This is a genomic window from Caproiciproducens sp. LBM24188 (assembly GCF_054130445.1).
In genome coordinates, this window is sequence record NZ_CP196862.1 from 519,042 (window position 1) to 576,712 (window position 57,671).

Consider the following 57,671-nt stretch of genomic DNA (forward strand, 5'->3'; position numbering starts at 1 on the left):
GACCCGGAAGAGGTCCGGCGCAAAGCTTCCGTATCCACGGCAGTGGCTCCATTGGAGTGGAAGAACCATAAGATTAATCTAATCGACGCCCCCGGCCTGTTCGACTTTGCGGGAGGCATGGAAGAGGCGGTTCGCGCCGCAGATACCGTGCTGATTGCGGTTTCCGGCAAAAACGGCGTGGCGGTCGGTACGGAAAAGGCGGTGGAGGCGGCCAATAAACGCGGCCTGGCAAAGATTTTCTTTGTCAACGGCCTGTGCGACGAAAGCGCCCGTTTTTACCGTGTGTTCGAGGATTTGAAAGCGAAGTTTGGCCCATCCGTCTGCCCGGTTGTAGTACCGTATATTGTGGACGGGAAAGCGAACATCTACATTAATATTTTGGAGTATAAGGCATACGATTATCAGAACGGGGCGCCGGTTGAGGTGAAAATGCCGGACATGGGCACCCGTTTAGACGGCCTGCGCACCGCAATTTATGAAGCTGTAGCTGAAACCAGCGATGAAATGTTTGAAAAGTATTTCTCCGGCGAACAGTTTACCCCGGAGGAAGTGATTGTGGGCGTAAGCAAAGGCGTGAAATCCGGCACCATCTGCCCGGTGTTCTGCGGTGACGCGCTGCTCATGCGCGGTATGGAGCAGTTCCTGGACGGCCTGGTATGGCTGGCCCCGTCCGCGGAGGAAAAGAGCAGCGAAATTGCGGCGGATGTGGACGGCAACCCGGTAGAGCTTTCGGTGAGCGACGATGCCGCAACGGCTGCCATTGTGTTTAAAACCATTGCCGACCCGTTTATCGGCAAGCTTTCCTATTTGAAGGTGGTGTCTGGCAAGGTCTCCCCCGATTCTCAGCTGATTAACATGCGTACAGGCAATATCGAGCGTATTGGCAAGACCGTTTTCATGCACGGAAAGAAGCAGGAGGATGTTGCTTATATTGGTGCGGGGGATATTGGCGCCGTGCTGAAACTGCAGGGTACAGCTACCGGCGATACACTGTGCGCCCCCGCACGCAAGGTGACGCTGGACGGGATCGTTTACCCGAATCCGACGCTGTCGCTTGCGGTGCAGCCGAAAAAGAAAGGGGAAGAGGACAAAGTGGCGCAGGGAATTCTCCGCCTGGCGGAGGAGGACCCAAGCATCCGCTTTACCACCAATACGGAAACCCATCAGATGATTCTTTCCGGTCAGGGCGAACAGCATTTGGATGTGATTGTTTCCAAGCTGAAGACCAAATTCGGCGTGGAGGTGGTCCTTACAAAACCGCGTGTCCCGTACCGCGAAACCATCCGCAAAAAGGTGCAGGTGCAGGGCCGCTACAAAAAGCAGACCGGCGGCCATGGCCAGTATGGCGACGTGTGGATTGAGTTTGAACCCTGCGAAAGCGAAGGGCTGGAATTCGGCGAGCGCGTGGTCGGCGGTTCAGTGCCGAAAAACTTTTTCCCTGCCGTGGAAAAGGGCCTGCGCGAAAGCATCTTGAAAGGCCCCTTAGCGGGATACCCCATGGTCGGGCTGCGCGCCACGCTGTACGACGGCTCCTACCACCCGGTGGATTCCTCAGAAATGTCGTTTAAAATGGCGGCCAGCTTGGCGTACAAAAACGGGATGCCGCAAGCGAATCCGGTGCTGTTGGAACCGGTTGGCACCCTAAAATGCGTGGTTCCCGATGCAAACATGGGCGACATTATGGGCGAGGTGAACAAGCGCCGGGGCCGCGTACTTGGAATGAATCCGGCGGGCGACGGAAAGCAGACTGTGGAAGCGGAAGTCCCCATGGCGGAAATGCACGATTTCAGCACGTTCGTGCGCCAGAATACGCAGGGGCGCGGAAGCTTTACGTTTGACTTCTGCCGCTATGAAGAAGCACCGCCGCAGGTGGCGCAGAAGGTGATTGAGGAAGCAAAGGCTGCGGGCGAAACGGAAGATTAATCAAGCGGGAGGCGGAGGCCTCCCGCTTTTTTTGTACCCAGGGCGCGAAATTCGCCGTGCCGGCAGGCTTTCCGTGGCATTTTTTGCCGATTCCCCGCATATTAATCTTCTGCAAGGGGGCGGTGAAATGTTTGTATGGTCTTTTAAAGCGGACCGAAGAAAAATCTGTATTATACTGGCAATTGTGCTGCTGGTGGTAACGGGGGTCATTATTCTGTTCCGAATCCGCAATGCCGAGCCGAGCGCAGCACCTGTGGGAAAAAAATACTCGCTTTCCGCCGCCACCAATGAGGAGCGCGTCGCGTTCCTCAGCCAGTTCGGCTGGAAGGTGAATGCGGACCCGCTGGAAACAAAAGACGTGATAATTCCTCAGACCTTTAACGCAGTGTATGAAAACTACAATAAAATTCAAAAGGAACAGGGGCTGGACCTTAAGCCGTACGCCGGAAAAACCTGCAAGCAATGGGTTTATGCGGTGACAAATTACCCGAACAACCCGGATGTCCGTGCAACGCTGATTGTTTATAACAACCAGGTGGTGGGCGGCGATTTAAGCACCACCGCGCTTGACGGTTTTATGACCGGATTTTTCGGAGAACAGCCATCCCACGATACGCTGACCCGTTCTTCCTCGGCGGCTTCGAGCAAAGCCTCGTCCGCTCCGGCATCATCGAAAGGTACTTCCTCCGGTGCGGCCGTGTCCTCAGCACCCGCAGCTTCCAAGCCTGCTGCTTCTTCCAAGGCTTCGAAGTCTGACCAAAGCGCCGTGGAAGAGGCAAAACCGAAGGCTTCTTCCACCATTCCAGCCAATGCGTGGCCGATTGACTGATTGACCCTGCGCGTGAAATTGGGTACAATAGAGGACGAAAAAACACAAGGACATTCCCGTGCCCAAGCAGGTTCGGGACCAAAAGATTGGAATGGTGAAACCATGGGCAAAGAACGGCTGGATAAAATCCTCGCTTCCCAGAATATCGCCAGCCGGCGGGAAGCCGGGCTGCTGATTCGGCGTGGCGCGGTTCTGGTAAACGGGGCGCCGGTTGCCAAAGCGGATTTCAAGGTCGACCCGGAGTTGGATGAAATTACCGTGAACGGCCGTATCCTGAACGCAAAAAAATACGTTTATTATATGATGAACAAGCCGGCGGGCGTTCTTTCCGCCGCGCGGGATTCCCGAGCAAAGACCGTGGTTGACCTGATTCCGCCTGGAATGCAGCGCCGCGGCCTGTTCCCTGCCGGCCGGTTGGACAAGGATACCGAGGGGCTGCTGCTGATTACCGACGACGGCGCGTTTGCACACCGGATGCTCGCGCCGAAAAGCCATGTGTTCAAGCGGTATGAAGCCGTACTGGAGTCCCCGGTTTCCGAAGGGGACGCAGAGCGCTTTGAAAAAGGGCTGGAACTGGGGGACATGACCTGTCTTCCGGCCCAGCTGCGCGTTCTGCAGGAAGGCCCGAACCCGCTGGTGCTTGTGCGGATCCGGGAAGGAAAGTTCCATCAGGTTAAGCGCATGTTCCTTGCCGTGGGGAACCGTGTGCAGCGGCTGAAGCGCGTGCAGATTGGGGCGCTCTGCCTGGACAAAGCGCTGGCCCCGGGGGAAGTGCGCGAACTTTCGCCGAAGGAAGCGGAATTGGTTTTTGAGCCGGATGGCAATCTATACGAAATTCACTAAATTTACAAAATAGTTTTGGAACCTCCTGATGGCAAAAATATACGAAATTATAAAGACCTTTTTGTGTTTTATAAATTATGGCTAAACACCGACTTTTATCTTTAGGCAAAAAAAGGCTGTTCAATTTCTCCCCGTTTTGATATGATTGTGTCATGAAAGAGAAGGGTGACCGCAAGGCATCCAGGTACGAGCAAATCTGTGTATTATCAGGAGGAATATTATGGCAAGTGTAGTCTTAAAGAATGTCTACAAGATTTATGACGGAGGCGTTACCGCCGTTTCTGATTTTAATCTTGAAATTCAGGACAAAGAATTTATTATTTTGGTCGGTCCTTCCGGCTGCGGCAAATCCACAACACTCCGTATGATTGCTGGTTTGGAGGAAATCTCCAAGGGTGAACTTTACATTGGCGAAACCCTTGCAAACGATGTTGCGCCGAAGGACCGCGATATCGCAATGGTGTTCCAGAACTACGCCCTGTATCCGCATATGACCGTGTTTGACAACATGGCGTTCGGCTTGAAGCTCCGCAAGGTTCCGAAGGATGAAATCAAACGCCGCGTGGAAGAAGCCGCCAGAATCCTGGACATTTCCCACTTACTCGACCGTAAACCGAAGGCTCTGTCCGGCGGCCAGCGCCAGCGTGTTGCTCTGGGCCGTGCCATCGTACGTGACCCGAAGGTCTTCCTGCTTGACGAACCGCTCTCCAACTTGGACGCAAAGCTGCGTGCACAGATGAGAACCGAGATTGCAAAGCTTCATAAGAGATTGGGCACCACCTTCATTTACGTTACCCATGACCAGACCGAAGCTATGACCATGGGCGACCGCATCGTGGTTATGAAAGATGGATTTATTCAGCAGGTTGACACACCGCAAAACCTGTATGATTACCCGGTGAACCAGTTCGTTGCCGGATTTATGGGTTCTCCGCAAATGAACTTTATCAACACCACCGTTGACAAGAAGGGCGACCAGTATGTGCTGAAATTCGGTAAGTACGATATTGCTGTTCCGGCTGCAAAGAATAAGGACGACGCACTGAAGAACTATGTGGGCAAAGAAGTTGTGTTCGGTATTCGTCCGGAAAATGTTCACGATGAACCGGAGTTCATTGCAAAGGCAACCGAAGGCATTGTGGAAGCGGATGTTGAAGTAACCGAATTGATGGGTGCAGAAACTTACCTGTACCTCAACTGCGAAGGTGCTTCCATTACCGCTAGAGTTGAGCCAACTTCCACTGCGAAGACCGGCGACAAGATCAAGATTGCATTTGATCTGAACAAACTCCACCTCTTTGACAAAGAAACCGAAAAGGTCATCCTTAACTAATTAATAAAACGATGAGAAGCGGCCGCGCCGGAAGGCGCGGCTACTTTTATAGTAATGCAATGTATGACTCACTCTTAGTTCGTTATAGGAAATATGTATGCTTTTTTTCATTGATTTTTCTTAAAAATTGAAATAAAATTTTTCGATATGGTTGAAAAATTAACTGAGTTTATGTAAAATGTATGTAGCATGTAATTGTCGGTCGAAAAGATTAGACATATTTGATAAAGTGAGGGAAAGCCATGTCAAACAGATTGTTTCAAGGGGTTATTCACCAGATGCGTGACGCGATTGACCGTACAATCGGCGTTATCGATGAAACCTCGGTGATTATAGCTTGCAGTGAACTCGGCAGAATCGGAGAAGTAAACGACAGCATCACTGCGGAGACGCTGGCAGCCCCGACTGCTTTTGTTGTGAACGGATATACGTACAAGTCTTTTGGCAGCCGTCCGCGGCCCGAATACGCAGTATTCGTTTCCGGAAACGATGCGGAAGCCAACCGTTATGCCACTTTGCTGGCTGTTTCGCTGAGCAGCATTAAGCAGTATTATGATGAAAAATACGACCGCAGCAACTTTATTAAGAACGTAATTCTTGATAATATTCTTCCAGGTGACATTTACCTGAAGGCGCGCGAGCTTCATTTCAATTCCGACGTGAGCCGCGTGTGCATGCTGATTAAGATTACCAATAAGTCCGATGTTTCCGCTTACGACGTGGTTCAAAATCTTTTCCCGGACAAGAACAAGGACTTTATCATTAATATTAACGAAACCGATATTGCGCTGGTGAAGGAAATCCGCACCGGCATTGAGCCTAAGGATTTGGAAAAACTGGCCGGTTCAATTGTGGACACGCTCTCCAGTGAATTTTATACCCACTGCGTCGTGGGCATCGGCACCGTGGTTACCGGCATTAAGGATTTGGCGCGTTCCTTTAAGGAAGCGCAGGTTGCCTTGGAAGTCGGCAAGGTGTTCGATACAGAGAAATCCATTGTCAGCTATGATCATCTCGGCATTGCCCGCCTGATTTACCAGCTGCCTACTACGCTGTGTGAAATGTTCCTGAAAGAAGTGTTCAAACGCGGTTCCATTGAATCCCTGGATCACGAAACCCTGTTTACCATTCAGCGCTTCTTTGAAAACAACCTGAATGTTTCGGAAACATCCCGTAAACTGTTCGTGCACCGCAACACGCTGGTTTACCGTCTGGAAAAAATTAAGAAGATTACCGGTTTGGACCTGCGTGAATTTGAAGACGCAATTGTATTTAAAGTTGCGCTCATGGTTAAAAAGTATCTTTCTTCCAATCCAACCAAGTTTTAACCAAATTTCATCAATGTCATAAAAAGATTACACAATTATTACAAATAAATTCTAATTGGGAATAATAAATCATAAGCCCATTGGTATTATGTAAACATGCCAATGGGCTTTGGTTTAGTTCAATGTCTCTGTATAAAAATGTCATCATTTATTGTGAAAATTACATAACACTTAAACTGGGAAATAACGTGACCGCACATCTAATACGACAGAACAAAACGGAAGCTTGCGTTTTCGAAATTGGTGGAAACGGGCTGCAGTCGGGCGGCTGGAGCATGTACGGAACGAGAATGAATAGAATGGGAAATATGGAGCGATTTCATGATTGAATTTCAGAATGTAAGCAAGATATATTCCAACGGGACACAGGCCCTGCGGAATGTTAGTCTAAAAGTGGACGACGGTGAGTTCGTTTTTATTGTCGGTTCTTCCGGCGCAGGAAAAAGTACGTTTTTAAAGCTGATTATGTGTGAGGAGCGGCCAAGCGAGGGCCAGATTATCGTGAATAATTTGGCGCTGGGCGACCTGAAACGACACGATGTGCCGTATTACCGTCGTAATATGGGAATTGTGTTTCAGGATTTCCGCCTGATTGACAATATGACCGTTTTTGAGAATGTTGCGTTTGCCATGCATGTAGTCGGCGCTTCTTCCAAAGAAATTAAAAAGCGTGTGCCGTATATTCTTGGGCTGGTGAACCTGCAGGATAAGCAAAAGTGCCACCCGAAGGAGCTTTCCGGCGGCGAACAGCAGCGTGTGGGTTTGGCACGTGCGCTCGTCAATAATCCGAAATTGATCATTGCGGACGAGCCTACCGGCAACGTGGACCCGGCGCTTTCTTTTGAAATCGTGGATCTGCTCAGCGAAATTAACCGGCGCGGCACCACGATTCTGATGGTAACACATGAACATACTCTGGTAAAACATTTTCATAAGCGTGTTGTTGAAATCCATGATGGTCAGATTGTGGCGGACACCGCTTCTCAGGAGGTGCCCCATGAAGATTAGAAATCTGAAATATCTTGGAATTGAAGGCATTAAAAATATCTGGATTAACCGCACCATGTCATTTGCCTCTATCGGGGTGCTGGTTTCCTGCCTGCTGCTGACGGGCGCGGCGGTGCTCTTTTCCCTGAACATCGACACCGCCATGAAAACGATTGAAGGCACAAATTCTATCCGCGTTTATATGAAGCAGGGCCTGCCAACTTTGACTGCGGTAAAGGCGGGCGAAGAAATTAAAAAACTGGATAATATCTCGAGCTGCGAGTTTATTCCCAAGGACGAGGCGATTCAGAAGTACATGGATATTTTGGGCGACGAGGATGGGACCATGCTCAGCGGAATGACCGGGAAGGACAACCCCCTGCCCGATGCGTTCAAGGTTTCGTTCAAGGATTTGTCCCAGTATAAACAGACGGCGGAGCAGATTAAGAAGATCTCAGGCGTGGATACCATTAACGATTATTCCGATGTGGCGCAGAAGCTGACGAATCTGGACCGCATGGTTACCACGGCCGGTTCTTGGGTTATTGTGCTGCTCAGTCTGGTCTCCCTGTTTATTATTTCGAATACCATCCGTGTAACCATGTTTTCGCGCCGGCTGGAAATCAGCATTATGAAATCCGTGGGCGCTACCAACTGGTTTGTGCGGGTGCCGTTTATTGTGGAAGGCATGATTATTGGTTTGATTTCGGGCGGCGTTGCAAGTCTTTTGCTGCACTTGATTTATCAAAAGCTGATGTCCTCCATTACTTCCATTCTACTTTTCTCACCGATTGATATCAGTTTGCTGTCGTGGAGACTTACGCTGATCTTTTTGCTGGCCGGAACCTTGTTTGGTGCGTTCGGCGGTATGATTTCGATTGGGAAATACCTGAAAAAAGAAGGGGGAGAAATCGTTGGCTGGTAAAGGACACGGGAAACGCGGAGTTGCACTGCTCCTTGCATTAACGCTGATTTTTTCTATTCCCGCAGCCACCACCGCATCGGCTGTTACCTATTCGCAGCTGCAGCAGCTGCAGAAGAAGCAGGAGGCTTTGAAGAAGGAGCAGAGCGCGAACGCGCAGAAGTTGAAAAATTTGAAAGCCGACAAGGCCAAACAGCAGGAATATCTGGAGACGCTCAATGCACAGACGAAAACCGTTCAGAGCCAGATTGATGTTTTGAACGAACAGATTTCCACGTTGGATCAGGACATTCTGCAAAAGGAAAAACAGATTTCCGAAAAACAGGCTTCTATTGATCAGAATATTATAAAGCTGAAACAACGGCTTCACGCCATGTATCTGACGGGTGAAGCCTCCAACCTGGAAATTTTATTAAATGCGAAAAACGTAGTGGACCTTGCCGACAAAACGCAGGCAATCGAAGCGATTACCAAGCATGATACCAATTTAATCAATACACTGAAGTCCGACATGCAGAGCATTAAGGACCAGAAGGCGGAAATAGAAGCGAACCGCGCCACAGTTGCGCAAGCTAAGGTTGCGCAGGACGCGAAACGGAAAGAGCTGAAGGAACTTTCCAGCGAAACGCAGAGCACGATTCAGAAGATCAACCAAGATGAAGCCAGTACGCAGGAACAGCAGAAAAAGATTGCCCAACAGAACGCCGAAGTGCAGAAGGCGATGGACGAGTGGTTCCGCAAGTACGCTGAGGAGCACAAGGGCTCTTCCGGAAGCGGCGGTTATGTCAGCAAAGGCAACTTTATGTGGCCGGTTCCGGGCGTGAATACCGTGACCAGCGGATTTGGTCCGCGCTGGGGCACCGTTCACAAGGGAATTGATATTTCTGCCGCTGGTGTTTACGGAAAACCGATTGTCGCAGCGGATTCCGGCAGGGTGATTATGGCCGGCTGGGGAAATTACGGCACAGGTTATGGTGGATACGGAAACGTAGTGGCGATTGACCACGGCGGCGGGTACACTACACTGTACGGCCACTGCAGCAGGGTGGCGGTAAGCACGGGTCAGCAGGTCACAAAAGGCCAGGTGATTGCCTATGTTGGCAGCACCGGCAATTCCACCGGACCGCACTGCCACTTTGAAATCCGCGTAAATGGTGTGGCGAAAAACCCGCTGAACTGGTTTGGAAAATAAGTTGCATACAGGATACATACCCCCTGCAGGGGCAGAGGGTTGTAAAATCAGGCTGCGGCGGAACGCCGGTGAATTCTGATTTTATTCTTGCTTTTCCTGCGTTTTCCATAATCCCCGATAGAGAAGGAATGATCAACCGATATGAGCAGAAAGCTTTCGTTGGGCGCCGCCGTCGCTCTTGTTGCCGTTACCGCGGCAATTACGGTTTCCATCACATACGACTATGCCATGAAAAATTTCAATGCGAAAATGGCGGACGTCAACGAACGGCAGGCCATGTATACCAAACTGAGCGAAATCGATCAGAAAGCCAGGCAGGAGTATATCGGCAGCATCGATGAAACCACCCTCAACGACGGTATCTGCGCGGGGTATCTTGCCGGCTTGGGCGATTCTCACGCCAAATATCTTTCCGCGGAAAAATACAAAGCCTATCTGAACAGCAATAATTCCAGAAGTGCCGGCGTAGGGGTGAAAACCGTACGCGACGCGGATGGGAACATGGAAGTCATTCAAGTGCTTCCGAACTCCCCGGCGGAAAAAAGCGGAATTAAAAAGGGCGACACCATTATCAGCGTGGATGATAAGGAAGTGGTACGCCTTACCTACGGCGATGCGCTGAACAAGCTGGATGGTATTACGGGATCTAAGGTAAAGCTGGGAATTCTGCGTGGAACCTCCAATTCCGCTGCTGCTTCTTCGGCCGCATCGGGTTCTTCGTCATCTTCGGCGCCGAAAGGGCAGAACCTGATGATTACGGTGACTCGCGGGGAATATGCGGAGCAGACAGTCACATCCTCCGTGGTAAATGGAAATGTTGCTTATTTTAAAATTTCGGCGTTCACGGACAGCAATGCGCAGCAGTTCAACACGGCGCTTGCCGAACGTATGAAAGCCGGCGCTGCGGGTATTATAATAGATCTGCGGAACAATTCAGGCGGCAGCATGAAGGGCATGGCAGCCATGCTTGACACGCTGCTTCCGGCGGGCACAACGGTTAGTTCGCGCGACAAGTCCGGAAAAGTGACCGTGGAATACCGGTCGGATTCCAACGCAATCAGTTTGCCGGTCAGCGTGATTGTGGACCACAACACGCTGGGGGCAGGCGAAGTGTTCGCCGCGAATATCAAGGATTATAAAAAGGGACTGCTGGTTGGTGAGAAAACGGCCGGCTACGGTGCAAAGGAAGAAGTTGTTCCGCTTTCGGACGGTTCCGCCATGGTGCTTTCGGTTGCGGAATACCTCACGTTGAACGGCACTTCGTTCAACGGCAAAGGGATTGATGTGGATGTCGGCAAAACACTGACGCAGCAGCAGCAGAATCTTTTGATGAAAGACTCCCTGCCGGGCGAACAGGACCCGCAGCTGCAGGCCGCGGTTTCGGCATTGATTCGTCAAGGAGCCGCCGTGGACCAGGCTCCGGGTGCTTCCGCCGGAACCGACAAAACGGAAGGCACGGACTAAATTTCGAGAATTTAAATTTTTATTATATTGAAACGCTAATTGTTGACAGCGGCCAAACGGTTCACTATAATGTATTTATTGTTTTGATAACCCGACTGTGCTTTGTTCTGCGGAACAGGCCCGGCACGGGCATTTGCATGGAGAAGGTGGGATTCTGTATGGTGAAACAGGTAGTACTGACCAAAGAAGGCCTTGAAAAGCTTGAAAATGAGCTTGAAGAATTAAAAAGTGTTAAACGTAAAGAAGTTGCGGAAAAAATAAAAGTTGCGCTTTCCTTCGGCGACCTTTCGGAAAACAGCGAATATGACGAGGCAAAAAACGAACAGGCCATTATGGAGGCAAGAATTGCGGATATTGAAGTGATGCTGAAAAACGTTCGCGTGATTGACGAGGACGAACTCAGCAATGAGAATATCCACATTGGCTCCAAGGTGGAAGTGAGGGTCACCAATACCAAAACGGGAAGCAGCACGGTGGCCAATTATAAAATCGTCGGCTCCAACGAGGCCGACCCGCTTTCAGGAAACATTTCGGATGAATCCGTAGTCGGAAAATCCCTTTTGAATCATGGCATCGGCGATAAGATTTCGATTGAAGTACCGGCCGGTGTTATGGAATACGAGGTTCTTGCCATATCGAAATAATCCGACGGGCGGGCTGACGGTGTCATCCTGCCCTTTTTTGCTGTCCGGAGGCAGAACCAAACGGAACAAAGGAACAGAAAAGAACGATAAAGATCATAATAGGAGAGTTTAACATGAGCGAAGAGAATACCCGGCAGGGCGGCGCGCAGCCCGAAGAAACAGAGCAGGATTTAAACGAACTGCTTCGCATTCGCCGCGAAAAGCTGGCGGCCCTGCAGAAGGCGGGCAAGGACCCGTTCTTTGTGACCACCTGCCCGCGCGACACCAGCATGCAGGAAATCCGCGACCGCTTTGAGGAGCTGGAAAACCAGGACGTTTGCATTGCGGGACGCATTATGAGCTGGCGTGATATGGGCAAAGCCAGTTTTATGGATTTGTATGACCGCACCGGCAGAATGCAGGTTTACCTGAAAATTGACCAGGTGGGCGAAGAGTCGTACACCGAAATGAAGAACTGCTGGGATTTGGGCGATATCATCAGCGTAAAGGGCTATGTATTCCGCACCCGCAGGGGCGAAATCTCCGTGCATGCAAAAGAGATTCAGCTGCTTTCCAAGTCGCTGCTTCCCTTGCCGGAAAAATACCACGGTCTGAAGGACACTGACCTGCGCTACCGCCAGCGTTACATTGACCTGATTGTGAATCCGGAAGTGAAGGACACTTTCGTAAAGCGCAGCCAGATTATTAAGACCCTCCGCGATTTTCTGGATGACAGAGGGTACATTGAGGTGGAAACCCCGGTATTGAACACCATTCCGGGCGGCGCGGCGGCAAGACCGTTTATTACCCACCATAATACACTGAACATTGAAATGTATTTGCGCATTGCGACTGAACTGCACCTGAAGCGCCTGATTGTGGGCGGGATGGAGCGCGTTTACGAAGTGGGCCGCATTTTCCGCAACGAAGGCATGGATGTAAAGCATAATCCGGAATTTACAACCGTAGAACTGTATGAAGCGTATACGGATTACCACGGCATGATGGAGATTACGGAAAATCTGATTCATGCGTGCGCGATGAAGGCATGCGGAACCGACCAGATTACGTATCAGGGAGAGCAGGTTGACCTTTCTGTGCCGTTCCGCCGCCTGTCTATGAATGACGCGATTAAGGAATACACCGGCATCGACTTCCTTTCCTTCAAGGGCGACACGGAAAAGGCGCTCGCCGTTGCGAAGGAATTGGGCCTGCCCACTAAGAAGACCGACCGCTGGGGCGACATTATGTCTTTGGTCTTCGAAGAAAAAGTAGAGGAGCAGCTGCTTCAACCGACCTTTATTTACGATTACCCGGTTGAAGTATCCCCTTTGACTAAGCGCAAGCAAGACTGCCCCGAGCTGGTGGAACGCTTTGAGCTGTTTATTACCCGGCGCGAACTGGCAAACGCATATTCCGAACTGAATGACCCGATTGACCAGCGAGAACGCTTTATGCGGCAAATGGAGCTTCGCGCGGCGGGCGATGAGGAAGCGAATATGATTGACGAGGATTTCCTGACGGCGCTGGAGTACGGCATGCCCCCGACCGGCGGCATGGGCATGGGAATCGACCGCCTTGTTATGCTGTTAACGGACAGTGCCTCCATTCGCGATGTGCTTTTGTTCCCAACAATGAAACCAAAGGAGTGACCTGGATTGGCACGGGAAAGGTATCTGCTTCATGAGGAGGAGGAGACGATCAACAAACCCGGTGCGGAAATCAAGCTGACCACGCCGAAATCTAAGTGGGATAACTTTTGGTTTTACCACAAGTGGCATGTGGTGATTGGTGCGGCTGTGGTGCTTTTGGTGGCGTTTTTTATCCGTGATATGCTGAACCAGGAGCATCCAGATTACCAAATCGGCGTGATTACACAGAACTCCTACACGGATACCGTCGTGGAAGCGCTGGAAAAGAAGTTTGAACAGGTGGGCGAGGATTTGAACCAAGATGGTAAAGTGCAGGTTCAGGTTAACGTCTACACCATTTCCGATTCTGACAAAGCAGACCCCAATGTGCAAATGGCTTCGGTTACAAAGTTTACTGCCGACCTGACCGAAGGAATGAGCATGATTTTCCTGACGGACGACCAGTCGTTCCAAAAACAGCAGAAGGCCAATCAGATGTTTGCGTACCTGGACGGTGCTACGCCGCCAAAGGACGAAACGGATTACACCAAAATGCGTGTTGCTTTAAAGGACTGCAAACTGTTCCAGAAGTTTGACACCGAGGCACCTACTGTGGAAGGAAAAGATTTTTTGGAAAATTTCAGCATTTCCATGCGTGTGATAAAAGGAAGCGCTGTGGAAGGCAAGGCAGACAAGGAAGCATATTATGCCTCCTGCAAAAAGATGTTTGATAAAATTATTAAAAGCGAAGGCTAATACATTACATAAAAAAGAAGGCATGATGGAAAGCGGCTTTACTCCGTCATGCCTTCTTTTTTGTTTTTCTCCGTAAACCTGTTTAACCCAGTACCCTGTATGACAACGGTGCCATAGCCTGCCAAAATCCATCCCTTTTCGGCAAACCGGCCTAGAATTCGGCTGACAGTAACACGCGAAACGCCCGCCAGCCCCGCAAGGTCTTCGTGCGTGGCCTGAACCATTCCGTTTGCGTCCGCCAGCTTTAGCAGCAGGCGGGCAAGGCGCTGATCGGCCTGAAGAAAGGTCATGGTATCCACCTGAGCCGACAGCATGCGGATGGTCTGCGAAAGAAACGTAAGAAGATTCATGGCAAGCTGTGGTTCCCTACGGAAACAGTCCAGTAGATTTTCTTTGGTAATGGGAATAATTTCGGAATCCACCAACGTTTTTGCGCAGGATACGCGGGGCATCCCGTCAAAGAAGGCGGCCTCCCCGAAAATGTTGCCGTGTTCCAGTACGGTAAGCGTTTTTTCCGTGCCGTTTTCTGAACTGAGAAAAATGCGGACGCGGCCGCTTTTCAGGTAATAAAATTCCTCTGCGTGGGATTCCTGCCAATAAACCATGGCGTTTTTCGGGTAATGCCGGGCAGGGTAATTTTTTTCCAGCACGCTCCAATCCAGACGTTTCTCCGCTCCGGTCATTGTATTCACGTCCTTCCCTTGCATTGCTGAGAAAAGTATTTCTGTTCCGAATTGTAACATATGATACATTCTTTTGGCAAGATTCCTGACATAATAAATAAGAAATAAAAAATCCTTTTCCGGGGCAGCGACAAAATATCTATGAAACAAGGAGGCATACCAATGGGAATGACGATGACTCAGAAAATTTTGGCCGCGCATGCCGGTTTAACGGAAGTGAAACCGGGCCAGCTGATTGAGGCGAAGCTGGACCTGGTGCTTGGCAACGATATTACTTCCCCCGTTGCCATTAATGAATTTGAGAAATGCGGGGCGTCCTCCGTCTTTGACAAAGACCGGATTGCGCTGGTGCTGGACCACTTTACCCCCAATAAGGATATTAAGGCCGCGGAGCAGTGCCGTCAGGTTCGCAACTTTGCCAATCGATTCCATATCACAAACTTTTTTGATGTGGGACGCATGGGCATTGAACATGCCCTGCTGCCGGAGCAGGGGCTGGTTGGCCCGGGTGACTGTGTCATCGGCGCAGATTCCCACACTTGCACCTACGGCGCGTTGGGTGCGTTTTCCACAGGGGTCGGCTCCACCGATATGGCCGCCGGAATGATTACCGGAAAGGCATGGTTTAAGGTCCCGTCCGCTATTCGGGTGGTGCTGAAGAACCAGCCTGCCAAATGGGTGAGCGGAAAAGATGTGATTCTGCATTTGATCGGGCGTATCGGCGTGGATGGTGCGCTGTATCGCTCACTGGAGTTTACCGGCGACGGGGTGAAACACCTTTCCATGGATGACAGGCTCTGCATTGCCAACATGGCCATTGAGGCAGGCGCGAAAAACGGAATTTTCCCGGTGGACGAGGTGACGCTTGCCTACACGACGGGGCGATTTCAGCGTGAAGCAGTGGTTTATGAGACCGACCCGGACGCGGTTTACGACGAAACCGTAGAAATCGACCTTTCCCAGCTGCGCCCGACCGTTGCGTTTCCGCATCTGCCGGAAAACACGAAGACAATCGACGAGGTTGGAACCGTAAAAATCGATCAGAGCGTAATCGGTTCCTGCACCAACGGGCGCATTGAGGACCTGCGGGTTGCCGCGTCGATTCTGAAAGGCCGTAAGGTCGCGAAAGACGTGCGGTGCATCATTCTTCCTGGTACGCAGGAAATTTACCTGCAGGCGCTGCGCGAGGGTCTTGCCGAAATTTTTGTGGAAGCCGGTGCGGTCTTCAGCACGCCTACCTGCGGCCCATGCCTGGGCGGGCACATGGGAATTTTGGGAAAAGGCGAGCGGGCGGTTTCTACCACAAACCGCAACTTTGTCGGGCGAATGGGGCACATTGAGTCGGAAGTTTACCTGGCAAGTCCCGCCGTTGCGGCGGCCAGCGCTGTAATGGGCTGCCTTGCCGACCCCGATCGGATCATGAAGGAGGAGGAAGAAAGATGAAGGCTCATGGGATGGTTCATAAATACGGGGATAACGTCGACACAGATGTCATCATCCCCGCACGGTATTTGAATACCGCATCGCACGCGGAGCTGGCCGCCCACTGCATGGAGGACATCGACCGGGATTTTGTGAAAAAGGTAAAGCCGGGCGACATTCTTGTGGCGGAGAAAAACTTCGGCTGTGGCTCTTCCCGCGAACATGCCCCGATAGCGATTCAGGCCAGCGGGATTTCCTGCGTTATTGCCGAAACGTTTGCGCGCATTTTTTACCGGAACGCCATTAACATCGGTCTGCCGATTCTGGAATGCGGCGAGGCGGCGCACGATTTGCAGAATGGCGACGAGGTGGAGGTGGACTTCAACACCGGCGTCATCCGGAACTTGACGAAAGGGAAAAGCTATCAGGCACAGCCGTTCCCGCCTTTTATTCAAAATATTATTCAAAAGGGCGGTTTGCTGAATAGCATTATGAAATAAAGAAATACCGCGGAGGGAGAAACTTCCCTTCGCGGTATTTTTATATTCTTTCTTCTTGCTTTGGAAAATGAAAACGAAGGTGCTGCTTTGTGCAGCGAGGGGAAAGAGAAACAAAAGCTCGGTATTCCTGAATATTCATAGGCATTCTGCAAAACTTTTATAAAAAATTCATGACTTTTCATAAATCTTATTTTATAATCAAAATAGATAATATCATCAGGCCCTGCTCCCGTTTGAAAGATTCGAACATTTGGTCTTTGTATACGGGCTCAGGCTAAAAAAGAGGGATGTAAAATGGCGGGAGGAAAAATATTAGTTGTCGATGACGATCAAAATATTTGTGAACTGCTCCGGCTCTATATAGAAAAAGAGGGCTATGAGGTGGTGATTGCCAACGACGGTCACAAGGCACTCGAGATTTTCGACACGGAAAACCCCGATCTGATTCTGCTGGATATTATGCTGCCGGAACTGGATGGCTGGCAGGTCTGCCGGGAAATTCGGAAAAAGTCCCAATGCCCGATTATTATGCTGACGGCAAAGGGCGAAGTGTTCGACAAGGTGCTCGGGCTGGAACTGGGCGCGGACGATTATGTGGTAAAGCCATTTGAGGCAAAGGAAGTTATGGCGCGTATTAAGGCTGTTTTGCGCCGGTTCGGCAAAAATGAGGACGAAACGGTGAAAGAGGTTAAGTACGACAAGCTTTCCATTAACCTGACCAACTACGAACTGCGCGTGAACGGACAGCAGATTGATACGCCGCCAAAGGAAATGGAACTGATTTATCATTTGGCCAGCAACCCAAACCGCGTGTTTACGCGGGATCAGCTTCTGGACGAAGTGTGGGGGTTCGATTATTACGGCGACAGCCGTACCGTGGATGTTCATGTAAAACGACTGCGGGAGAAACTGGAGGGCGTTTCCGACCAGTGGGCTTTAAAAACGGTTTGGGGCGTCGGGTACAAATTTGAAGTGAAAAATTAGGACCATGAGAGGTTCAGAAGGCAGGAGCAGACAAAACGATGCAGAAAACGCTATTTAAAAAATACCTGAGAATCACTTCGCTGATTATCGCAGTTAGTTTCTTGATTTTAAGCGTTGTCATGCTGGCGTTTGTCTCCGGCTACTGGAAGTCCGAAAAACGGGCGCTTTTACAGAAAAATTCACAGAGTGTCGCGGACATTGCAGCGGCGAGCGTAACCGCGGTTGATTCCAACGTTTTTATTCATAAGGGGCAGATGCAGGTCTTTGTCGATGCGTTTTCCGACAACACCGACGCGGATATTTTTGTGACGAATACCGACGGGGAGATGATCATTGCCTCCTACACGGATAAAACCAACGTGGACCTGACCAAACGGGTCAAATCCGATATTATGAAGCAGGTGCTGGCCGGGCGCTACACTGCCCAGGGGGATATGGGCGGCATTTACACACAGCCGTATTATACTGTTGGAGTTCCGATTCTGGCTTATGTCAATGGGCAGAAAACCATTATTGGGGCGGTGTTTACCTCCTATAATGTTCGTTCCTTTAACTCGTTCCGAATGGATATTCTTCGCGTATTCCTGTTTTCCGCGATTGCGGCGTTCATTGTTGCGTTCTGCGCGGTATGGCTGTTCTCCTACAATCTGGTTCGTCCGCTGCGCAACATGGCGGCGGCGGCGCGGGCGTTTGGTGAAGGAAACTTTTCCATCCGTGTACCGGTAACCGGCCAGGATGAAATCGGCGAGCTCGCTGTTGCGTTCAACAACATGGCCAGATCCCTTGCTTCCGGCGAAAGCGTAAGGCGCAACTTCATTGCCAACGTTTCCCACGAGTTGAAAACCCCGATGACAACGATTGCAGGTTTTATCGACGGCATTCTGGATGGCACCATTCCACCGGAAAAGCAAAACCAGTACCTGAAGATTGTATCCCAAGAGGTCAAGCGCCTTTCCCGCTTGGTACGCACCATGCTGGACCTTTCCCGGATTGACAGCGGGGAGCTTCGGCTTCGCCCGGCACGCTTCGACCTGACCAATACGATTCTTGTTTCACTTTTGTCTTTTGAAAAACCGATTGAGGACAAAAAAATTGAAATCCGCGGTCTTGAAAATGCCGAAAGCCTTTTTGTTGACGGCGACCCGGATATGATTCATCAGGTTGTATATAATTTAATAGAAAACGCGGTCAAATTCACAAATGAGGGCGGGTACATTGAAATTACCATTTCGGATTATTCCAACCGTACGGTGGTTGCCGTTCAAAACAGCGGGCAGGGTATTGCGCCCGATGAACTTCCGTTGATTTTTGACCGTTTTTATAAAACCGACAAGTCCCGCAGCCAGGACAAAAACGGGATGGGCTTGGGACTTTATATTGTAAAAACCATTATCAGGCTTCATGGTGGGGAAATCTCCGTAAGCAGCGTTCAGAATGAGTTCTGCCGCTTTGAATTTTGGCTGCCGAAGAAAATTGAGGCAGTTTCTGCGGAGGAAACCACCCTTCCGGCCGAAAGAATAGAGAGAAAGGGAAAATGATATGCTTGACAACGATTATGGCAACCATTCTGGCGATCCCAAAGAACCATGGGAAAATGAGGATTCCAGCCTGAACGGGGAAGAAGAAACCACTAACGCGAAGGAATCTTTTGAGGAAGATGAAGAAGCGGAGAAAGACGCTGCGGCAGATGACACGCAGCCAATAGAGGAACCGCCCACCGCCGGAGAAGGGGATTCCCGGCAGGACAGCCAAAACCAGCAGAATCCGTATTACCCATATGGTTCCAATGGGAACAATCCATACTGGGGCAATACCTATGGAAATAACTCCTATGGAAGCGGCTCGTATGGGAACAACCCTTATGGGCAGTACCCCAACCAGTCTTATGGAAGCTACAATCCTTACGGCGGGTACCAGAACAACCAGTACAATCCGTATCCATACGGGCAGAACCAGTACCAGCAGCCGAACCGTCAGGGGCAGCAGTACTGGACCTATCAGCAGTACGGCGGGCAGTATTCCCAGCAGAACCCTCAGCCGAATCCACCTAGAAAGAGCAATACCGGTCTGAAGGTGTTCCTCTGGATTTTGGGCGTTCTAATTGCCGGTTCCGTATTGGGATTTAGTGTTTACAGCGTTTACACCTCCATTGAGCAGAAGAATGCAGCGCCATATTACAGCGGTGCCTCCTCACAGGCCGAGCCGAATCAGGATGGTTCCACGTCCGGCAGCGCCGCCGGGAATGCTTCTTCCGGCAGTGGTTCCGTGGAAAGCGCGGCGCCTGGGAACGGCACCAACCCGAACGGTTCCGGAATTGTGATTAGCCCCAAGCCGAGCGGAGACCCGCTTCCCGCCAAAGAAGTGTACCGCAGGGTGGTTCAGAGCGTGGTCGGCGTGGAAACGGAAGTTAACAATGCGGCAACAGGCGAAACCGGTACCGGACAGGGCACCGGAATTATCGCCACCTCCAATGGATATATCCTAACGAATGCGCACGTGGTGAATTATTCCCGTTCCAATAAAGTAACGGTGATTCTTTATAACAAGAAGGAATACGCGGCTACGGTCGTGGGCTATGATAAAACTTCGGACATCGCCGTTCTGAAAATTAACGCGAATGGTCTTAGCCCGGCAACGTTTGGCAATGCGGATCAGCTGGAAGTCGGCGATTCGGTTGTTGCCATCGGCAACCCAGGCGGCCTGAACTATGCCAGTTCGCTGACCGGCGGTTTGGTATCCGCCTTGGACCGTACCATTGAAAACCACAGCGACAACGGCATGACTTATATCCAGACCGACGCAGCGATTAACCCCGGAAATTCCGGCGGCCCGTTGGTGAACATGTACGGCCAGGTGGTAGGCATCAACTCGAACAAGATTGTCGCCACCGGTTTTGAGGGGATGGGTTTTGCCATTCCGATTAGCAAAGCGAAAACCATTATCGACGACCTGGTGGCGCGCGGCTATGTCAGCGGAAGAAGCCGACTGGGCATTACTGCAACTGAAATTACGTCGATTCAGGCGCAGCTGAGCGGCCTTCCGACCGGCGTTATGATTCGTGACATCAGCGCCGAAAGCGACCTGAGAAAATCGAACGTGCAGAAGGGCGACATCATCACCAAGGCGGACGGCCAAAAGATTTCCAGCTTGGATGACCTTTACGCCGTGCTGAGCAAGCACAAAGCGGGCGATGTGATTACCCTGACAATTTACAGCCAGACGACGGGCGATAACGGGAGCATCCGTGACGTGAAGACCAAGTTGCTGGAAGATAAGGGCGAAACACAGACTAAGTAAAGTTCCATTCAGAATGAATCAGGGTGCTGTAAAACGAATTTTCATTCGTTTTGCAGCACCCTGTATTTTGTGGAAGTTGTATTTCGATTTTTTAGATTTTGCTAAGCATCACTTTTTGGTGGATTTTAACTGGAAACCTGTTTTTGGCGGGTCTATTTTGCAGCACCGGACCAAACGGCGTTATCGGTTCGTGCCCAGATAAAACAAGGCGATGGTTCCGGGGCCGGAATGCGCTCCAATGACTGGGCCGACGTAGTTAATTAGAATGTTTTTTACACCAAACCGGCGCCGAACTTCTTCTGCAACAAATTCGGCGTCCTCCTGTGCATCCCCATGGCTGATAAACACGGTTTGCGAAGCGGGGTCCGTCGCCGTTTCCTCCATATGGTCCACCAGCGCGGAAAGGGACGCGCGGCGGCCTCGGACCTTGCCCATATTGATGAGGTGCCCTTCATTGTCCACATGAAGCACCGGCTTGATATTCAGCATGGTGCCGATGAGCGCCGTTGCGCCGGAAATGCGGCCACCGCGTTTCAGATGGTTCAGGTCATCCACGGTAAACCAGTGGCAGAGATGAAGTTTGGTTTCCTCCGCCCAGTCGCGGACTTCCTCAATGCTTTTGCCTTTCCGCTTTTCCTGTGCGGCAAGATACACCAAAAGGCCTTCCCCCAACGACGCACAAAGGGTGTCGACCGCAAAAACTTTGCGCTCCGGGTAAAGGGCGGCCATCTCTTCGCAGGCAAGCTTCGCCGCGTTATAAGTGTTGCTTAGGCCGCTGGAAAACGCCAGGCAGAGCACGTCCCGTCCGGATTCCAGAATCGGACGCATCGCGGAGGAAAAGGCTTCGATATTCACCGCGGATGTGGTACAGCTTTCCCCGCTGCGGATTTTGGAATAAAACTCGGCAAAAGACAGGTCCCGCCCATCCAGATAATTATAATATTGTTTTCCCGAGAGGTTGAACGCAAGCGGAAGTACGGTCAGCTCCAGTTCCCGTGCCATTTCCTCGGGCAGGTCACAGGAAGAGTCGGTAATAATTACATAGTCGTTCATAAACGGGCTCCTTTTATAGAGTGACATTATATTGTTTTATAATCATATGATTTTTATACTAGTTACAGTGTATCATGATCTGGATGGATAGAGTACAATAAAGTTCGCAATTTCGAGAAGGTATAGAAAAGCCATTGGGACTCCTTTAAAATGAATGGTGTCAAGACATTCAAAGAAGGAGTTGGCCCCAATGACTCAAGGAAAGAATAACACAGATCTTACGGAATTGCTACTGAAATGTATGGCGGAGCCCGACCCGATGCTCAGTATGCTGGAATGGCTCTGCGCTCAACTGATGGAGGCGGAGGTTTCCGGCCTTGTGGGAGCGGAAAAGAATGCGCATAATCCGTCTCGAAGCGACTACCGCTGCGGATATCGTCCCCGGAGGCTGGATACTCGCGTAGGGACGATGTATCTCATGGTGCCAAAGCTGCGCAGCCATGGATATATCCCGTTCTTTGTCACGGAACGCAAACGCAGCGAGGCGGCGCTGGTACAGGTTATTCAGGAGGCATTCGTGCAGGGCGTGTCCACACGGAAGATGGAAAAGTTGGCTCACAGTCTGGGGATAGAGAACCTCTCCCGCAGTCAGGTCAGTGAGATGACAAAAGGGCTCAATGAACAGGTACAGGAATTTCGCAACCGTTCTCTGACGGATACTCGTTATCCTGTCATTTGGACGGATGCCCTGTACGAAAAAGTCCGTATGGATGGCCGTGTCGTCAGCATGGCGGTGATGGTTGTCTGCGGCGTCAACGAGCAAGGGCACAGGGACATTCTCGCCGTGGAGCCGATGCTGGACGAATCCAAAGAGAGCTATTCCCAGTTGTTTCAAAGTCTTTTGGATCGCGGCTTGAAAACACCGCTGCTGGTGGTTTCCGATGCGAACAAAGGGCTGATTGCCGCCATCCGAGAAAGTTTTCCCGGCGCATCCTGGCAACGCTGCAAAGTGCATTTCATGCGAAATATTCTGGCCCATATACCGCAGAAAGAAAAAGAATCCTTTGCGGTCCAACTGAAAGAAATCTGGCTGGCGCCTTCCGTCCAATTAGCGCGACAGCGCGCAAAACAGTTGTCGGAGCAATATGGGAAGCGGTTTCCCAAAGCAATCGAGCTTCTGGAAGACGGGCTGGAGGACTCACTGGCTTTCTATGCATTCCCCGAGCTTGATGCCCGTAAAATCTCATCGACCAATATGCTGGAACGGCTGAACAAGGAAATCCGGCGCAGAACCAACGTCGTCGGGATATTCCCAAACAAAGATTCCTATCTGCGGTTGGTTACAACATATCTCATGGAATACGCTGAAGACTGGTCCGTTTCCAGAGCATATTTGAATCCCAAATCGATTCAGACACTTCTGCTAAGCGCAGCTTAATTCATTTCGTGGAGTCCCCAAATTGCGAACTTCTCTTGACATAGCCTCTGGATGTGAATGCAATGTATTATCATTCGATTTTATTGAAATATTATTTTTGATACCGTGAAATATCGTTACGAAAACAATTAAAAGAAAATTCTATTTTGATGTACCTGCAAAAAGAACCGCCGGGACGGAAACAGACTTGTTTCCGTCCCGGCGGTTCCCTTTTATCAGGAAGATAAAAATTTTTGCCCGGGGTTAAGATGGGCATATGACGGCAGAATTTTGTAAGGAGGCCTATTACAGCTCTTTGTTTTGCATAATGGCATATGAAATAAAGTAGGAAATCACGAGAAGCAGAAGTGCGGCCGGAAGGGAAAACCAAAGGGCGGTTTCGATTGCTGCGTCGCTCAAAGACACGCTTTGGAATGATAACCTGGATTTATTGAAGGCAAATATCAGCACCGTCGGGACCATACAGATGACAAAAATCCAGATACGCGCTTTCTGCGTGCCAAATTTGAACAGAAGGGGCAGAAGGATAGCCATTAGTGCCAGTGCGACAGAAGACACGCAATAAACCGTCATTACAAATTCCATACTCATGTGGTTTCGGAATAACCCGGGCAGGAATGCAAGCAAAAAACCACTGAGATTCATGATTAAGGTTAGCACATAGCGGGACAGAACCAGCTGCCTTTTGGTAATGGGAAGGGACAAAGCATAGTAATTCCATTTGGAAATCTCATCGTAGGCAAACGCGTTCATCACCAGCATGGCGGAAAGTAAGACAACCATTGCCGAAAGGAAAGAAGCGCCGTCCTCCGATATTGCGAAAATAACCAAATAAATCGCAAAGACAAAAACAACGCGGGTCATGGATTTTTTGATGCTCAGCAAGTCTTTATAAAGCAGACCGATCATGGTTTTTCTCCTTTCACAAAGAAAAGCATAATGTCGTCAATGGAGGCATTGTCAACAACCAGATTGGGGTAGGCACGGCAGGCAGCCGCACGGTTGCTGACCAGTGCTTCGTATCCAAACTCATTTTTGCGCCATCGAATCAGGTCTTTCCGGTTTACCCGTTGAAAGTCCGCAGAACCGCATTTTAATATGCCGCAGCGGTAAATTAAATCGTCTTTCGAACGGTGGAACACGATTTTGCCCTCGTGAATAAAGGTGATGTAATCGGCGACTTTCTCCAAATCACTTGTAATATGGGAGGAAAAAAGAATTCCATGGGTTTCATCCTGTATGAAATCCAACAGCAGGTCGAGAATGTCGCTTCGAATGATGGGGTCCAGCCCACTGGTCGCCTCATCCAGAATAAGAAGGCGCGGCTTGTGCGCTAATGCGCTGGCAATAGACAGCTTCATCTTCATGCCCTTGGAATATTCCCGGATCATTTTGTCCTTTGGCAGTTTGAATTGCGCCAGACAGCGGGAAAACAGCGCATCGTCCCAAGTGCGGTACACCTTTTTCAGGATGGAGGCAATATCCTGCGCGCGAAATTCCCCATAGAAATAGCTTTCGTCGAATACCACGCCGATTAGTTCTTTAATTTTGCGTTCCTCCCGGATGTTATCCATCCCGAAGACCCGAATGTTTCCACTGTCGCGGCGGATTTCGTTCAAAATTAATTTAATCGTGGTGGTTTTGCCCGCCCCGTTTTCGCCGACTAACCCCACAATGCTGCCGCAGGGCACGGAAAACGAAATGTTCTGTAAGTCAAAGGTCGGGTAATGCTTGCTTAAGTTTGAAATTTCCAGAATATTGTCCATAAATACCTCCGTTCACTATTCGTCACGGTAAAGCAGGGTGAGCAGCTCGGTAAGCTCGCTCAGCCCGATGCCCGCCTGTTTTGCCGTGTCCACGGCGTTTTGCAGGTGGCTTTCCACTTTGCGCAGCTGCTCTTCCCGGATAAACTCCATGTTTTTGCGCGCGACGAAGCTGCCTTTTCCGGAAACGGTTTCAATGAATCCGTCCCGTTCCAAATCTTCATAGGCGCGTTTGGTAGTAATGACGCTGATGTGCAGTTCTTTTGCCAGAAGGCGTATGGAGGGCAGGGCGTCCCCAGCCTGAAGTACGCCAGTAATAATTAGGTTTTTAATTTGGTCGGTGATTTGTTCATAAATCGGCCGGCCGCTTGAGTTGCTGATAATAATGTCCACGGGTGCACCTCGTAACAGTGATAGTGGTGATACTGTATATATCGTATATATACAGTATCACCACTATTTCGATTTGTCAATAAAATTTTAATTTTTTTAGTTGCCCTGTTGGGGGCAAAAAATGGGCGAAAGGTACGGTGAGTTGAAAGGAGGTTTGCTCTTGGAAAAACAATCGCAGCAGCAGGAGAAAGCGCGGCGCAAACTCTACCGAGGCTACGAGAAGCTGGCGTTCGGCGGCATTGCCGACGCAGTGCGGCTGTTGTTTGTGGAAGAGCCGGACCTTGCGGCGCTGGGAAAGATGGACCTTTACAACATTGCGGAGATTAAGCGCCCCAAAGGAGGCGGGATGGAAATCAAATTTTTTGACCGAATCAAGGCGATGCAGTGTCTGGAGGAAATGAACGGTGAAAACGGAAAAAAGGCGGAAGCGCTTCCGTTGTACCGCGCGCTTCAGGAGTGTGTGCGTTCCTTTGGGGAGGAAACGCATGACAAAGCAAACGTTTCGGCGGACTGATTCCTCCGGCGGCACAAACTGCGTTGGAAGAAAGCCTGCAGGCAGGGGGAGGCGGCATCATGGAGTATAGCACGTTTTCCCAAAAACAGATGCAGGCGCTGAGCTGGTGGTGCCCGGGCAGCCCGTTTGAAGCGCGGGATGCAGTAATCTGCGACGGCGCGGTGCGCAGCGGAAAAACGCTCTGCCTTGGAATCTCGTTTGCTGCCTGGGCACTTTGGCGCTTTCAGGACCGTTCGTTTGCTTTCTGCGGCAAAACCATCCGTTCGCTGAAGCGCAACTTAATTACCACGTTGCTGCCCGCATTGGAGGACGCCGGGTTTTCCTGCAAAATGACGGAGAGCGAAAACCGGATGGAGCTTTCCTTCGGTGGGCGCACCAACCGGTTTTATCTGTTCGGCGGGCGGGACGAGGGTTCGGCCGCCCTGATTCAGGGCATTACGTTGGCCGGGGTGCTGTTTGACGAAGTGGCACTGATGCCGCGCTCTTTTGTAGAGCAGGCGCTGGCACGCTGTTCGGTGAAGGGTTCGAAGTTTTGGTTTAACTGTAACCCGGAAAATCCGCAGCACTGGTTTTACCGGGAGTGGATTTTAAATGCAGAGGGGAAAAACGCACTGTACCTGCACTTTACCATGGAGGATAATCCATCGCTCAGCCCGGAAATTCGGGCGCGTTACCGGGGACTTTATTCCGGAACGTTTTATGAGCGCTTTATCCTTGGAAAGTGGGTGGCGGCACAGGGACTGGTGTACCCGTTTATGACGGACAGCATGTTCTGTGATGTGCCCGCGCATTTTGAACGGTTTGCCGTTTCCTGTGACTACGGTACGGTCAACCCTGCCTCGTTCGGCCTGTGGGGGCTTTGTGACGGGGTATGGTACCGGGTGGACGAGTATTATTTCGATTCACGCCGGGCCGGGAGCCAGCGCACCGATGAGGAGCATTACGAGGCGCTGGAAAAGCTGATTGGTACCCGGGCGGTAGAGCAGATTGTGGTGGACCCTTCCGCCGCCAGCTTTATGGAAGTCATCCGCAGGCACGAAAAATACGCGGTGATTCCCGCGCAGAACGATGTGCTGGACGGAATCCGGCGCGTGGGTGTTGCGCTGAAGCAGGGGAAAATCAAAATCTGCCGATGCTGCGCCGACACGGTGCGGGAATTCGGGCTGTACCGCTGGAGCGATGATTCCGTGCGGGACGCGCCGCGGAAAGAAAATGACCACGCGATGGATGACATCCGGTACTTTGTCACCACGATTCTGCACCGGGAGGATCCGTTTTTTGCAATCGCCGCACCGCGTGAGGAAGGAGAGGAGAACCGATTATACTGAGAAAACGAAAGGAAAAACAGGCTGCCCCGGCACAGACGGTGCAGGCCGCGCCGCATGACCAGCCATTTGCCGACCTGAACGGGTATGTTCCGCTCGCCTGCGGCGAGCGCAGGCTTTACGCGGCCCTGCGGGAAGCAGTTCCGGTGATTGACGCGGCCATTGATAAGATTTTGCGGCTTGTGGGGAGTTTTACCGTGCGCTGTGCGGACCGGGAAACGGAACGGAAACTGAATGCTTTTTTACGCACGGTCAAGGTAAATTCCACCCAAATCGGTGTGCAGAGCTTTTTAAACGGGTATTTATCCCAGCTGCTGACATACGGCAACGCGGTGGGGGAAATGGTTCTGGGCGGCGGCACGATTGCTGCGCTTTACAATGCTTCGCTGGACGATGTGGAGCTGAAAGCCATTTCCCCGCTGCAAATCGACGTGTACCGCCGCGAGGCCGGGGGAAGCGTGAAGGTGCGCTACCCGGAATTGGTGTTCTGCTCTGCGCTGAATCCGCTGCCGGGCAGCGCGCAGGGACGTTCACTTTTGCATGGGCTGCCGTTTGTAAGCGGAATTCTGGTTCAGATTTACCATACCATCGGGGTGAACTGGGAACGGCTGGGCAACGTGCGGTTTGCCGTTACCTATAAGCCTTCCGGTGACCCGGGCGACCGCGCCTACGCCAGGGAGCGCGCACAGCAGATTGCCGGGGAATGGAGCCGCGCCATGCGCAAGGACAGCGTCAGCGATTTTGTGGCCGTGGGCGATGTGAGCATTAAGGCCATCGGCGCGGACAATCAAATTTTGGACAGCGAGGTACCGGTGCGCCAAATGCTGGAGCAGATTGTGGCCAAGCTGGGGATTCCGCCGTTTCTACTGGGACTGAGCTGGTCCTCAACCGAGCGCATGTCCGCCCAACAGGCAGATATTCTGACTAGCGAGCTGGAATCCTACCGCCGCCTGCTGAATCCGGTAATCGATAAAATCTGCGGGATGTGGCTGCGCCTGAACGGCTGCAGCGGCCTCTGCGAGATTTTGTGGGACAACATCACCCTGCAGGATGAAACGGAGCTCGCCAGCGCACGGCTGCAGAACGCGAAGGCGGCAAAGATTGAAGAAACGCTGAAACAGGGAAAGGAAGGAATTGCTTGAAAGAAGGAATGGTGCTGAAAACCGGACGGGCAGCCAATTCGGATGATATGGAAAAGATCAACCGGTATACCCGCCGCGAGTTTCAGCCGGAGGAGGTCTACACATTTTCCGTTGTGCTGTGCGACAACGAAATTGACCGGGACGGGGAACGGTTTACCGTTGAGGCGTTAAAAGCGCTGGCGGGATTGTTTTTAGGAAAAACCGGAATCTTTAATCACAGCATGCAGGCGCAGAACCAGACAGCGCGGATTTACGACTGCGCAGTGGAGCGGGACGAAACGCGCCGGACCAAATGTGGGGAAGCGTACTGCCGCCTGGTGGCGAAAGCGTATTTGCCGAACAGTGAAAAGAACCGCGATTTTATTCTGGAACTGGAAAGCGGAATTAAAAAGGAAGTCAGCGTGGGCTGCTCCGTTTCCAGCGTGACCTGCAGCATTTGCGGGGCCGACCTTCGGCACGGCGGCTGCTCACACGTGAAGGGAAAAACCTATAACGGTCAGGTTTGCTGTGCCGTGTTGGACGAGCCGACTGACGCATATGAATGGTCTTTTGTGGCGGTTCCGGCACAGCGGGAAGCCGGGGTGATTAAGAGCTTTTCGGGAATGGAAGAAGTGGAGAAGGCGCTTTCCGGAGGGGAAACCGTTACCCTAACCGGCGAACAGAGCCGCGCGCTGCGGGAAACGATGAAACAGCTGGAAAGAGAGGCTTCCTATGGCCGGGCATACCGCACGGAACTGGAGAACGACTTTGTGAAGTACGCATCCGTGGCACAGCCGGAAATCCCAGCCCAAACACTGCGCCGCGTAGCGGCCGGTATGGATCTGGACGACCTGAAATGCTTTGAAAAGGCATACCGTGCCAGGGCAAACGAGGCGCTGCCGCTGACCCCGCAGCTGTTTCGTGCGGAGAAAACGGAGCCAGCGGGCGGAAACGCCCCGTTCAAAATATAACTTATGGGAGGAATTGCAATGGAACTTTCATACAACGGATTTGGGGAGAGTACGGCGACCTTCGCCGTGACGGACGGAGTCACAGCGGAAATGCCGGTCAAGATGACGGCCAACGGTACCGTGGGTGCCTGTGCAGCGGGGGATAAATTCTGCGGTGTGGCGTTGAACACGCGTGGCGGATACGCGGCAGTACAGCTTTCTGGTTATGTGCGCCTGCCTTATACGGGAACTGCCCCCGCAATTGGCTATGGGAACTTCAGTGCAGCAGGGGAAAACGCCATCCAAATAGACGCGGCGGGCCGGGAACTGCTGGTGCTGGATGTGGACGAAACCGGGAAAACTTGCGGCGTAATCCTGTGAGGATCGGAAATTCAGGCGTAAGGCTAGCTTACCAAAATAAAACAGGGAGGAAATTAAATGGCGTTATATGAATCGATTAAATTGGAAAAGGGAATGTACGGCACGCCCGGAAAAAGCTTTACCGAGGTGCTGGAGGAGCTGGACCCGTCCGAAAATTACACCGGCACAGGGTTGGAAGGGCTGGACGCGTACCAGCGTCAGCTGAAACGCTTCGATATCCGGGTGGGCGGAGCGGATTCCGATCGGATTGAGAAGTTTTTTCAGACGGCGGATTCCGCTGCGCTGTTTCCGGAGTATGTTTCCCGTGCCGTGCGGCAGGGAATGGAGCAGGCGAATCTGCTTCCAGGCATTGTTGCAACGACCACAAGTATTAATTCTATGGATTACCGCACGATTACCTCGAACCCCGGCACGGACGACAAGTCCCTGAAGCCGGTTGCGGAGGGGGCAGCCATTCCCCAGACCGTGGTGAAGACGCAGGATCACCTGGTAAAGCTGCACAAGCGCGGCAGAATGCTGGTGGCCAGTTATGAGGCACTGCGCTTCCAGCGGCTCGATCTTTTTACCGTGACCCTGCGCCAGATTGGTGCCTATATTGCGCGGGCACAGCTGGGCGACGCGGTGGAAGTTCTTCTGAACGGTGACGACGGCAAAAGCCCTGCACAAACCATTGTTACGGCGGAAAGCAAACCATCCTATGCCGATTTGGTGAATCTGTGGGGCGCGTTGACCCCGTATACGCTGAACACCATGCTGGTTTCCACGGCAACCATGAAGGATTTGCTGGATATTCAGGAGTTTAAGGATGCAAATGCCGGGTTGAATTTCCAGGGTACCGGAAAACTGGCTACGCCGCTTGGGGCAAACCTGCTCCATGTACCGGAGCTTGCGGACGGAAAAATCATCGGGCTGGACAAAACCTGCGCGCTGGAAATGGTGCAGGCGGGCGGCGTGACCACCGACTATGACCGGTTAATTGACCGCCAGCTGGAACGTGCCTCCATCACGACTATCGCCGGATTTACCAAAATTTTTGACAGCGCCGTCAAGGTGCTGAATTACAAAGCGTAGGGTGATGGCGTGACGGAAGACGAAGTATTGGAACGGTTTGCGCTGATGGCCGACCTAAGCGCAGAGCGGGCGGAGAAATTCCGCCCGCTCTGCGGGGAAGCCATGACGGAAATTAGCCGGCGCGCAAGAAGTGATGACACAAACGCGCATAAGGCACTGTGCGCCGCCGCCGCGGCGCTGGCGTTTTACCGCTGGGCGCTTGCCGGCGAGGCAAACGGTCCCGCGGGGTTTGCTTTGGGAGAAGTGAAAGTCAGCAAAAACGGAACGGCTGCGGCTCTTGCAAAGGAAGCATGGAAAGAGGCAGAGGCCGCCGCGGCGCCGTATTTGGAAGACGACCAATTTTTATTCCGGAGGACTATGTTATGACGCAGCGAACCGTACTGGAACTCATACTCGAACGTTACGGGGAAGAGGTCACCTGCAATGGAGCCACGGTGCGCGCGGTGATTCAGCCGCTGCGAAAAACCTCGCCCCTTGCGGGCAGTTTACCGGAGGAATACTGCGACCAGACGCATTTCCTTTATACCGGACCGGCAGGAAAAAGCCCAAAAGCCGGCGACGTACTGAACACCGCGCGGCGCAATTACACCGTGCAGCGTGCGGACACATACCTGCTGAATGGGGAAGAAATCTACGCCTGGGCGGTGCTAAAGCCGCTTGCCCTGGATGCCGGTACAGCGGTAACGATAGCAGCGCAGGGGGTGACAATTGCAACTGCCCTGAGTTGTGAGGAAAAAGCCTTGCAGGAAAGCGAACCTGTATCCGCGTGGGGCGAGCCGGTTCCCGCGGCGGTGGCAGCGGGAACCATCCGGTACGAATTAATACTGCGCAATATCCGTCCGGTAAAGGATTCGGATTTGTACGCGGCAGCGGATTTTACCGTAACAGTTGCCCGGGAGGGGAGGAAAGTCATCTATTCCGGATGCCGGTGGAAAACGCTGTGCTCCTCCGGGCAAGCCGGGGAACGCACGGTGCGGACCATGGAACTGTATGCCGCCGCGCGTACGGAGCAAAAGGAGGAAGATTCCCATGAATGATGAAGCACAGGAGCTTTCGGAACGGATTCAGCAGGACTACCTGCGGTATCCACGACCACTAACAACGGAGGAGACGTGACCGCCTTCTTCGGTACGCCGGCAAAATTCAGCCGAAAGAGAAAGGATGGTCGCAATATGAAGCTGCAGCCCATGAGCTATAAAAGCTATGTCTGGCCCGTTAACCCGGAAACGGTGCGGATGGAGGCAGCGCGCAATCTGAAGGAAGTGGCCCTTCCCTTTTCCGGCAGCGTGGTGCAGGATTTGGGAGCCGGCAGGCGAATGGTTTCAGGGGCGGGGCGGTTTACGGGGAGCACCTGTCTGGACGATTACGCCCAGCTGGAATCGGTCTTTGCGGCGGGTGGGAGCGGCGTGCTCCGCCTTCCGGGGGGACAGGTGCTTTCCGCTGTGTTTTCCTGCCTAAAAATGACGGGAAAGGCAGGCCCCGACTGCATAACCTATGAGTTTACCTTTCTGGAGGACGCTGCCGGTGCAGAGAAAGCTGCCACACAGTGCGGCGGTGTTTATGTCTGCACCGGGGGTGAAAACCTGTGGGCGCTGGCGAACCGGTATGGAACGACGGTGGACCGCCTGCGCGCGATAAACCCCATGATTCAGTGGCCAAACCATCTGAAAGCAGGATTAAAGGTGGTGCTGCCTTGAATTATATTGGGATTTTGCCGGACGGCACGGAGGTTCGCCTGCCACAGCCTGTTCGTGTGAGGCTGAGCCGGGAAGAGGACGCGCCGGCGGACGGCTTTTCCGGGGTGTTTCCGCTGCAGGCGCCGGTTGGTAATATTACGTCGCTGCGCATATATGGTCGGGATGGAAGCCTCTGTTTCGACGGTATTACAGATGACTGGAAAGTTACCCGCGCGGACGGGAATTTTTTAACTCTGACGGCGCGAAGCCGTGCTGCGCTGCTGCTGGACAATGAGGCGATTCCCCAAACCTACTGTATGCCCTCACTCTCCACCATTTTTCAGCGCCATATTCAGCCCTATGGTTTTACCGGATTTCGCGGCAGCAAAAAGATCTTTTGCGGCGCGTTGTCTGTAACAAAAGGAATGAGTGAATGGCAGGTCGCAGAACAGTTCTGCCGCCAGTTTTTGCATGTAACCCCCAGAATTCAGGACGGAGTTTTCGACGCTTCCGGAGAGATCCCTTCGGGGCAGATTTCGTTTGGCACGGGCGGCGTTCCGTATTCCGCATTGGTCATACACAACCGGTATGCGGAGAAAATTACCGAATTGCTGGCCCAGGGTGGAACGGACGGCACGTATTTTTGCGTTGCTCGGGATACGGAGGCCGGATTATTGGGGATCCGACGCAGAAGGTGCCTTACATTGGGGCAGAATGCGAAAAATGTGCTGCGCACCGCTCAGAAAAAATCATTTTCCATTTTGTTGACCTGCCCCGGGGAGATCACTGCCCGGCTTCTCCAAAGCGCTCAGTTCACAGAAGTAAACCCGGAACTGCCTAGGGAGCTTTATGTGGCTGGAATTGAGTATGTGCTGGGCACATCGGGCGAGTTTACGCAGTTTGCATTAAGGAGGCGCGGGTAATGTGGCTTTCGCGGCATTTCATTGAGAAGGAAAGGACCCAACCGGCGGCGGAAACGGCACAGGTCACGGGATATGCCTCTATGCTGGGAAACGGGGATTACCGCGGTGTGCCGACCACCGCACCGTGGGGAATTGCGTTTGCCCCGCCCGCCGGGGCGCGGGCGGTTTTGGTAAAGACGGAATCCGGAACAGCCTGTATCGGCGTGGTTGGCGACCACAGGGAGATTCAGCCCGGCGAGCTGCTGCTTTATTCCTCGGGCGGCGCGGAAATTTACCTGAAAAACAGCGGGGAAGTAGTAATAAACGGGCAGACATTTGCCGCGAAAAAGGGGGAATAAGATGGATACACTGCTGCAAAATGGTGATTTTGCCCCCGGTTCAACCGGAAAACCAATACCGGTGACCGGCACGCGGGAACTGTTTCAGCGCGCGATGCTTCGCCTGACCGTACCGCTTGGCTCCTTTCCCTATGACGCCACCCTGGGCAGCCGCCTGTATACGCTGCATGCGGAGGAACCGGATTTGGAAAGCCGGGCTCTTGCCGCCGCGCAGGAAGCGCTGCGTCCGCTTGGTACCGTTGTGGTGGAAAGTGTGCGGCGTGTGGATGGGGAAACTCCGGCACTGGCCATTCGGTGCAGGTGCGGCGAAGAGGAAACGGAAATTGAGGTGAAGCTTTGATGGACAGTTATGAAACCATCCTTTCCAGAATGCAAAATAAATTTACATCCCTTGCGGGGTATTCCCCCGACGAGGCGTCGGACATCGGCATACGTATGAAGGTGCTTGCGGGGGAGGTTTACTCGCTGCACAGCGCGCTGGAATGGTTAAAGCAGCAGACCTTTGCCCAGACGGCGCAGGGGGAGCAGCTTGACCTGCGTGCACAGGAGCGCGGAATTACCCGAAAGGCGCCGGTAGCGGCGAAAGGAACGCTGGTCTTTTCCCGTGCCACGCCGCTTTGGTACAGTGCGGTGGTGCCTGCCGGTACAGTGTGTTCCACGGCCGGGGAGAACCCGGTTCGTTACGTTACGCTGGAGGATGCTGTTCTTCCGCAGGGCCAGCTCACGGTGGCCGTACCCGCAAAGGCGGAAAAAGGGGGACGGGAGGGAAACGCGCAGCCCGGCACCATTACGGTTATGGTAACGCCGCCCGCTTCCATGGAAAATGTGACCAACCCGCAGGCGTTTACCGGCGGGGAGGACAGTGAAAGCGACGGTGAACTGCGCACCCGCCTGCTGCAGAGTTATTCCGGCAGGAGCAACGGAACAAACGCGGCGTTTTACCGGGAATTTGCACTGCAGTACGACGGGGTGTATTCCGTCGGCGTGATCCCGCGTGAAAACGGGCCGGGAACGGTCGGCGTCTACCTTGGCGGCCGTGGCACCGCCCCGGCGGACGAGGTGGTGGCACAGGTTCAAAAGGATTTGGACAAAGCGCGTGAAATCAACGTGGCGGTTCATGTGGCAGCCGCGAAAACCATTTCGGTTGATGTGCAGATTGCTGTGCTGCCGGCTAGCGGATATTCATCCGAAGAAAGCATTGCGGCTGCGCAGAATGCAATCAAGGCGTATTTCAGGGAGCTTTCGGTGGGGGAACCGGTGCTGGCGGCGGCTATGGGGGCATCAGTTCTAGCTACCGGAGCAGTAAAAAACTATGCGTTCACCTTTTGCGACCGCAGTGTGGCCGCCAATGAATTGGCCGTGAGCGGAGTACTGACCGTTTTGCCCTTAGGAGGTGTCGCATGAACGCGTTGGAATCCATGACCGCCGCGCTTCGCACAACCGGAATTTATGCATTGACGGGAAAAACAGTCGTGGACATTGAATTGCAGTCATACGCGGAAGAATTAAATTTGCTTTACGACGCAATTTCTTTGCTTGAAAAGGAAAGTTTTGCCCCAACCGCATGTGACTATGGCCTTTGCAGCCGCATGCGGCAATACGGACTGCCGCAGCTGGATGATCCGGAACAGAACCGCGCTGCGGTGCTGGCGATGGGTGCGGTAACGCCGGAACGCTGTTCAAAGGACGACCTTGCCGACGCGTTGCGCGCAGCGGGACTTCCCTGCGATATTGTGGAAAATCCCGCGGGTCAGGCGCTGTACCTCAACTGCCCGCAGGAAATGGCCGATGAGGATACGCGAAATGCAGCGGTGCGAACCGCCAAATTATTCCTTCCGGCTCATCTAAATGCGGAACTGGATTTCCGCAGCATTTCATGGGATACTATTGACCGGGCGGATGCGTCCTTCGATGAGGACGATGCGCTTGACCTCACCTGGGATGCGGTTGACAGCTACCAAAATGCCGTTGTGCGGATTTAAGTTCCAATTGAAAATTGGATGATAAGCTGGTCGGGAAAATAGAAATGTATCACGTTTCAACCAAAGGGGAGGAAGTTATGCCGACAAATCATAAAACCAGCCTTGGGCTGAACAGCTGGCTGGGCACGGATAAACCAAAACGCATCGATTTTGTGGAGGACAATACCTTGCTGGACAGCCTACTGACCGCGCATTTTAATGATACTGAAAAACATTTAAGCGCGGACGACCGCACCATGCTGTCACAGGCCTTTGTAATGGGGAATTATCTCGGTGATGGACAGGCCCAACAGACGATTACCATGCCGTTTGAGCCGCGCATGGTGCTTGTGTTTTTTATGAACCGACCCGCGCTTTATTACCGTTCCAGCGGCGGATATTACGAAAATAACTTCGCTATTGCCCTGAAGGGAAGTGCCATGGGCGGGGCGCGTCTGAACGGAGCCACCTTGACGGTAAGCGAGGACCAGACGGCTCCTGCCGCAGGGGGAATCCGCATGAATCTGAATAGCCAGGACAGTGCCTATGCTTATGTGGCATTTCGGTAAGAGTCTTAGAATTGCTTTTTTACAGAAAGTACGATAAGATATAAACAATGTTAGAAATTGTCGAACTTTGTCTGGAGATGAATGGATGGACTGGTACGAAAATGAGGAAAAGCCAGAACGTGCGCTGCTGGTGGAACTGGATACCGGGGAATTTGATGCGGAGGCGTCGCTGGCCGAGCTGTATGAACTAACGCGCAGTGCGGGAGCCGAGCCGTGTGGAGCAATTCTACAGAAGCGGCCCTCTCCGGATACAGCGACATGCGTCGGTTCCGGCATGATGGAAGAAATCGCGGAATTCTGCCGGAATCATGAAATTGATCTGCTGATTTTTGACCGTGAACTGACCCCAACACAGCTGCGTAATATTGAAGCTGTAAGTAAAGTTCGCGTGGTGGACCGCACCATGCTGATTCTAGATATTTTCGCCCAGCGTGCCAGAAGCAGTGAGGGCAAGCTCCAGGTGGAGCTTGCCCAACTGAAATATATGCTCCCGCGGCTGACGGGTAAGGGAACCGGGCTGTCCCGACTGGGCGGCGGAATCGGCACGCGCGGACCAGGCGAGAGCAAGCTGGAATCCGACCGTCGGCATATCCGCCGCCGGATTGACACCCTGAATGCACAGCTGGCCGAAGTAGAGAAACATCGGGAACAGATTAACCGCCGCCGCAGGAAGGACGGCATTGTTACCGTGGCGCTGGTAGGGTATACCAACGCGGGAAAATCCACGCTGATGAATACGCTGACGCAGGCAGGCGTTCTGGCGAAAAATATGCTGTTTGCAACACTCGACCCAACCGCCCGGGCGCTGAAGCTTCCCAGCGGAAGAACCGTGATGCTGATCGATACGGTTGGCTTGGTGCGCCGGCTTCCGCACCAGCTGGTGCAGGCGTTTCACTCCACACTGGAACAGGCGGCTACTGCGGATATTATTTTGAATGTCTGCGATGCGTCCAGCCCGGAAGCGCCGGTGCACCTGGAGGTTACCGAGAAGCTGTTGGCGGAACTCGGCTGCGAGGGCCGGCCGATTATTCCTGTGTTGAACAAATGCGACGCGATGCCGCAAAACACGGTGATTCCGTTTATTGGCAATGCGGTGCGTATCAGCGCACTAAGCGGGATGGGCATCGATCGTCTGTTGGAGGCGATTGAAAACGCCCTGCCCGAGAAAAGCCGGAGGGTTACGCTGCAGCTGCCGTTTTCCAGAAGCGGTGTGGCTGCGCAGATTCGCCGCAAGGGAATCGTGGAAAATGAGGAGTACAACGCTTCGGGGCTGATGCTGACGGCGCAGATTCCCCCGGATTTATACGAATCGGTAAAAGAATATATTGTGGAGTAAACAATTCCGCGCAGGGCTTTTCGACAGAGAAGCTGCGCGGTTTTTACGTTTTATCACCTATGGTGGAAAGAACCAGTACGGTAAACTACGCAAATTTTGTGTACCACAATGAAGATTCAATCGAAAGAATTAAGAATTTGCTTGTTTTTCTAGTAAAACCGCGCAGAATATGATATCATTTAATAAATACTGAATCAGGATAAGGAATTGATATGCGCGAGTTTTATACAAAAGAAGAAACGGTGGCTTTCTGCAAGGCACTCAGTTCTGAACTGCGTGTCGATATGCTGCAGTACATTTATAAAAACCGCGGCGTCAGCCTGAATGATTTGGCGGATACCATGGGAGTCAGCCGTGCGGCAATTACACAGAATATGAAAATTCTGCTGGATGCCAACCTGGTAGAGCTGAAGCAGGTGAACGGCCAGCGGGACGCCCGGAAAGCTTGCTATTTAAAAGAGAACCGCTTTACCATTTCGCTTGGAAAGCGCTTTGATTCCGGAAATATGTATATGGCGGAAATACCGATCGGCCAGTATACCGATTATCAGGTACACCCTACTTGCGGAATCGCCACAACGGAAACGCTCATTGGGTCCGTGGATGATCCGCGTTACTTTGATGATCCGCAGCGTGTCAACGCCAGCATTCTCTGGTTCAGTTCGGGTTATGTGGAGTATCGGCTTCCGAATTACCTGAAAGAGGGTCAAATCCCGGAGGAAATTCAAATTTCAATGGAGATTTCTTCCGAAGCTCCCGGCGTCGCGGAAAACTGGCCCAGCGACATTTTCTTTTATTTCAATGATATTTTGCTCGGCTCCTGGACCAGCCCCGGGGATTACGGAGCAATGCGCGGTTTGTACACCCCGGATTGGTGGTTCGAAAACTGGAACCAGTACGGCCTCCTTAAATTATTGTCCGTCAATGCGCAGGGGACCTTTATTGACGGAAAAATGATTTCCCCCGTCACCATACAGAACCTTAACCTAAACCGGAACAGTGATTTCCGGTTCCGCATGGCGGCACCGAGCGACGCCGCAAATGCGGGCGGGTTTACGTTATTCGGCCACGGGTTCGGAAATTATAATCAGGATATTCGCCTGCATGTGATTTACGATACATCGGCAGAAACAAAGGCGTAATACCAAACAAAAGAGACGGAAATGAAAAACAGGCTGCTCAGATGCTTTGCATCCGGGCAGCCTGTTTTTGCACGTAGTCTAAAAATCTTTTCGGTATAACATGACTGTGGCAGAGGTGACCAGGCACCTCGACGGCGGGGAAAACTGAATCCGAATACAAATGGAGCGCCCTGCCTAACTGACAGAGCGCTCCATGGTGATATGGGCCATTTCGTTTTTCAACTGTCTTGCTATATAAAGAATCGGAGTCACTGACATAGTATCGCTATTTTAAAAAGGTATAATTATCGCCGCTTTGCTGATAGCGACCTTCGATATAGGAGAGGATTAAACGAGCTGCCACTTCCGATGTATTTTTCTCAAATACAAACTTTTTCGCATTTTCAGGAAGAATTTCAGGGGATCCGCAGGAACATATGGTGACAAGATTTTCTGGATTGAGATATCGAGCCGCAAATAGGCTGACAAATTCATTGATTACAATTCCTTTTGCGTTGGATTTACCTTTCGAAAATTCAACCAATTCTTTTTCGCTGTGGGCAAAGAGCAGATCCATTCCCTTTTCCTTTGCATAGCTGCTGATAAGATTGGAAAGTCCTTGGTTATTGCTCTTATATGAAATGATAAATTCAGGATTGCTGTTCAGCAATTGTTCCGATTTTCTAAATGCAGCATGATAATCCAATATAATTTTATGGAACAAGCTGTCGTCCAAGTAGCCATCGATAATTAAAACCGGAACATGAAAAATGTTTGAAATTTTATAAAAGATATCTTCACAAACATCCAGCAGAATCACGCCATCCAATTTTCTCTGTAAAACAACATTGAGTTCCGGAGAGTGAAGATCGACTTTTGTGAAAAGCACATGGTAGCCAAAACGATTTAAGATACGTTCGATTTGATTAATAAATTTGCAATAAATAAAATCTTGCCATGGGTTCTCAATGGTAAAGTCACAAACGTGTAAAATTCCAATTAGGCCGGATTTTTTGCCTGCAAGCGTGCGTGCGGTTAAATTGGGGATATACCCCATTTCCTTGCTGATCCTTAATACACGTTTTTTCGTTTCATCACTGATTTTTTGTCCCTTTACATGATTTAAGATATAAGAAACTGTTGCAATGGAAACGTTTGATTTTTCTGCGATATCCTTCATCGTTATATTTCCCAAATCCCGTTCCCCACCTTTTCCATGCCTTATTACGGAAGTGCTCAAACTACTTTAGCACGGTAAGCCGTGCCCTGTCAATAAAGGGGGTCTGGCAAGATTGGACCGCTGCAAAAACGGATGGGGCTTGCCGCTTTTCATACCATTACCAGAAAATATGCAGGCATAGGGGACTGAGCCAACATCCGTCAAAATCAGAAGCAGGTGATGATTTAAAATACATTCTTTCGATCTTTTTCATCTAACTGCTTTGTTTCCGGCATACATAATATTTGAATCACGTCAAATTTCGGGTTTTGTTTGCCGTTTGATCTCAGAACCAATGCGGTGTCAGAACCAAAACCCGTGCCGCCGATGGCGATGATTCGGCTTGTATCGGAAAGAAGGTTATTTTCCATGGCAGTTTCGGCAATTTCGAATGTGACTTTTGTACCTTGGGAAAAACTCCGTAATGCATTGGCAGTGTCCTGTTCGAAATAATGAACGCATGGTACCGCTAGAATCTGTTTCTTCCTCAATTCGTTTTTGATTTCCTCACTTTGACACCAGCCAAATGTATCGACTCCTACCGCAATGATTTTGATTCCCAAATCATGAAAAAAATTTGCGGCAAGGAGCGCGGTTTGACCGGTTGTTGAGGCCAATACAATTTCATTCATATGATGTGCCAGCACGTATTTTTTAACGATCTGAAAGACCTCTTCTGTATTGGATTTACCTGGCTTTTCAAAATAACAGACTGGCTCATTCATAACAGAAACCTCCTATATTTCTGATTGCATTATATGATTCGACCACTTCCTGTTTTTTACATACATTCCCTTTTCAAAGTTTCATTTCACCTTTGCAGCATGCGATTCAGAAAGGCCTTTTATTTTGCTGGTGCCATCCATACAGTGCGTGTATTTAGGCTCCTTTTATGGAAATTGCTTAAACGCTTAAGTGATTTTTAGAATATAGCATACGGCCTTATTTGTCAATATCAATTTAAAAATTTAGGAGAATCCGTGGGGCGAAACGCCAAATCAAATTAAAATTTTAAAAATGATTAATTTTCTGAAATTGCTTAACCTTTTTTGCGATGGGATAAAACTTTTACGAAAATAGCCGACTCCTAACATTGCTTGGCAACTTAACAATATGATGTTAAGTTATATATTGATACATAATTCATAATAAATTTTAATATATTCAGTAAAATATTGACAAATATAAATAATCGTGCTATATTATTGCTTGCAAAGCATTATATTCTAGATTTTATGTCAGAGGGAGGCTTTCCCGATAAAAACAGTATCCATTAGTTGGCAGCACTGGGCACGATCATTCATTTTAGAACATCCGGCCCATAGGCCAAACGTCTGATTTATTGAAGCGTATCATACAAAAAGCCGAAAATGCTGCGGCAGTTACCAACAACATTTCCGGCGTTTCCCTTAATGGTTCCGATTAATCCAGTTCGCACGAAACTAATATTCTGTTTTCTTCTCCAGCTTTGCCATAGTCTAGTGAAAACATTTTTTGCAAGGTTTGAACGGCAATATCAGCAACTTTTCTATTTGGAAAGTAAATTCTTTTTGTGTCGGGCAGCAACAGATTGGTTTCATCCAAATTTGACACGACAACAAGATCTTGCCGATTAATATACAGTTCTGTTTCCAGTCCAAGGATATCGCCCAGCACAATTGCCTTTTTTTGACGATGGTTCTGAAGAAACAGCCTTAAACTGGAACTCGAGGTATTAATAAAAACGTCATGGGGAGGGAATCCTCCGATAATTTGATTTTTTAAATCTTCGTTACAGATATCTTCCATTACAAGAATCGGTGAGTTTGTGCTTAGCATAGCTTTTGCCTTACGAATCGCATCTTTATAATCTGGATAAATCTTGCAGAATAAACTGTCATGAATGTTACAGTTTAAAAAAAGAATGGGTACATAGTAGTGTTGCGTGATTTTATTAGCAACTTTGTTATCAATATCAATCAAAAAAAACGCGTTAAAATTGTGCCTTGAAATGGCAGCCATGTCTTTTTCCGGGTCTTTCGTTTCTATGACAAGCGTTTCAAAGCCAAGTTCTTTCATTCGGACGCTTATCTTTGAAGCAAGATCATAATAGCACATTCTTTTTCCGGCGGAATCGTTATCTTTGAAATTGATAACAACCCCAACCTGATTGCTTTTGCGCTTTTTTACCGAATCGCGCGGCTTATAATGCAACCGTGTTGCAGCTTCCGTTATTTTCAAACAGGTGTCATGCCCGATTTTTTCATTTTCAGAGTGGTTCAAAACATAGGAAACAGTGGCCACCGAAACATTGCATTCTTTCGCAATATCCCGCATGGATACTTTATGTTTTGCCATATTAACCGTTCCCCCCGAAATTTCTTTGGGTATCATTCTATCATGCTTAGACAATCTATGCAAGAATGAAGGCTGTGTTGATATTTTATAATTGAATTTATATAAAAGATTGGGAATGTTGAGAAGCACAATCTTAGCAAGTGATTTTATTTGCTGATTCAACAAGATGGAATAAGGGGAGGTCTATGCATTGACGAAAAAAACAAGTTCAACCATTTTATCCTGCCTTTTTTGGGGCAGCGGTCAGTTTTTTATTGGCAAACAAAAGTTAAAAGGAATTCTGTTTTTTGTCGCCCAGGTTTTACTTTTTGGAATCGAGCTGATATCCGGTTATTGGTTTAATTTTTTTGCCGGGCAAATTCCGGATTTTCAAATACGCTTATACGGCGGCTATTTTACACAGGGAATCTGGGGACTTCTCACGTTAGGCACAGTTCCTGGGGAGGATCATTCGACCTATTTAATGATCCATGGAATTATGTCGTTAATGTTCCTAATGACTTTTTTAGGAATTTATATTTGGAATATTGTAGATGCTTATTGCACGGGAAAAGCAATTGAAGACACACACACTTACCTAAGTTCACGTGCCTATGGAAAAAAATTATATCAAAAAATGTTCCCTTATCTTGTGCTGACGCCGATTCTCTTTGTTGTTTTATATATTGTTGTTATGCCAATTATTTTTTCTATTCTCACGGCTTTTACGAATTATAACGTGAATCATCTTCCTCCTGCCAATTTAGTGCAATGGGTTGGTTTGGACAATTTTAAAAAATTAATCAGCATACCAATATGGTCCCAAACCTTCGTTATCGTTTTGGTTTGGACCGTTATATGGGCTTTTCTTGCCACTTTTTCCACTTATTTTCTGGGCCTTTTTCAGGCGCTGCTCATCAACAGCAAATATGTTAAGCACAAATCGCTTTTTCGCTCCATTTACATACTGCCATGGGCGATTCCGGGAATGATTTCGCTTTTAATGTTCCGAAATTTATTTAACGGGCAGTTCAGCCCTTTGAACCAATTCTTACTGGACTGTGGACTTATTCATAGCAGAATACCGTTTTTGTCCGATGCTTTCACCGCGAAAATTACGATTGTTGCAGTGAATCTGTGGATCGGATTTCCGATGTTTATGGTTATGCTGCTCGGCGTTTTAGCTAATCAAGATGTAACACTTTATGAGGCGGCCGAAATTGACGGGGCTAATAAATTTCAGGTTTTTCGGCGGATTAAGCTGCCACTCTTGATGAAAGCGACTGCACCTTTGGTGGTGATGAATTTTGTTGGCAATTTCAACGGATTCGGATTCATCTACTTTCTTACCAATGGCGGACCCAATAATTCCGCGCTGCAATTCGCGGGTGACACCGATATTTTGATTTCATGGATTTACAAATTGACTCTGGATCAAAACATGTACAATATGGCGGCTGTTTTAAATATCCTAATTTTCATTTTAGTCGGTGTGGCATCATATTGGAATTTGAAGAATACCACCGCAATTAAGGAGATGTAAATACATGAAAGAAAGAATAAGCTCCTTTTTGGTGCATTTCGAATTAATTGTTGTATCGCTTTTTGTTTTAATTCCAATTGTTTGGATTATTCTGTCATCGTTTAATCCCGGGGACAGTCTGGCTTCCTCATCACTAATCCCCAAAAAACTTACTCTCTACAATTACATCAGGCTTTTTCAAGAAACCAATTACTTGGTCTGGTTTAAAAATTCTTTCTTGATTGCGACCTTTACTGCGGTGGTTTCCGTTGTTCTTATTATGATAACCGCATGGGTCGTTTCACGTTTTCGTTTTAAGGGCAGAAGATTAGGCTTGATTGGGTTACTGCTTCTTTCTATGTTCCCAAACTTTTTATCCATGACCGCGCTCTATACTCTGTATTTGACGATGGGTCTGCTAAATCATCCGCTTGCACTGGTCATTATTTATGCAGCGGGCGCAATCCCGTATAATGTCTGGCTGGTCAAAGGTTATTTGGACGGCATTTCAAAAGAGATTGATGAGGCGGCCTATATTGATGGCTGTTCCTATTTTTCAACCTTTTTCAAAATCATTTTGCCAATGTCCAAACCAATTATAACTTATTGCGCAGTGTCCCAGTTCATGTTTCCGTGGATGGATTTCATTATGCCCAGCATGCTTTTGTCAACGGATAACGACAACACAACCGTTGCCATTGGTCTTTATAATATGATCGCCGGAAAGGAAAATGATAAATTCACCATGTTTGCAGCAGGGTCTATTCTGATTGCGATTCCAATCACCATTTTATTTATCGTGTTTCAGAAATACCTGGTTCAGGGCGTTGCTGCCGGTGCAAATAAGGGTTGAGTGGTGGATTGGTTTCTTACGTGATGGAACAATCCATTTTTTAAAATTTATATATTCTGTGCCATGCACGCAATGAAAGGAGAACAAGTATGCAGTTAAAAAAAATTTTGGCATTCACTTTGTGTCTTTCGCTCGCATCCCCTTTGACCGCCTGTAAATCCAATATACCGGTGGACACCACGAAATCAGCGGTATCGGAAAACGCCGGTTCAGCAAGTGCGGAGGCACTGACTCCGGAAAAGGGCGCAACATTAATGTTTCGTACGGGCGGCAACGACAGTGATTTGGCGTGGGGCAAAGCGGTTGCCGAAAAGTTTAAAGAAAAGTATGGGGTCTCGGTAACCGTACAAAAAGGAACGATGGACAATCTAAAAAAAGCAAAGCTGGAAGCGGTGGCAAAAACAGGTGTGGATGTGTTTATGCTGGCACACGACCAGTCCTATCAGGCTATTGTACAGGGAATACTCCTTCCTTTCGACAACAGCATTGTACAGGACATGAAAAATGATGTCAGTCCTGTAGCATTGCAAACCGTGACAAAGGACGGCAAAACTTATGGCGCACCTGTCTCAGTCGAAACTTCGGTCCTATTTTACAATAAAAAGCTGGTAAAAACCCCAGCTACAACATTTGAACAGATCTTTAAGGAAGCAGAAACTTACAATGATATTAAACAGAATAAATTCTGGTTCTTATTTAACGCAAACGAAGGGGCATCCCTTTACCCCATGCTGAGTACCTACGGATATAATTTATTCGGCGCCGATGGTACGGATGAAAGTAAACCTAACTTCGATACTCCAGAATTTTTAAAAGGGCTGCAGGTCGTTCAAAAATTCCACGACCTAATGCCAATGAAAGCAATCGATTCCAACAACACGGATTTTCTTAACAAGCAATTTACCGATGGCAAAACAGGTTATATCATGAGCGGCCCTTGGGATGTGAAAACTTATCAAAATGCTAACGTCGATTTTGGAGTTATTCCGGTTCCAACCTATGATGGAAAACAGATGAAGGTGTTTTCCTACATTCAAAATGCCCATGTAGCGTCCTATACGAAATACCCCAAAGCGGCACAGCTTTTTGCGCAATACCTCGTTTCCATTGAAAGCGCGGAGCTCCTTTACTCCAAAGCATCAAAGATTACGGCCAGAAACGATATTTCCAAGGTCAGCGGGCTTTCAACCGACCCGATTTCCGGCGCTATTTTAAAGGCATTTGAAAAATCGGTTCCTATGCCAAGCGCAAAGAGGATTTCTTATTTTTGGTCGATCATCGGTGAAATTGGGCCGGAAGTATTCGATGGAAAATTAACGCCTGAAAATGCACAGAAAAAAGCGGTATCAGAATGGGACAGTTTGGTACAGACTGAATCTTAAGGCTTTTTCAAAAGACTGTTTTCTTCGTGGATTTTTAAGACACAATCAGGAGGATCATCTTGAACTTACAAGCACTTTATCATAACCCCAAAAGTAACTATGCGTTTGCTTATAATACTCATGAATTACATATCCGGTTACGTACAGCAAAAGATGACTGCAAATCCGCAGTACTGGTCATCGCAAAAAAACATGCATGGATGGAAAAGCAAAAGTTCCAAATGAAAAAGGTCGCCACCGACCGCTACTTTGATTATTACCAGTATAACTATGTAACAAATGATCCGCGGCTGGGCTATTATTTTCTCATATCAGATGGAAAAACCACTCATGTTTATTCCGAATCCGGGGTAACCAAAGCATTCGATGATGAATATGCTTATTTTCATTATTTCCAGTATCCGTTCATTAATCCGATTGACGTTCATACCATTCCTCAGTGGGTCCACGAAGCGGTCTTTTATCAGATTTTTGTGGAACGCTTTTGTAATGGCGACCGCAGCAATGACCCCCAGAATGTCTCCCCGTGGAAGGAACTTCCCAAGCCCAAAAGCTTTTCCGGCGGCGATTTACAAGGCATCCTTAAAAAGCTTGATTATTTAAAAGAGCTTGGAATCAATGGATTATATCTTACTCCAATCTTTGAATCGCCCAGCAACCATAAATACGACACAACCGATTACCGCAAGATTGACCCTTCCTTCGGGGAGAAAGACCTGCTGTGCCAGCTGGTAAAGCAGGCGCATAAAAAAGGAATACGGATTATTCTGGATGGAGTATTCAATCACAGCGGTTACTTTTTCGCCCCGTTTCAGGACGTTTTGAAAAACGGCGCCCGGTCCCAATATGCAGACTGGTTCCATTTCTTAGAGTTTCCTGAAAATGGCCACAAACCGAAATACCGGTGCTTTGGGACGAGTCCAAATATGCCGAAGCTCAACACATCCAATCCACAGTTAAAACAATATCTTTTTGATACGGTCGCCTACTGGATGAAAGAAACAGGAATTGATGGCTGGCGCCTTGATGTTTCCGATGAAATTGACCACCAGTTCTGGCGGGACTTCCGCAAACTGGTTAAGGATATTAACCCGGAAGCTGTCATTATTGGAGAAAATTGGCACAACTCCTACCCGTGGCTGATGGGCGATCAATTCGATGGCGTGATGAACTACCCGGTAACGAAATCGTGTATTCAGTTTTTTGCATCACAGGAAATCAGTGCGGAAGAATTTGCAGAGGATCTGTATGCCTACCTAATGAGGAACTCAGACCAGGCCAATTTCTCCATGCTGAATCTTTTGGATAGCCATGATACCATGCGCTTCCTAACATGGTGCCAAGGGGATATAAAGAAACTGATGCTGGCCATTCTGTTTTTGTTCAGCTATGTGGGCATACCCTGCACCTATTATGGAACGGAAATCGGTATGGAAGGCAATGGTGACCCGGACAGCAGGCGTACCTTTGACTGGGAGGAAAGCCATTGGGACAAAGAGCTGCTTGCCTTTTATAAGCGAGTCATCGCTTTTCGAAAAAAGTGTAAACCACTTCAATATGGTACCATACAAATGTGGGCCAACGACGGGGTGTTCTATCTGAAGCGGGAGTATGGTCATGAAAAAGTTCTAACCGTATTAAACAGAACAAAAGAGGGCAAAAACATTGTTTTGCCGGCTGGCAAAGCAATGGAATGGGTCACCACTGAAAAAACAGCAGACATACACACGGGATTTTTAAAACCATTTGAAGGACTCTCTTGTTACTACTCCGTTTGAATTGACAGGGCCGCTATTTCCGGTAGAGATTGGCACGCAAACTTGCAGAGTTTCCAGTTTCGCATAAGATTGTTTGTGTTTGTTCCACGCCGATTTTTCAGCGTATGCCGGTTGGCGATGAGAAACATCACAAGGCAGACTGCTGTGACCGCACAAGGACGATCAGCAGAAGCCGTGAAAGGGGAAACAGGTAAGAAATCAGCAGATTCAACCCAATGCAGACGGCGGAAATACCAGCAGGAAGATTTTTAGTTTTGGCTTTTTCAAAGGCATGGTGATTTCTCCTTGCACTGAATTTTGAGAAGAAGGATGATTACACAATAACGTTTATCCTATCTTATCATGCATTTTATAATTATCAATAGGAAATAAAATAACCGGCATGAAAATGCCGGTTATTTTGCTATACTGCAGTGGCATCCTTCAAAGCGTCTGCAAAAAGCCTTTCAGCCGCGCGGCAATCCGCTTGTGTCCCTCGTCGTTAGGATGCAACCCGTCCGGGCAGAAGCGTTCCTGCAAAACGGGCACGCAGGGCTGAATCCCGCTGACGGCGTACAAATCCAGCACCGGAACGGCGTAATACTGTGCGACCTCTTTTAGAATGCCGACATAAACGGAAAGGGGCGCCGTGCCGACGGCTTTGCTGCCGTCGCCTTTTGGGTCTTCCTCCCCAAGCCGGTGCAGGGGCGTCATGACCACAATGGTGCCGGACGGGTATTTCTGAATCAGTTTTTCCAGCAACACATGGCAGGCGCCGTAAAAGGTATAGGGCGTACGGTCGGAAAAATCGCCCAAGGGTGCATCACCGTGGCCGTAATCGTTGGTCCCGCCGAATACCACAACCGCATCCGCGTCATCTTCCATCGTTTCCACCCGTGAAATGAAATCCTGATCCCAGTCCGGGTGTTCCGGGTGAAGCTGAGCCGCGATTCTGGTTCCGCTGATGCCGTAATTCCGCGCTTCGGCAAGCCCGGCTTCCTTTTTCAGAATATTTAAATAGATGTGTTCTTCACAGGAAACGCCCACGCCCTCTGTAATGCTGTCGCCTAAAAAGTTAATCTTCTTATTTTTCAGTTCCAATTTGAACCATCTCCCGTTCCCTATTATAACAGACAGGGAGGCTACATCAAGAAGAAATTCCCAGCACAGCGTTTGACAGAAGAACCCGATCTGCTTATAATAACGAGCAGACAAACCGCTTAGGATTTTGCGAGAGCAGGGGAGGGGAAAACAATGAAACCAATGGAAGAGCTGGATGCTGCCGGGGCAGCCAAACTGAAATACGTGCTTTGCGATATTGACGATACAATTACGACGAACGGGAAGCTGACCAAAGAATCGTATGCGGCGCTGTGGGATCTGCACAAAAGCGGATTCGAAGTGATTCCGGTGACGGGCAGGCCCGCCGGATGGTGTGACCTGATTATCCGGGAGTGGCCGGTGCGGGCGGTCATCGGGGAAAACGGAGCGTTTGTTTATTATTGGGAAGGCTCAAAAATCCGGACGCTCGTTCACCCGTCCGTTGCAGGGCCGGAAGTCCGCGCGAAGCTGGAGGCAGTCCGGCAGGCCTGCCTAGCCGGTGTGCCCGGGTGCCGCGTGGCGCGCGATCAGTTTGCACGCATTTACGATCTAGCCATAGATTTTAATGAGGACGAACCGAAACTTGGGCTGGAAGCCGCTGAAAAAATCCGTCAAATCTGCGTTTCACTGGGTGCGCAGGCGAAAATCAGCTCCATCCACGTGAATACATGGTTCGGGGATTATAATAAGCGCGCCATGGCGAAGTTGTTTTTTCAAAGCGTACTGCGGGAGGAGAATATGAAAGAACGCTGTATCTTTTTCGGCGATTCTCCAAACGACGAGCCGATGTTTGAAGCGTTTCCCAACAGCTGTGCGGTGGCGAACATTCTTCCGTTTATCGGGCAGCTGCGCCACCTGCCGACCTACGTGACCAGGCAAAAAGGCGCAGACGGCTTTGCGGAGGCGGTGCGGCATATTTTAACACTGGTAAATGCATGATGATCCTGATTTTTATTTCCGTGTTCGTACTTTTTTGATCTGTCCGCGCCATTTCCCGCCCAATATTCCTCTGTTTGCGCGAAGCACTACCGATTTCTTATTGATTGCGTTAAATTGATCAATAATTGCCGTGATAGGAAAAACACATTGTTTTGCTGTGCCATTTTGCTATAATAGCCTTAAAATATAATGGGTGTATTTTGCAGAGTCGGTGATAGGTGGTAAGGCCCCGTGCTATTCACGGAATTTTTACAGACCCAGCGCCGCCGGCTCCAAATGCAGCCCCAGAAATGGATCGGTATGATGGAATGGGGAGAAATAAAATGGTACAAAACGAGGGGATTTACAAGCCGCTGACACTTCACGCCATGGTCAGCGACGGCATGGTTTTACAGCGGAACGCGGAAGCCAGAGTATGGGGATGGAGCGAACCGCACGAAAAAATCCGGGTTCGCTTTTTAAACCGCAGTTACCAGACCGCCGCAGATGCAGCCGGAAAATGGACTGTTACTTTGGAGAAGCACTCCGCGGGCGGGCCGTACGAAATGGAGATTGAGGGCCGGGAAAAAATTGTCGTGCATGATATTCTCATCGGCGACGTGTGGATCTGCTCCGGGCAGTCCAATATGCAGCTGCCGATGGAGCGCGTGAAAGACAAGTATCCGGACGTGGTTGCCCATGCGGAAAACCCTTTTATCCGGCAGTTTACCGTGCCGGAGCAATATGATTTTTGCACGCCGCGGGAAAACCCCGAGGGAGGCGCGTGGGAACCTGTAAACAAGGACACCATACTGAATTTTACGGCAGCGGGATACTTCTTTGCCGAGGAACTGTATCGGACTTATTCTGTGCCGATCGGACTCATTAAAATGGCAATCGGCGGCTCCCATGTGGAAGCGTGGATGAACCGGGAATCCCTGCAGGGGTATCCGGATAAAATCCAGACAGTCGAACGTTTTAGTGACAGCGAGTATGTTGATTCGCTCATTCAGCGGGAAGCAGACCGGGAAAAGGAATGGTATGAACGGCTCGACCGGAACGACCAAGGGCTGCAAAGCGGGCAGCTGCCGTGGTATGACGAAGATTGCGATGACTCCGATTGGCCGCAAATGCCCATTCCGTCGTATTGGGCGGAGCATGGCCTTGGCGCAGTGAACGGTTCGTTCTGGTTCCGCCGGGAGGTGGACCTGCCCGCTTCCCTGGCGGGACGACCGGCAAGAATTTTTATGGGCCGCATTGTGGACGCAGACTATGTCTATATCAACGGCGTTCTGGTGGGGACGACTGCCTACCAGTATCCCCCGCGGAAGTACGATGTCCCCGCCGGTCTGCTGAAGGAGGGGCGCAATACAATTGCCGTCCGGGTAATCAGCAACCGCGGCAAGGGCGGGTTCATTACCGAAAAGCCGTATGAGCTGATTTTTTCGGATCAAACGGTGGATCTGTCCGGCCCGTGGAAGTACCGGGTCGGCACGATTATGGAGGAGCTTCCCGACAAAACCTTTTTGCACCAAATTCCGCTCGGGCTGTTCAACGGAATGCTTTCGCCGGTCGCCGATTATACGGTAAAAGGCGTCATCTGGTATCAAGGAGAATCCAATACGCCGTGGCCGGAACAATACGCGGACCTTTTTACCCGCATGATTCTGGAATGGCGCAAGAAGCTGAACCGGCAGGACCTGCCGTTCCTTTATGTCCAACTGCCGAATTACTTAGAACGCGAAAACATGCTGGCAGTGAACCAATGGGCGCCGCTGCGGGAAGCTCAGCAGCAGGCACTGCGGCTTCCGCATACGGCGATGGCTGTGGCCATTGACGTTGGTGAATGGAACGACCTGCATCCGCTGAATAAGCGGGACGTCGGCAAGCGGCTGGCGCTTGCCGCGCGGAAAGTCGCGTATGGCGAAGAACAAATTACGGCGGCAGGGCCGATCTTTGAAAAAATGGAAGTCCAGGGGAACAAGGCTATGCTGAGCTTTTCCAATACGGGCTCCGGACTGGTGTCCAAAGACGGCGAACCGCTCCGCAACTTCGAAATTGCCGGTAAAGACGGGATTTTTTATCCCGCCGAGGCCCACATTGAAAACAATCGGGTGGTTGTGTCCGCGCAACCGGTCACGGAACCGGTTGCCGTGCGGTATGCATGGAGCGACAGTCCGCAAAATATTAATTTTTACAATCGGGAGGGATTGCCCGCAGCGCCGTTTCGCACCGGACAATAATACTATGGGGATGAGTTGAAATGCGAAAGAAAATCGATGCCAACTGGAAGTTTTATCCCGGAGGAGAATCTCCCTTCTGGGGGGTGAACAGCTCGGGGGTAACCGTTCATCTACCACATGATTTCAGCCTTTTGCAGAAGCGCGACCCAAACGCCAAAACTGGCGCGTCCAACGCTTTTTTTCCGGGAGGGCTGGGCTGCTATAAAAAAGAACTGCAAATTCCGGAAGAGTGGTGGGGCCAGGAAATCCTCCTGGAATTTGAGGGCGTGTATATGAACGCGGAAATCCGCGTAAACGGGCAGCTTATCATGCGGCATATTTACGGCTACACCAGCTTTTTCTGCGATATTACGCCGTATGTCCGCTATGGCGAAGCGAATTTTATCAGCGTAAACGTCAACAACGATGCCGTTCCAAATTCCAGGTGGTACAGCGGCTCCGGCATCTACCGTCATGTTTGGCTGGAAGTGCGTGATCCGCTGCATATTGCCTCATGGGGCGTTTCTGTCACAACACCGGCGGTTTCCACGGAACGGTCTGTGGTGCAGGTAAGGACAACGCTCGAAAACCATCGCCATGGCGGGGAGACGGTAACGCTCCGTTCGCGGCTGGTGGATCAAAACGGAGCGGAGGTTGCTGCCGCGGAGAACGAACTCCGGATTTCCGCCGGGGATAACATGGAAGTAACACAAACGCTAAATGTGATTCCTGCACGCCTTTGGTCGGTGGAAGACCCATATCTATATACGCTGATTAGTGAAGTCCTGCGGAACGGGACAGTAATTCAGGAACAAAAGACGCCGGTCGGCATCCGCTCGCTTTCTTTTGATGCAAAACAGGGTTTCCGACTAAACGGAAGGGAAATTAAGCTGAAAGGCGGCTGCGTCCACCATGACTGCGGTCCGCTGGGTTCGGCTGCCTATGACCGCGCGGAAGAGCGGAAAGTGGAGCTCCATAAAAAGAACGGGTTCAACGCGATTCGCTGTGCACATAACCCACCTTCGCCCGCATTTTTGGATGCCTGCGACCGTTTGGGCATTCTGGTAATTGACGAAGCGTTTGACTGCTGGCATGAACCCAAAAATCCCAACGATTACGGCGTGTATTTCGACCTGCTGTGGAAGAGCGACATGCGGGCCATGATTCTGCGGGACCGCAACCACCCCTGCGTGGTCATGTGGTCAACCGGAAACGAGATTCTGGAACGGGACGGCCGTTCCAACGGATACGCACTAGCGCGGGAGCTGGCCGACTATGTCCGTTCCCTAGACCCCACACGGGCAGTGACAAATGCTTTGTGTACGATTCCCAGCATCAACGATAAGGTGGATGAGCAGAGCCTTGCGGAGCTGGGGGACCAATGGGGGCCGCTGACGGAAAAGTTTACAGAGCCGCTGGATGTTGTGGGTTACAATTATCTGCGTCACCGCTATGAATACGACGGCAAAAAGTACCCCAGCCGCGTCATCTGTGGGACCGAAACCTATCCCGCTCAGGCGTTTGAGTATTGGGAACAGGTCACAAACAACCCACATGTAATCGGCGATTTTGTATGGACGAGTATGGATTATCTGGGCGAAGCCGGGCTTGGGCGCGTCTGGTATGGCGAGAAAAAGGGCTTTCTGGGCGATTACCCGTGGCATATGGCATTCTGCGGCGACTTTGACCTTTGCGGAAACAAGCGCCCGCAGTCTTATTATCGCGACTGTGTCTGGGGCATCTCGAAGGCGCCGTACATTGCAGTTTACAAACCGCAGTATTATGGGCAGACGGCCGGGCTTACTCCGTGGAGCTGGCCGGATGTGGTGTCATCATGGGATTGGCCGGGTTTTGAGGGCAAACCGGTTCAGCTGGAAATCTATTGCACCGACCACGAGGTCGAACTTCTGCTGAACGGAAAATCCCTGGGCCGGAAACCGGCGGGGAAGGAAAACAAATATAAAGCCTTTTTTGAAACGGAATATGAACCAGGCGAGCTTGCCACGGTTGGTTATGATGAAAACGGGTGGGAAACGTCGAAAACGGTGCTCCGCACCCCGAAGGAACCGGCGCAAATCCGCCTGACGCCGGACCGGACTGTGCTGGGAAACGGGGTGGGCGACCTGTGCTATATTACGGCGGAACTTGTGGACCGGGACGGCAATGTGGTATTCCACGCGGAAAATGACCTTTTCTTTTCGGCCTGCGGTGCCGGCACGCTGATTGCCGTGGCAAACAGCAATCCAGTGTCGGAGGAAATGTACGTCGGAAACCAAAGAAAGGCGTACGAAGGCCGGGCGCTGGCGGTTGTGCGTGCAGATGCCGCTTCCGGTGAAATTGTGCTTACCGCCATGGCCGACGGATTGCCCGCCGCCAGCGTGCACATTCAAGCTGCGGGAGGTAAATAACCCCTCCATTTGTGGTTTTTCCCTAGAATTTATGCGGCAAAGCCGCTCCACCGGTCGAACCCGGCGGAAGAAGAACGAAAAGATATAAAACAGAGCATATTTGAGGAATAAAACGGAGGGCTGGGCTTGGCAAGCTTGTCCTGTTTCGTCCCGTAATATGCTCTGCTGTTTTTCTGCCCGAAACCGTTTGAATTCTGGAAAACAAAGCTGCCAAGCCATTTTTTAGTCCTGTCCTGCGTCTTGATTGATAAGCATATTAAATAATACTTCGGTTTCTAGCCAAACTCTTTTGTATATTTATCAAGTAAAGACGGTAATCAAATCTTGCTGCGTTATACTCAATTGTTGCGCTGTTATCCAAAAAATATTGAAATCAAAGGGATAAAAAGTATAATTAGTTATGTTGGTGATATTACATAACATGACCAAAATGAAAAGGATTGTTTTATGCATTGCGTACAAAACAGCTGCCGCGAGATTGATTCGGATGGGATCACTATCAAAAGGATTTCATCGTTCCATAGATTGATTGTTCCACGGTCCCGGTAGATGACATTCTGCAAATAAAATGATATGGAGGAAATGTGTATGCAAAAGAAGAGCTTTACCAGAAACGTAAAGCGAATCGCTAAAGATTGGCAGCTTTACAGCTTATTGATTCTTCCGGTCCTTTACTACGTGATTTTCAAGTACGGACCGATGATCGGAAACGTGATTGCGTTCCGCAAATATGTGCCGGGCGGCCCCTGGCTTGGAACCAAATGGGTAGGGCTGAAATACTTCAAAATGTTTGTTACGGATCCGGCTTTTTGGAACGTGTTCCGCAATACGCTGGTCATCAGCGTGTCGTCCTTGGTTTTCAGCTTTCCGATTCCGATTATTTTTGCACTACTGCTGAATGAAGTTAAAAATGTCTTTTTCAAAAGAACCATTCAAACGATTTCGTATCTGCCGCATTTCCTCTCCATCGTTGTGGTCGCGGGCATGATCATTGACTTCCTGTCCCCGTCCGTTGGATTTGTAAATCAGGTTTTGAAGCAGCTGACCGGGCATACGATTCAGTTTATGCAGATTTCCTCCTATTTTGTACCGATTTATGTCATTTCGGGCATCTGGCAGGAAATGGGCTGGGGCGCCATCCTGTACCTTGCCGCGCTGACCAACATCAACACCGAGCTGTATGAGGCTGCGGAAATTGACGGCGCCGGAAGATGGAAGCAGACACTTCACGTTACCATTCCCGGCATCATGCCGACAGTCGCTATCCTGTTCATCCTGAACCTGGGCAACCTGCTGAACGTGGGCTTTGAAAAAGTCCTGCTGCTGTATAACCCAGCTATTTATGATACGTCCGACGTAATTTCCACCTATCTGTACCGAATCGCATTTACGACCAACAGCTTCAGCTATGCGACGGCAATCGGGCTGTTTGAATCAGTGATCGGTTTGGCGCTCGTTATTGGTTCCAACAAACTGACGAAAAAGTTTGCAGAAACCAGCCTGTGGTAAAAATCAGATAAGGAGGAACCACCATGATCATAAAATCGAAGGGCTACAAAACGTTTCGCGTCATCAATGTGTTTATCATGCTGTTGGTGATTGTGATTACGCTGTTTCCCGTGCTCAACATACTTGCAAAATCCTTCAGCGACCTGAAAAACCTGACGCAGAATACGGTAAGTATTATTCCGAAGGGGTTTAATGTAGATACATACAAAACCATTATGGGCGACATGGACTTTTGGAACGACTATAAAAATACAGTGATTTACACCGTGTTGGGTACCATCATCAGCTTAGTGATGACCACGATGTTTGCCTATGCACTTTCCGTTCCGCGCCTGATGGGTAAAAAGTTTTTGACCGCGTTTGTCGTGTTCACCATGTTCTTCAACGGCGGCATTATTCCGAACTACATGATTGTGAATGGATTGCATATGCGCAATACCGTCTGGGCTATCGTTGTCCCCGGTGCAATCAGCACGTTTAATTTGATTGTCATGCGCACCTTTTTTGAAGGAATCCCGAAAGAACTGGAGGAAGCGGCCTCCATTGACGGGATGAACACCTACGGCATTTTAATGCGGATTATTATTCCGCTTTCCAAGCCGATTATTGCTACCATGGTTCTGTTCTACGCGGTAGGCATGTGGAACAGCTGGTTCTCCGCATTCCTTTATCTGGATCATACCGAACTGCTCCCCGTAACCATTTATCTGAGGAACTTGATTGCCGGCGCGATGTCGGCCACAGGGGCGGACGCGGATTCGCTTGGAACCGTTTCGGTCAACATTAAATATGTGACCATTGTTCTGACCTCCGTTCCGATTCTGTGTGTCTATCCGTTTCTTCAGAAGTATTTCGTACAGGGTGTTATGATTGGCTCGGTAAAGGGATAATTCATTTTGGGCGCGCTATTTTTCATATAAATCATTCGTGGGAGGATTACGAAATGAGAAAAAAGTTATCCAAAGTAATTGCGATGATTCTTGCGATCGCCACCGCGGCAAGTGTTACAGCTGGCTGCAGTAAGAGCGACACAGGCAATGCCCCGGCCGCGTCTGAGGCAACCACCAGTGAGGACAGCAATATTACGACCAAAGACGGCTTCTTTTATTCCAAAGAACCCGTAACCTTTTCCATGCTGTTCAGCGACAACTCGGCGTATCCTTATAAGGATAGCTGGGAGTTCTTCAAAATACTCCAGGAAAAAACGAATGTAAAATTAGACCTGACCATCGTTCCAATGAGCGACTACAACAGCAAGAGAAGCGTTCTGATTGCTTCCGGCCAGGCACCGGAAATTATTCCAAAGACCTATCCTGGTTCGGAGGATCAGTACGTTACCTCCGGTCAAATTCTGCCGATCAGCGATTATGTGAATGAAATGCCGAACTATTCGAAGGAAGTCAAGGAATGGAACCTTGCGGATGACCTGAAGACCATTATGCAGGCAGACGGCAAGTACTACGTGCTTCCGGAACTGCATGAATCCTTTGTGCAGGACTATTCTCTCTGCGTCAGAACGGATATCCTCAAGAAAAATAACATTAAGATGCCGGAGACCTGGGATGAGTTCGAAAGCATGCTGAAACAGCTGAAAACATTGTATCCCGACGTTACTCCGTTCTCCGACCGCTGGCAGTTTGGCGCTACCATGCAGATTGCGGGCCCTGCATTCGTAAAGACACCGACCGGCCTGAAAGGAACGGATGCCGACTGGTCCGGTTCTCCGCTGTACTACAACAAGGACAAGGACAACTTTGATTTCTACCCCACCATGCAGGAGTATAAGACGGAGCTGGCGTATTTTAACAAGCTGGTTAAGGAAGGCCTGATGGACAAGGAAAGCGCTACCCAGACATCTGACCAGGCAATCAACA

At 50.1% G+C, this 57,671-nt stretch carries 54 protein-coding genes (2 of these 54 cut by a window edge); 45 read left to right on the forward strand and 9 right to left on the reverse strand.

Going from position 1 to position 57,671, the window contains the following annotated elements; all coding sequences use genetic code 11:
* The 12 genes from ACSVDI_RS02405 to ACSVDI_RS02460 all read left to right on the forward strand — a co-directional run.
* Positions 1-1,923, forward strand: the 3' portion of a protein-coding gene (locus tag ACSVDI_RS02405) for an elongation factor G (RefSeq protein ID WP_457944431.1). It extends 153 nt beyond the left edge of the window; the window shows 1,923 of its 2,076 coding nt (coding positions 154-2,076); its start codon lies off the left edge, out of view; the stop codon is at positions 1,921-1,923.
* A gap of 127 nt (positions 1,924-2,050) precedes the next feature.
* Positions 2,051-2,752, forward strand: a complete 702-nt coding sequence (locus ACSVDI_RS02410) for a DUF4830 domain-containing protein (RefSeq protein ID WP_457944432.1) — start codon at positions 2,051-2,053, stop codon at positions 2,750-2,752.
* 102 nt (positions 2,753-2,854) lie between these two features.
* Entirely contained in the window at positions 2,855-3,595 is a 741-nt protein-coding gene (locus tag ACSVDI_RS02415; protein WP_457944433.1) for a pseudouridine synthase, read from the forward strand.
* Between the two features lie 220 nt (positions 3,596-3,815).
* Complete coding sequence (locus tag ACSVDI_RS02420; RefSeq protein WP_457944435.1) at positions 3,816-4,928, forward strand: ABC transporter ATP-binding protein; 1,113 nt, start codon at positions 3,816-3,818, stop codon at positions 4,926-4,928.
* Positions 4,929-5,170: 242 nt separating this feature from the next.
* Positions 5,171-6,256, forward strand: coding sequence for a PucR family transcriptional regulator (locus ACSVDI_RS02425; protein WP_457944436.1), 1,086 nt, complete (start codon positions 5,171-5,173; stop codon positions 6,254-6,256).
* Positions 6,257-6,577: 321 nt separating this feature from the next.
* Entirely contained in the window at positions 6,578-7,264 is a 687-nt protein-coding gene (gene ftsE, locus ACSVDI_RS02430; RefSeq protein WP_457944437.1) for a cell division ATP-binding protein FtsE, read from the forward strand.
* Positions 7,254-8,168 carry a permease-like cell division protein FtsX gene (gene ftsX, locus ACSVDI_RS02435; protein WP_457944438.1) on the forward strand — a complete coding sequence of 305 codons (915 nt, stop codon included), beginning with the start codon at positions 7,254-7,256 and terminating at the stop codon, positions 8,166-8,168. The genes ftsE and ftsX overlap by 11 nt, the downstream gene beginning before the upstream one ends.
* The gene (locus ACSVDI_RS02440; protein ID WP_457944440.1) at positions 8,158-9,357 is read left to right on the forward strand and encodes a murein hydrolase activator EnvC family protein; all 1,200 of its coding nucleotides are present in this window, start codon (positions 8,158-8,160) and stop codon (positions 9,355-9,357) included. Before ftsX ends, ACSVDI_RS02440 begins: the two co-directional genes overlap by 11 nt.
* A 141-nt stretch (positions 9,358-9,498) precedes the next feature.
* Positions 9,499-10,821, forward strand: a complete 1,323-nt coding sequence (locus tag ACSVDI_RS02445; RefSeq protein ID WP_457944442.1) for a S41 family peptidase — start codon at positions 9,499-9,501, stop codon at positions 10,819-10,821.
* 158 nt (positions 10,822-10,979) lie between these two features.
* Complete coding sequence (gene greA / locus ACSVDI_RS02450; RefSeq protein ID WP_457944444.1) at positions 10,980-11,465, forward strand: transcription elongation factor GreA; 486 nt, start codon at positions 10,980-10,982, stop codon at positions 11,463-11,465.
* A 113-nt stretch (positions 11,466-11,578) separates the two neighbouring features.
* A complete protein-coding gene (gene lysS, locus ACSVDI_RS02455; RefSeq protein ID WP_457944445.1) occupies positions 11,579-13,096 on the forward strand; it encodes a lysine--tRNA ligase in 1,518 nt (505 codons plus the stop codon).
* A 6-nt stretch (positions 13,097-13,102) separates the two neighbouring features.
* Positions 13,103-13,831, forward strand: coding sequence for a hypothetical protein (locus ACSVDI_RS02460; protein ID WP_457944447.1), 729 nt, complete (start codon positions 13,103-13,105; stop codon positions 13,829-13,831).
* Positions 13,832-13,869: 38 nt separating this feature from the next.
* On the opposite strand, the gene ACSVDI_RS02465 is transcribed toward ACSVDI_RS02460, so the two are convergent.
* Complete coding sequence (locus ACSVDI_RS02465; protein ID WP_457944449.1) at positions 13,870-14,514, reverse strand: Crp/Fnr family transcriptional regulator; 645 nt, start codon at positions 14,512-14,514, stop codon at positions 13,870-13,872.
* A gap of 162 nt (positions 14,515-14,676) precedes the next feature.
* Here ACSVDI_RS02465 and leuC point away from each other — a divergent pair, with 162 nt between their 5' ends.
* The 5 genes from leuC (at position 14,677) to ACSVDI_RS02490 (ending at position 20,717) form a co-directional block, all read left to right on the forward strand.
* Positions 14,677-15,957 carry a 3-isopropylmalate dehydratase large subunit gene (leuC, locus tag ACSVDI_RS02470; protein WP_457944451.1) on the forward strand — a complete coding sequence of 427 codons (1,281 nt, stop codon included), beginning with the start codon at positions 14,677-14,679 and terminating at the stop codon, positions 15,955-15,957.
* A complete protein-coding gene (gene leuD, locus ACSVDI_RS02475) occupies positions 15,954-16,436 on the forward strand; it encodes a 3-isopropylmalate dehydratase small subunit (RefSeq protein WP_457944453.1) in 483 nt (160 codons plus the stop codon). The genes leuC and leuD overlap by 4 nt, the downstream gene beginning before the upstream one ends.
* A gap of 294 nt (positions 16,437-16,730) precedes the next feature.
* Positions 16,731-17,420, forward strand: a complete 690-nt coding sequence (locus tag ACSVDI_RS02480) for a response regulator transcription factor (RefSeq protein WP_457944455.1) — start codon at positions 16,731-16,733, stop codon at positions 17,418-17,420.
* Between the two features lie 38 nt (positions 17,421-17,458).
* Positions 17,459-18,958, forward strand: a complete 1,500-nt coding sequence (locus tag ACSVDI_RS02485) for an ATP-binding protein (protein WP_457944456.1) — start codon at positions 17,459-17,461, stop codon at positions 18,956-18,958.
* Between the two features lies 1 nt (position 18,959).
* Positions 18,960-20,717 carry a trypsin-like peptidase domain-containing protein gene (locus ACSVDI_RS02490; protein WP_457944457.1) on the forward strand — a complete coding sequence of 586 codons (1,758 nt, stop codon included), beginning with the start codon at positions 18,960-18,962 and terminating at the stop codon, positions 20,715-20,717.
* Positions 20,718-20,897: 180 nt separating this feature from the next.
* On the opposite strand, the gene ACSVDI_RS02495 is transcribed toward ACSVDI_RS02490, so the two are convergent.
* Entirely contained in the window at positions 20,898-21,770 is an 873-nt protein-coding gene (locus ACSVDI_RS02495; protein ID WP_457944458.1) for a DegV family protein, read from the reverse strand.
* A gap of 190 nt (positions 21,771-21,960) precedes the next feature.
* Between ACSVDI_RS02495 and ACSVDI_RS02500 the strand changes: the two genes are divergently transcribed.
* The gene (locus tag ACSVDI_RS02500) at positions 21,961-23,148 is read left to right on the forward strand and encodes an IS256 family transposase (RefSeq protein WP_135661204.1); all 1,188 of its coding nucleotides are present in this window, start codon (positions 21,961-21,963) and stop codon (positions 23,146-23,148) included.
* 285 nt (positions 23,149-23,433) lie between these two features.
* Here ACSVDI_RS02500 and ACSVDI_RS02505 read toward each other — a convergent pair whose 3' ends face one another.
* Genes ACSVDI_RS02505 through ACSVDI_RS02515 form a run of 3 tightly spaced genes read right to left on the reverse strand, consistent with a single transcriptional unit; the run spans position 23,434 to position 25,304 of the window.
* Positions 23,434-24,057 (reverse strand): ABC-2 transporter permease, encoded by a 624-nt coding sequence (locus ACSVDI_RS02505; protein ID WP_457944459.1) that lies wholly within the window; start codon positions 24,055-24,057, stop codon positions 23,434-23,436.
* Positions 24,054-24,914, reverse strand: coding sequence for an ABC transporter ATP-binding protein (locus tag ACSVDI_RS02510; RefSeq protein ID WP_457944460.1), 861 nt, complete (start codon positions 24,912-24,914; stop codon positions 24,054-24,056). The genes ACSVDI_RS02505 and ACSVDI_RS02510 overlap by 4 nt, the downstream gene beginning before the upstream one ends.
* A gap of 15 nt (positions 24,915-24,929) precedes the next feature.
* Positions 24,930-25,304, reverse strand: coding sequence for a GntR family transcriptional regulator (locus ACSVDI_RS02515; protein ID WP_457944462.1), 375 nt, complete (start codon positions 25,302-25,304; stop codon positions 24,930-24,932).
* A 160-nt stretch (positions 25,305-25,464) separates the two neighbouring features.
* Between ACSVDI_RS02515 and ACSVDI_RS02520 the strand changes: the two genes are divergently transcribed.
* From ACSVDI_RS02520 to ACSVDI_RS02600, 17 genes are all read left to right on the forward strand, one after another.
* Complete coding sequence (locus ACSVDI_RS02520; RefSeq protein ID WP_457944463.1) at positions 25,465-25,818, forward strand: hypothetical protein; 354 nt, start codon at positions 25,465-25,467, stop codon at positions 25,816-25,818.
* Between the two features lie 59 nt (positions 25,819-25,877).
* The gene (locus tag ACSVDI_RS02525; RefSeq protein WP_457944465.1) at positions 25,878-27,146 is read left to right on the forward strand and encodes a PBSX family phage terminase large subunit; all 1,269 of its coding nucleotides are present in this window, start codon (positions 25,878-25,880) and stop codon (positions 27,144-27,146) included.
* Positions 27,147-27,184: 38 nt separating this feature from the next.
* Positions 27,185-28,285, forward strand: coding sequence for a serine/threonine protein phosphatase (locus ACSVDI_RS02530; RefSeq protein ID WP_457944467.1), 1,101 nt, complete (start codon positions 27,185-27,187; stop codon positions 28,283-28,285).
* Complete coding sequence (locus tag ACSVDI_RS02535) at positions 28,282-29,235, forward strand: hypothetical protein (RefSeq protein ID WP_457944468.1); 954 nt, start codon at positions 28,282-28,284, stop codon at positions 29,233-29,235. Before ACSVDI_RS02530 ends, ACSVDI_RS02535 begins: the two co-directional genes overlap by 4 nt.
* Positions 29,236-29,253: 18 nt before the next feature.
* Positions 29,254-29,595, forward strand: coding sequence for a hypothetical protein (locus tag ACSVDI_RS02540; RefSeq protein WP_457944470.1), 342 nt, complete (start codon positions 29,254-29,256; stop codon positions 29,593-29,595).
* Positions 29,596-29,652: 57 nt separating this feature from the next.
* Positions 29,653-30,666, forward strand: a complete 1,014-nt coding sequence (locus ACSVDI_RS02545) for a phage major capsid protein (RefSeq protein ID WP_457944472.1) — start codon at positions 29,653-29,655, stop codon at positions 30,664-30,666.
* Between the two features lie 9 nt (positions 30,667-30,675).
* A complete protein-coding gene (locus ACSVDI_RS02550; protein WP_457944473.1) occupies positions 30,676-31,032 on the forward strand; it encodes a hypothetical protein in 357 nt (118 codons plus the stop codon).
* Positions 31,029-31,703, forward strand: coding sequence for a hypothetical protein (locus tag ACSVDI_RS02555; RefSeq protein ID WP_457944475.1), 675 nt, complete (start codon positions 31,029-31,031; stop codon positions 31,701-31,703). The genes ACSVDI_RS02550 and ACSVDI_RS02555 overlap by 4 nt, the downstream gene beginning before the upstream one ends.
* 135 nt (positions 31,704-31,838) lie before the next feature.
* Positions 31,839-32,363 carry a LysM peptidoglycan-binding domain-containing protein gene (locus ACSVDI_RS02560; protein ID WP_457944477.1) on the forward strand — a complete coding sequence of 175 codons (525 nt, stop codon included), beginning with the start codon at positions 31,839-31,841 and terminating at the stop codon, positions 32,361-32,363.
* On the forward strand, positions 32,360-33,265 hold the full coding sequence (locus ACSVDI_RS02565; RefSeq protein WP_457944479.1) for a hypothetical protein: 906 nt from the start codon (positions 32,360-32,362) through the stop codon (positions 33,263-33,265). The genes ACSVDI_RS02560 and ACSVDI_RS02565 overlap by 4 nt, the downstream gene beginning before the upstream one ends.
* A complete protein-coding gene (locus tag ACSVDI_RS02570) occupies positions 33,265-33,603 on the forward strand; it encodes a hypothetical protein (protein WP_457944481.1) in 339 nt (112 codons plus the stop codon). The genes ACSVDI_RS02565 and ACSVDI_RS02570 overlap by 1 nt, the downstream gene beginning before the upstream one ends.
* A 1-nt stretch (position 33,604) precedes the next feature.
* Positions 33,605-33,943 carry a histidine kinase gene (locus ACSVDI_RS02575; protein ID WP_457944483.1) on the forward strand — a complete coding sequence of 113 codons (339 nt, stop codon included), beginning with the start codon at positions 33,605-33,607 and terminating at the stop codon, positions 33,941-33,943.
* Complete coding sequence (locus ACSVDI_RS02580) at positions 33,943-35,007, forward strand: baseplate J/gp47 family protein (RefSeq protein WP_457944485.1); 1,065 nt, start codon at positions 33,943-33,945, stop codon at positions 35,005-35,007. The genes ACSVDI_RS02575 and ACSVDI_RS02580 overlap by 1 nt, the downstream gene beginning before the upstream one ends.
* Complete coding sequence (locus ACSVDI_RS02585) at positions 35,004-35,585, forward strand: hypothetical protein (RefSeq protein ID WP_457944487.1); 582 nt, start codon at positions 35,004-35,006, stop codon at positions 35,583-35,585. The genes ACSVDI_RS02580 and ACSVDI_RS02585 overlap by 4 nt, the downstream gene beginning before the upstream one ends.
* A gap of 77 nt (positions 35,586-35,662) precedes the next feature.
* On the forward strand, positions 35,663-36,133 hold the full coding sequence (locus ACSVDI_RS02590; protein WP_457944488.1) for a hypothetical protein: 471 nt from the start codon (positions 35,663-35,665) through the stop codon (positions 36,131-36,133).
* 85 nt (positions 36,134-36,218) lie between these two features.
* On the forward strand, positions 36,219-37,469 hold the full coding sequence (gene hflX / locus ACSVDI_RS02595; protein ID WP_457944490.1) for a GTPase HflX: 1,251 nt from the start codon (positions 36,219-36,221) through the stop codon (positions 37,467-37,469).
* 212 nt (positions 37,470-37,681) lie between these two features.
* Positions 37,682-38,611, forward strand: a complete 930-nt coding sequence (locus ACSVDI_RS02600) for an ArsR/SmtB family transcription factor (RefSeq protein WP_457944492.1) — start codon at positions 37,682-37,684, stop codon at positions 38,609-38,611.
* Positions 38,612-38,876: 265 nt separating this feature from the next.
* On the opposite strand, the gene ACSVDI_RS02605 is transcribed toward ACSVDI_RS02600, so the two are convergent.
* The 3 genes from ACSVDI_RS02605 to ACSVDI_RS02615 all read right to left on the reverse strand — a co-directional run bounded on the left by ACSVDI_RS02605 (position 38,877) and on the right by ACSVDI_RS02615 (position 42,146).
* Positions 38,877-39,785, reverse strand: coding sequence for a LacI family DNA-binding transcriptional regulator (locus ACSVDI_RS02605; protein ID WP_457944494.1), 909 nt, complete (start codon positions 39,783-39,785; stop codon positions 38,877-38,879).
* Between the two features lie 209 nt (positions 39,786-39,994).
* Entirely contained in the window at positions 39,995-40,534 is a 540-nt protein-coding gene (locus tag ACSVDI_RS02610; RefSeq protein ID WP_457944495.1) for a pyruvate kinase alpha/beta domain-containing protein, read from the reverse strand.
* Between the two features lie 697 nt (positions 40,535-41,231).
* Positions 41,232-42,146: a LacI family DNA-binding transcriptional regulator gene (locus ACSVDI_RS02615; RefSeq protein ID WP_457944496.1), complete on the reverse strand. Its 915-nt coding sequence runs from the start codon at positions 42,144-42,146 to the stop codon at positions 41,232-41,234.
* Between the two features lie 190 nt (positions 42,147-42,336).
* Between ACSVDI_RS02615 and ACSVDI_RS02620 the strand changes: the two genes are divergently transcribed.
* From ACSVDI_RS02620 to ACSVDI_RS02635, 4 genes are all read left to right on the forward strand, one after another.
* Entirely contained in the window at positions 42,337-43,668 is a 1,332-nt protein-coding gene (locus tag ACSVDI_RS02620) for a carbohydrate ABC transporter permease (protein ID WP_457944498.1), read from the forward strand.
* Positions 43,669-43,672: 4 nt separating this feature from the next.
* Complete coding sequence (locus ACSVDI_RS02625; RefSeq protein ID WP_457944500.1) at positions 43,673-44,500, forward strand: sugar ABC transporter permease; 828 nt, start codon at positions 43,673-43,675, stop codon at positions 44,498-44,500.
* Positions 44,501-44,589: 89 nt separating this feature from the next.
* Positions 44,590-45,882: a sugar ABC transporter substrate-binding protein gene (locus ACSVDI_RS02630; RefSeq protein WP_457944502.1), complete on the forward strand. Its 1,293-nt coding sequence runs from the start codon at positions 44,590-44,592 to the stop codon at positions 45,880-45,882.
* Positions 45,883-45,941: 59 nt separating this feature from the next.
* Positions 45,942-47,660, forward strand: coding sequence for a glycoside hydrolase family 13 protein (locus ACSVDI_RS02635; RefSeq protein WP_457944504.1), 1,719 nt, complete (start codon positions 45,942-45,944; stop codon positions 47,658-47,660).
* 423 nt (positions 47,661-48,083) lie between these two features.
* On the opposite strand, the gene ACSVDI_RS02640 is transcribed toward ACSVDI_RS02635, so the two are convergent.
* Positions 48,084-48,740, reverse strand: a complete 657-nt coding sequence (locus ACSVDI_RS02640; RefSeq protein WP_457944506.1) for an SGNH/GDSL hydrolase family protein — start codon at positions 48,738-48,740, stop codon at positions 48,084-48,086.
* Between the two features lie 153 nt (positions 48,741-48,893).
* Between ACSVDI_RS02640 and ACSVDI_RS02645 the strand changes: the two genes are divergently transcribed.
* From ACSVDI_RS02645 to ACSVDI_RS02670, 6 genes are all read left to right on the forward strand, one after another.
* Complete coding sequence (locus ACSVDI_RS02645; RefSeq protein ID WP_457944508.1) at positions 48,894-49,679, forward strand: HAD family hydrolase; 786 nt, start codon at positions 48,894-48,896, stop codon at positions 49,677-49,679.
* Between the two features lie 323 nt (positions 49,680-50,002).
* On the forward strand, positions 50,003-51,901 hold the full coding sequence (locus ACSVDI_RS02650; RefSeq protein ID WP_457944510.1) for a sialate O-acetylesterase: 1,899 nt from the start codon (positions 50,003-50,005) through the stop codon (positions 51,899-51,901).
* Positions 51,902-51,921: 20 nt separating this feature from the next.
* Positions 51,922-54,288 (forward strand): glycoside hydrolase family 2 TIM barrel-domain containing protein, encoded by a 2,367-nt coding sequence (locus tag ACSVDI_RS02655; RefSeq protein WP_457944512.1) that lies wholly within the window; start codon positions 51,922-51,924, stop codon positions 54,286-54,288.
* A gap of 588 nt (positions 54,289-54,876) precedes the next feature.
* Positions 54,877-55,797 (forward strand): ABC transporter permease, encoded by a 921-nt coding sequence (locus ACSVDI_RS02660; protein WP_457944514.1) that lies wholly within the window; start codon positions 54,877-54,879, stop codon positions 55,795-55,797.
* 23 nt (positions 55,798-55,820) lie between these two features.
* Positions 55,821-56,687, forward strand: a complete 867-nt coding sequence (locus ACSVDI_RS02665; RefSeq protein WP_457944516.1) for a carbohydrate ABC transporter permease — start codon at positions 55,821-55,823, stop codon at positions 56,685-56,687.
* 53 nt (positions 56,688-56,740) lie between these two features.
* Positions 56,741-57,671: the 5' portion of an ABC transporter substrate-binding protein gene (locus tag ACSVDI_RS02670; protein WP_457944517.1), read on the forward strand. 743 nt of this gene lie beyond the right edge of the window; the window shows 931 of its 1,674 coding nt (coding positions 1-931); the start codon lies at positions 56,741-56,743; the stop codon falls past the right edge of the window.

Excerpts from the sequence above, each read along its gene's own strand:
- ACSVDI_RS02560 (WP_457944477.1), top strand. The coding sequence starts at position 31,839 with ATGAAGCTGCAGCCCATGAGCTATAAAAGCTATGTCTGGCCCGTTAAC.
- ACSVDI_RS02660 (WP_457944514.1), top strand. The coding sequence starts at position 54,877 with ATGCAAAAGAAGAGCTTTACCAGAAACGTAAAGCGAATCGCTAAAGAT.
- ftsX (WP_457944438.1), top strand. The coding sequence starts at position 7,254 with ATGAAGATTAGAAATCTGAAATATCTTGGAATTGAAGGCATTAAAAAT.
- leuC (WP_457944451.1), top strand. The coding sequence starts at position 14,677 with ATGGGAATGACGATGACTCAGAAAATTTTGGCCGCGCATGCCGGTTTA.
- hflX (WP_457944490.1), top strand. The coding sequence starts at position 36,219 with ATGGACTGGTACGAAAATGAGGAAAAGCCAGAACGTGCGCTGCTGGTG.
- ACSVDI_RS02630 (WP_457944502.1), top strand. The coding sequence starts at position 44,590 with ATGCAGTTAAAAAAAATTTTGGCATTCACTTTGTGTCTTTCGCTCGCA.
- ftsE (WP_457944437.1), top strand. The coding sequence starts at position 6,578 with ATGATTGAATTTCAGAATGTAAGCAAGATATATTCCAACGGGACACAG.
- ACSVDI_RS02545 (WP_457944472.1), top strand. The coding sequence starts at position 29,653 with ATGGCGTTATATGAATCGATTAAATTGGAAAAGGGAATGTACGGCACG.
- ACSVDI_RS02420 (WP_457944435.1), top strand. The coding sequence starts at position 3,816 with ATGGCAAGTGTAGTCTTAAAGAATGTCTACAAGATTTATGACGGAGGC.
- ACSVDI_RS02490 (WP_457944457.1), top strand. The coding sequence starts at position 18,960 with ATGCTTGACAACGATTATGGCAACCATTCTGGCGATCCCAAAGAACCA.
- ACSVDI_RS02505 (WP_457944459.1), bottom strand. The coding sequence starts at position 24,057 with ATGATCGGTCTGCTTTATAAAGACTTGCTGAGCATCAAAAAATCCATG.
- ACSVDI_RS02590 (WP_457944488.1), top strand. The coding sequence starts at position 35,663 with ATGCCGACAAATCATAAAACCAGCCTTGGGCTGAACAGCTGGCTGGGC.
- ACSVDI_RS02580 (WP_457944485.1), top strand. The coding sequence starts at position 33,943 with ATGGACAGTTATGAAACCATCCTTTCCAGAATGCAAAATAAATTTACA.
- ACSVDI_RS02480 (WP_457944455.1), top strand. The coding sequence starts at position 16,731 with ATGGCGGGAGGAAAAATATTAGTTGTCGATGACGATCAAAATATTTGT.
- ACSVDI_RS02655 (WP_457944512.1), top strand. The coding sequence starts at position 51,922 with ATGCGAAAGAAAATCGATGCCAACTGGAAGTTTTATCCCGGAGGAGAA.
- ACSVDI_RS02615 (WP_457944496.1), bottom strand. The coding sequence starts at position 42,146 with ATGGCAAAACATAAAGTATCCATGCGGGATATTGCGAAAGAATGCAAT.
- ACSVDI_RS02570 (WP_457944481.1), top strand. The coding sequence starts at position 33,265 with ATGTGGCTTTCGCGGCATTTCATTGAGAAGGAAAGGACCCAACCGGCG.
- greA (WP_457944444.1), top strand. The coding sequence starts at position 10,980 with ATGGTGAAACAGGTAGTACTGACCAAAGAAGGCCTTGAAAAGCTTGAA.
- lysS (WP_457944445.1), top strand. The coding sequence starts at position 11,579 with ATGAGCGAAGAGAATACCCGGCAGGGCGGCGCGCAGCCCGAAGAAACA.
- ACSVDI_RS02625 (WP_457944500.1), top strand. The coding sequence starts at position 43,673 with ATGAAAGAAAGAATAAGCTCCTTTTTGGTGCATTTCGAATTAATTGTT.
- ACSVDI_RS02445 (WP_457944442.1), top strand. The coding sequence starts at position 9,499 with ATGAGCAGAAAGCTTTCGTTGGGCGCCGCCGTCGCTCTTGTTGCCGTT.
- ACSVDI_RS02415 (WP_457944433.1), top strand. The coding sequence starts at position 2,855 with ATGGGCAAAGAACGGCTGGATAAAATCCTCGCTTCCCAGAATATCGCC.
- ACSVDI_RS02600 (WP_457944492.1), top strand. The coding sequence starts at position 37,682 with ATGCGCGAGTTTTATACAAAAGAAGAAACGGTGGCTTTCTGCAAGGCA.
- ACSVDI_RS02425 (WP_457944436.1), top strand. The coding sequence starts at position 5,171 with ATGTCAAACAGATTGTTTCAAGGGGTTATTCACCAGATGCGTGACGCG.
- ACSVDI_RS02465 (WP_457944449.1), bottom strand. The coding sequence starts at position 14,514 with ATGACCGGAGCGGAGAAACGTCTGGATTGGAGCGTGCTGGAAAAAAAT.
- ACSVDI_RS02540 (WP_457944470.1), top strand. The coding sequence starts at position 29,254 with ATGGAACTTTCATACAACGGATTTGGGGAGAGTACGGCGACCTTCGCC.
- ACSVDI_RS02485 (WP_457944456.1), top strand. The coding sequence starts at position 17,459 with ATGCAGAAAACGCTATTTAAAAAATACCTGAGAATCACTTCGCTGATT.
- ACSVDI_RS02525 (WP_457944465.1), top strand. The coding sequence starts at position 25,878 with ATGGAGTATAGCACGTTTTCCCAAAAACAGATGCAGGCGCTGAGCTGG.
- ACSVDI_RS02645 (WP_457944508.1), top strand. The coding sequence starts at position 48,894 with ATGAAACCAATGGAAGAGCTGGATGCTGCCGGGGCAGCCAAACTGAAA.
- ACSVDI_RS02500 (WP_135661204.1), top strand. The coding sequence starts at position 21,961 with ATGACTCAAGGAAAGAATAACACAGATCTTACGGAATTGCTACTGAAA.
- ACSVDI_RS02495 (WP_457944458.1), bottom strand. The coding sequence starts at position 21,770 with ATGAACGACTATGTAATTATTACCGACTCTTCCTGTGACCTGCCCGAG.
- ACSVDI_RS02585 (WP_457944487.1), top strand. The coding sequence starts at position 35,004 with ATGAACGCGTTGGAATCCATGACCGCCGCGCTTCGCACAACCGGAATT.
- ACSVDI_RS02555 (WP_457944475.1), top strand. The coding sequence starts at position 31,029 with ATGACGCAGCGAACCGTACTGGAACTCATACTCGAACGTTACGGGGAA.
- leuD (WP_457944453.1), top strand. The coding sequence starts at position 15,954 with ATGAAGGCTCATGGGATGGTTCATAAATACGGGGATAACGTCGACACA.
- ACSVDI_RS02665 (WP_457944516.1), top strand. The coding sequence starts at position 55,821 with ATGATCATAAAATCGAAGGGCTACAAAACGTTTCGCGTCATCAATGTG.
- ACSVDI_RS02575 (WP_457944483.1), top strand. The coding sequence starts at position 33,605 with ATGGATACACTGCTGCAAAATGGTGATTTTGCCCCCGGTTCAACCGGA.
- ACSVDI_RS02650 (WP_457944510.1), top strand. The coding sequence starts at position 50,003 with ATGGTACAAAACGAGGGGATTTACAAGCCGCTGACACTTCACGCCATG.
- ACSVDI_RS02510 (WP_457944460.1), bottom strand. The coding sequence starts at position 24,914 with ATGGACAATATTCTGGAAATTTCAAACTTAAGCAAGCATTACCCGACC.
- ACSVDI_RS02410 (WP_457944432.1), top strand. The coding sequence starts at position 2,051 with ATGTTTGTATGGTCTTTTAAAGCGGACCGAAGAAAAATCTGTATTATA.
- ACSVDI_RS02610 (WP_457944495.1), bottom strand. The coding sequence starts at position 40,534 with ATGAATGAGCCAGTCTGTTATTTTGAAAAGCCAGGTAAATCCAATACA.